At 38.6% G+C, this 57,671-nt stretch carries 46 protein-coding genes and 1 pseudogene (2 of these 47 cut by a window edge); 32 read left to right on the top strand and 15 right to left on the bottom strand.

All coding sequences use genetic code 11. From position 1 onward, the window contains the following. Together IGI42_RS02705 and IGI42_RS02700 are read right to left on the bottom strand one after the other, a co-directional pair. A pseudogene (locus tag IGI42_RS02705) lies at positions 1–717 on the bottom strand (ISL3 family transposase) (it extends 566 nt beyond the left edge of the window). Between the two features lie 558 nt (positions 718–1,275). Further along, positions 1,276–2,112, bottom strand: coding sequence for a MerR family transcriptional regulator (locus IGI42_RS02700; RefSeq protein WP_438714140.1), 837 nt, complete (start codon positions 2,110–2,112; stop codon positions 1,276–1,278). 75 nt (positions 2,113–2,187) lie between these two features. Here IGI42_RS02700 and IGI42_RS02695 point away from each other — a divergent pair, with 75 nt between their 5' ends. From IGI42_RS02695 to ilvA, 7 genes are all read left to right on the top strand, one after another. After that, on the top strand, positions 2,188–3,930 hold the full coding sequence (locus IGI42_RS02695; RefSeq protein WP_438714139.1) for an ABC transporter ATP-binding protein: 1,743 nt from the start codon (positions 2,188–2,190) through the stop codon (positions 3,928–3,930). Beyond that, complete coding sequence (locus IGI42_RS02690; RefSeq protein WP_438714138.1) at positions 3,911–5,716, top strand: ABC transporter ATP-binding protein; 1,806 nt, start codon at positions 3,911–3,913, stop codon at positions 5,714–5,716. The genes IGI42_RS02695 and IGI42_RS02690 overlap by 20 nt, the downstream gene beginning before the upstream one ends. A gap of 392 nt (positions 5,717–6,108) precedes the next feature. After that, entirely contained in the window at positions 6,109–7,791 is a 1,683-nt protein-coding gene (gene ilvD / locus IGI42_RS02685) for a dihydroxy-acid dehydratase (RefSeq protein WP_438714136.1), read from the top strand. An 11-nt stretch (positions 7,792–7,802) separates the two neighbouring features. Beyond that, the gene (gene ilvB, locus IGI42_RS02680; RefSeq protein ID WP_438714135.1) at positions 7,803–9,512 is read left to right on the top strand and encodes a biosynthetic-type acetolactate synthase large subunit; all 1,710 of its coding nucleotides are present in this window, start codon (positions 7,803–7,805) and stop codon (positions 9,510–9,512) included. 1 nt (position 9,513) lies between these two features. Further along, positions 9,514–9,990 carry an acetolactate synthase small subunit gene (gene ilvN, locus IGI42_RS02675; protein WP_438714133.1) on the top strand — a complete coding sequence of 159 codons (477 nt, stop codon included), beginning with the start codon at positions 9,514–9,516 and terminating at the stop codon, positions 9,988–9,990. A 51-nt stretch (positions 9,991–10,041) separates the two neighbouring features. Then, positions 10,042–11,037, top strand: a complete 996-nt coding sequence (ilvC, locus tag IGI42_RS02670) for a ketol-acid reductoisomerase (protein WP_438714131.1) — start codon at positions 10,042–10,044, stop codon at positions 11,035–11,037. Positions 11,038–11,057: 20 nt separating this feature from the next. Continuing rightward, positions 11,058–12,314, top strand: coding sequence for a threonine ammonia-lyase IlvA (ilvA, locus tag IGI42_RS02665; protein ID WP_438714130.1), 1,257 nt, complete (start codon positions 11,058–11,060; stop codon positions 12,312–12,314). Between the two features lie 49 nt (positions 12,315–12,363). Here the strand turns inward: ilvA and IGI42_RS02660 are convergent, their stop codons facing one another. Genes IGI42_RS02660 through IGI42_RS02645 form a run of 4 tightly spaced genes read right to left on the bottom strand, consistent with a single transcriptional unit; the run spans position 12,364 to position 14,768 of the window. Further along, a complete protein-coding gene (locus tag IGI42_RS02660) occupies positions 12,364–13,122 on the bottom strand; it encodes an ABC transporter permease (protein ID WP_438714129.1) in 759 nt (252 codons plus the stop codon). Continuing rightward, positions 13,103–13,756, bottom strand: a complete 654-nt coding sequence (locus IGI42_RS02655; RefSeq protein WP_438714128.1) for an ABC transporter ATP-binding protein — start codon at positions 13,754–13,756, stop codon at positions 13,103–13,105. The genes IGI42_RS02660 and IGI42_RS02655 overlap by 20 nt, the downstream gene beginning before the upstream one ends. Positions 13,757–13,772: 16 nt before the next feature. Further along, a complete protein-coding gene (locus IGI42_RS02650; RefSeq protein WP_438714127.1) occupies positions 13,773–14,030 on the bottom strand; it encodes a hypothetical protein in 258 nt (85 codons plus the stop codon). A gap of 24 nt (positions 14,031–14,054) precedes the next feature. After that, on the bottom strand, positions 14,055–14,768 hold the full coding sequence (locus IGI42_RS02645) for a DNA alkylation repair protein (protein WP_438714126.1): 714 nt from the start codon (positions 14,766–14,768) through the stop codon (positions 14,055–14,057). 220 nt (positions 14,769–14,988) lie between these two features. Between IGI42_RS02645 and tuf the strand changes: the two genes are divergently transcribed. Together tuf and IGI42_RS02635 are read left to right on the top strand one after the other, a co-directional pair. Continuing rightward, on the top strand, positions 14,989–16,176 hold the full coding sequence (gene tuf / locus IGI42_RS02640) for an elongation factor Tu (protein ID WP_438714125.1): 1,188 nt from the start codon (positions 14,989–14,991) through the stop codon (positions 16,174–16,176). 91 nt (positions 16,177–16,267) lie between these two features. Next, entirely contained in the window at positions 16,268–17,305 is a 1,038-nt protein-coding gene (locus IGI42_RS02635; protein ID WP_438714124.1) for a glycerol dehydrogenase, read from the top strand. Positions 17,306–17,344: 39 nt separating this feature from the next. Here the strand turns inward: IGI42_RS02635 and IGI42_RS02630 are convergent, their stop codons facing one another. Further along, positions 17,345–18,082, bottom strand: a complete 738-nt coding sequence (locus IGI42_RS02630; protein WP_438714123.1) for an amino acid ABC transporter ATP-binding protein — start codon at positions 18,080–18,082, stop codon at positions 17,345–17,347. Between the two features lies 1 nt (position 18,083). Then, on the bottom strand, positions 18,084–20,240 hold the full coding sequence (locus tag IGI42_RS02625) for an amino acid ABC transporter substrate-binding protein/permease (RefSeq protein ID WP_438714122.1): 2,157 nt from the start codon (positions 20,238–20,240) through the stop codon (positions 18,084–18,086). Between the two features lie 261 nt (positions 20,241–20,501). Here IGI42_RS02625 and uvrB point away from each other — a divergent pair, with 261 nt between their 5' ends. The 7 genes from uvrB to whiA all read left to right on the top strand — a co-directional run bounded on the left by uvrB (position 20,502) and on the right by whiA (position 30,437). Continuing rightward, positions 20,502–22,493 carry an excinuclease ABC subunit UvrB gene (uvrB, locus tag IGI42_RS02620; protein ID WP_438714121.1) on the top strand — a complete coding sequence of 664 codons (1,992 nt, stop codon included), beginning with the start codon at positions 20,502–20,504 and terminating at the stop codon, positions 22,491–22,493. A 32-nt stretch (positions 22,494–22,525) separates the two neighbouring features. Continuing rightward, the gene (gene uvrA / locus IGI42_RS02615) at positions 22,526–25,354 is read left to right on the top strand and encodes an excinuclease ABC subunit UvrA (protein WP_438714120.1); all 2,829 of its coding nucleotides are present in this window, start codon (positions 22,526–22,528) and stop codon (positions 25,352–25,354) included. A 95-nt stretch (positions 25,355–25,449) separates the two neighbouring features. Continuing rightward, the gene (locus tag IGI42_RS02610; protein WP_438714119.1) at positions 25,450–26,706 is read left to right on the top strand and encodes a carboxylate--amine ligase; all 1,257 of its coding nucleotides are present in this window, start codon (positions 25,450–25,452) and stop codon (positions 26,704–26,706) included. A gap of 3 nt (positions 26,707–26,709) precedes the next feature. Further along, on the top strand, positions 26,710–27,423 hold the full coding sequence (locus tag IGI42_RS02605) for an amino acid racemase (protein WP_438714118.1): 714 nt from the start codon (positions 26,710–26,712) through the stop codon (positions 27,421–27,423). Positions 27,424–27,603: 180 nt separating this feature from the next. Then, entirely contained in the window at positions 27,604–28,491 is an 888-nt protein-coding gene (gene rapZ / locus IGI42_RS02600; RefSeq protein ID WP_438714117.1) for an RNase adapter RapZ, read from the top strand. After that, the gene (locus IGI42_RS02595; protein ID WP_438714115.1) at positions 28,488–29,486 is read left to right on the top strand and encodes a gluconeogenesis factor YvcK family protein; all 999 of its coding nucleotides are present in this window, start codon (positions 28,488–28,490) and stop codon (positions 29,484–29,486) included. Before rapZ ends, IGI42_RS02595 begins: the two co-directional genes overlap by 4 nt. A 15-nt stretch (positions 29,487–29,501) precedes the next feature. Further along, the gene (gene whiA, locus IGI42_RS02590) at positions 29,502–30,437 is read left to right on the top strand and encodes a DNA-binding protein WhiA (RefSeq protein ID WP_438714114.1); all 936 of its coding nucleotides are present in this window, start codon (positions 29,502–29,504) and stop codon (positions 30,435–30,437) included. A 67-nt stretch (positions 30,438–30,504) separates the two neighbouring features. Here whiA and IGI42_RS02585 read toward each other — a convergent pair whose 3' ends face one another. Further along, a complete protein-coding gene (locus IGI42_RS02585) occupies positions 30,505–31,020 on the bottom strand; it encodes a thioredoxin domain-containing protein (RefSeq protein ID WP_438714112.1) in 516 nt (171 codons plus the stop codon). Positions 31,021–31,290: 270 nt separating this feature from the next. Here IGI42_RS02585 and nifJ point away from each other — a divergent pair, with 270 nt between their 5' ends. From nifJ to glmM, 4 genes are all read left to right on the top strand, one after another. Beyond that, on the top strand, positions 31,291–34,962 hold the full coding sequence (gene nifJ / locus IGI42_RS02580; protein WP_438714110.1) for a pyruvate:ferredoxin (flavodoxin) oxidoreductase: 3,672 nt from the start codon (positions 31,291–31,293) through the stop codon (positions 34,960–34,962). Positions 34,963–35,086: 124 nt separating this feature from the next. Continuing rightward, positions 35,087–35,968: a diadenylate cyclase CdaA gene (cdaA, locus tag IGI42_RS02575; protein ID WP_438714109.1), complete on the top strand. Its 882-nt coding sequence runs from the start codon at positions 35,087–35,089 to the stop codon at positions 35,966–35,968. Between the two features lie 3 nt (positions 35,969–35,971). After that, entirely contained in the window at positions 35,972–37,060 is a 1,089-nt protein-coding gene (locus IGI42_RS02570; protein WP_438714108.1) for a CdaR family protein, read from the top strand. A 26-nt stretch (positions 37,061–37,086) separates the two neighbouring features. Beyond that, positions 37,087–38,442: a phosphoglucosamine mutase gene (gene glmM / locus IGI42_RS02565; protein ID WP_438714106.1), complete on the top strand. Its 1,356-nt coding sequence runs from the start codon at positions 37,087–37,089 to the stop codon at positions 38,440–38,442. Between the two features lie 94 nt (positions 38,443–38,536). Here glmM and glmS read toward each other — a convergent pair whose 3' ends face one another. After that, positions 38,537–40,345, bottom strand: a complete 1,809-nt coding sequence (gene glmS / locus IGI42_RS02560) for a glutamine--fructose-6-phosphate transaminase (isomerizing) (RefSeq protein WP_438714105.1) — start codon at positions 40,343–40,345, stop codon at positions 38,537–38,539. Between the two features lie 389 nt (positions 40,346–40,734). Here glmS and IGI42_RS02555 point away from each other — a divergent pair, with 389 nt between their 5' ends. From IGI42_RS02555 to yihA, 8 genes are all read left to right on the top strand, one after another. Continuing rightward, positions 40,735–41,022, top strand: a complete 288-nt coding sequence (locus IGI42_RS02555; protein WP_438714103.1) for a hypothetical protein — start codon at positions 40,735–40,737, stop codon at positions 41,020–41,022. A gap of 30 nt (positions 41,023–41,052) precedes the next feature. Then, positions 41,053–42,075, top strand: a complete 1,023-nt coding sequence (gene sppA, locus IGI42_RS02550; RefSeq protein WP_438714102.1) for a signal peptide peptidase SppA — start codon at positions 41,053–41,055, stop codon at positions 42,073–42,075. Between the two features lie 2 nt (positions 42,076–42,077). After that, positions 42,078–42,653, top strand: coding sequence for an RDD family protein (locus IGI42_RS02545; protein ID WP_438714101.1), 576 nt, complete (start codon positions 42,078–42,080; stop codon positions 42,651–42,653). Further along, on the top strand, positions 42,646–43,581 hold the full coding sequence (locus IGI42_RS02540; protein ID WP_438714100.1) for a hypothetical protein: 936 nt from the start codon (positions 42,646–42,648) through the stop codon (positions 43,579–43,581). The genes IGI42_RS02545 and IGI42_RS02540 overlap by 8 nt, the downstream gene beginning before the upstream one ends. A 101-nt stretch (positions 43,582–43,682) precedes the next feature. Continuing rightward, positions 43,683–44,966, top strand: a complete 1,284-nt coding sequence (gene tig, locus IGI42_RS02535; RefSeq protein ID WP_438714099.1) for a trigger factor — start codon at positions 43,683–43,685, stop codon at positions 44,964–44,966. A 154-nt stretch (positions 44,967–45,120) separates the two neighbouring features. Further along, the gene (locus IGI42_RS02530; protein WP_438714098.1) at positions 45,121–46,560 is read left to right on the top strand and encodes a GH25 family lysozyme; all 1,440 of its coding nucleotides are present in this window, start codon (positions 45,121–45,123) and stop codon (positions 46,558–46,560) included. A 160-nt stretch (positions 46,561–46,720) separates the two neighbouring features. Next, positions 46,721–47,965: an ATP-dependent Clp protease ATP-binding subunit ClpX gene (gene clpX / locus IGI42_RS02525; protein WP_438714097.1), complete on the top strand. Its 1,245-nt coding sequence runs from the start codon at positions 46,721–46,723 to the stop codon at positions 47,963–47,965. A gap of 51 nt (positions 47,966–48,016) precedes the next feature. Then, positions 48,017–48,613, top strand: coding sequence for a ribosome biogenesis GTP-binding protein YihA/YsxC (gene yihA, locus IGI42_RS02520; RefSeq protein ID WP_438714096.1), 597 nt, complete (start codon positions 48,017–48,019; stop codon positions 48,611–48,613). Here yihA and IGI42_RS02515 read toward each other — a convergent pair. Beyond that, the gene (locus tag IGI42_RS02515; RefSeq protein WP_438714095.1) at positions 48,610–48,759 is read right to left on the bottom strand and encodes an SPJ_0845 family protein; all 150 of its coding nucleotides are present in this window, start codon (positions 48,757–48,759) and stop codon (positions 48,610–48,612) included. The genes yihA and IGI42_RS02515 overlap by 4 nt on opposite strands. Before the next feature lie 121 nt (positions 48,760–48,880). On the opposite strand from IGI42_RS02515, the gene IGI42_RS02510 reads away from it, so the two are divergent. Both IGI42_RS02510 and IGI42_RS02505 read left to right on the top strand, forming a co-directional pair. Next, entirely contained in the window at positions 48,881–50,206 is a 1,326-nt protein-coding gene (locus IGI42_RS02510) for a hypothetical protein (protein WP_438714094.1), read from the top strand. Between the two features lie 16 nt (positions 50,207–50,222). After that, positions 50,223–50,408 (top strand): hypothetical protein, encoded by a 186-nt coding sequence (locus IGI42_RS02505; protein ID WP_438714093.1) that lies wholly within the window; start codon positions 50,223–50,225, stop codon positions 50,406–50,408. Positions 50,409–50,455: 47 nt separating this feature from the next. Here IGI42_RS02505 and IGI42_RS02500 read toward each other — a convergent pair whose 3' ends face one another. The 3 genes from IGI42_RS02500 to IGI42_RS02490 are packed head-to-tail and all read right to left on the bottom strand — an operon-like array spanning position 50,456 to position 54,042. After that, a complete protein-coding gene (locus tag IGI42_RS02500; protein WP_438714092.1) occupies positions 50,456–52,366 on the bottom strand; it encodes a PTS fructose transporter subunit IIABC in 1,911 nt (636 codons plus the stop codon). A 12-nt stretch (positions 52,367–52,378) separates the two neighbouring features. Further along, positions 52,379–53,293 carry a 1-phosphofructokinase gene (gene pfkB, locus IGI42_RS02495; RefSeq protein WP_438714090.1) on the bottom strand — a complete coding sequence of 305 codons (915 nt, stop codon included), beginning with the start codon at positions 53,291–53,293 and terminating at the stop codon, positions 52,379–52,381. Further along, positions 53,290–54,042: a DeoR/GlpR family DNA-binding transcription regulator gene (locus IGI42_RS02490; protein ID WP_438714088.1), complete on the bottom strand. Its 753-nt coding sequence runs from the start codon at positions 54,040–54,042 to the stop codon at positions 53,290–53,292. The genes pfkB and IGI42_RS02490 overlap by 4 nt, the downstream gene beginning before the upstream one ends. Positions 54,043–54,203: 161 nt before the next feature. On the opposite strand from IGI42_RS02490, the gene IGI42_RS02485 reads away from it, so the two are divergent. Further along, positions 54,204–55,664 carry an alpha-amylase gene (locus IGI42_RS02485; protein WP_438714087.1) on the top strand — a complete coding sequence of 487 codons (1,461 nt, stop codon included), beginning with the start codon at positions 54,204–54,206 and terminating at the stop codon, positions 55,662–55,664. Between the two features lie 71 nt (positions 55,665–55,735). Here the strand turns inward: IGI42_RS02485 and IGI42_RS02480 are convergent, their stop codons facing one another. Beyond that, positions 55,736–57,283 carry a ClC family H(+)/Cl(-) exchange transporter gene (locus tag IGI42_RS02480; protein ID WP_438714085.1) on the bottom strand — a complete coding sequence of 516 codons (1,548 nt, stop codon included), beginning with the start codon at positions 57,281–57,283 and terminating at the stop codon, positions 55,736–55,738. 162 nt (positions 57,284–57,445) lie between these two features. Between IGI42_RS02480 and pcrA the strand changes: the two genes are divergently transcribed. Further along, a protein-coding gene (gene pcrA, locus IGI42_RS02475) for a DNA helicase PcrA (protein WP_438714083.1) crosses the window boundary here: on the top strand, positions 57,446–57,671 show its start. The gene runs 2,018 nt beyond the window's last position; the window shows 226 of its 2,244 coding nt (coding positions 1–226); the start codon lies at positions 57,446–57,448; its stop codon lies off the right edge, out of view.

The following is a 57,671-nucleotide window of genomic DNA, read 5'->3' as shown; positions in this document are numbered from 1 at the left end:
CCTGAGCTTTTGGAAAACATTCTTTGATCAAGGCAAAGTAAGGGGCATTCATATCCGTGACAATATACCGCACATTCTCCCGAGCTTTGCGGTCAAAGCGCATGAAATAAGCCACTAGATCCTTTTTCCTACGACTTGGTAAAATATCAAACAACTTTCCTGTCTCGCCATCCATGCAGGAGAAAGAATACTTTCCATGATACGTGGTCAATGAACGAAATTCGTCCAATAACAGGCATTTAGGTAACCAATTTTTCTTGACGTTGGTCTTATGTGACAGTCCAGACAAGGTGCGCTGCACCGTTGTCACTGACACTCGGCAGCGCTTCGCGATGCTTTTCAAGGATTGACGTTCCGTCAATTCTTCTAGGACACGATTGTGGACTTGTTTAGAGATAAAGCAATGGCGATTGACTAGGTATGTTTGAGCTGTAAAGTAAGTGCAGCACGCACGACAGTGATACCGCTGCTTTTTCAAGCGCAGATAAGTTTGTCTATTTCCACAAGGATTCAAAAGAATCATAGAGATCTACTTGCCGTTTTTAACCAGATTTTTGTTGGGTGCTTTACACAAGGGCAGTGCCGAAACATGCGGACTAACTCTGCTTCGGCGAGATTAACGTTCTTTCCTATGTAATACGCTTCACGGCAACTTAGAATCGTAATATTTTTGTCTTTCACTCCTAGAAGTTGTTTGATAGAATGTAATGTGGACATGCAAAAATTTTCCTCTCTAGATGGTTTTGTGGTGATTCTATTCTAGCGGAAATTTTGTATGTCTTCTTTGTTTTTTTACAAAAAAATTAGGACCGGTAGAATCTTTCTATCAGTTCCAGAAATTTTAGCACCCTTTTTTTGTTTGTTTGGGAAATAATGATTTTAAAGAATGTCAAGTAGAGAAATATGATTAATCTAAGAAAGATATTCCGGCAGTGGTGACAATGAAAGGATACGCACGAAAAATTAGGGTTAATTCTTCCCAGTATATTTCATAGGCAACCAAGTAAAAGTGCTCTCATCTCTGAAAGAAGAAAAATTGATCAGAATCTATTTTTGGTCTGGCGAAGATTTGTTTGAGTTTTTAAAGTTATCAGGTTAGAGAAATGGGGAAAGTGAGTAAGGAAACGGGTCTTCTAGTCTCAGTTCTTGATAGTATAAAATTGTCAATGAAGTGCCTATTCTTTTCGTTCATAATAAGGCTATCTATGTCACAATATCTAGAAATTTTAGTAGCTAAAATTTTTTATTAATTTCATTAGAATAATACGGAAATTTCTATTGTTCTATTCTTTTCACAGGAATCAGCACTTCAAAAACCTGATCTTCTGGAAATTCAGAAGTAGCTTCATCTTGCCAAAGCAACTCCCATATGTCGCCATCTAAAATCAATTTATGTTCCTTTAGGTAATTACGAAATCTATTATTGAAGATATTGATGTGATGAATTTCGTCTTTCATAAAACCTGATACATAATAGCCGGCTGGGCGAGTAACAACTTTTTGAGAATGATAAAGGTGTCGGCGCTCATCAGAAATCTTCACCAAAGCTCGATAAGGTGCAGCATGGAAATTTTCCTGATAGAAAGCTGCCCCGTCCACTAAGAATCCAATAGGATAACCACTAAAGAGATCTTTGCTGTCAACTGAGGAATAAAAACGACCATATATTTGTACAGAATCCATAGTATCTCCGCTTTCAATAATATCTGAAATAACAAATGATTCCGGTTCACGATAGCTGTAAGTAATGGATTCTAGATCAAAGTTTTTAAGAGTCTCATAACGTTCAATGAAACTATCTAGAGAGGTGCGAATACTTTTTAATTGTTCAATCTGTTGATCTACCTTGGTTCTTTGACGGTAGAATTCTTGCAAAGCATAGTCAACATTTCGATTTTTTAAAAAGACTTTTATCTCTTCGAGGGGCATACCAATATTTTTTAAAAGTAGAATAACATCCAATTCAAAGTATTGATCAATTCCATAATAGCGATAACCATTTTCGCCTACCATAACAGGCTTAAATAGACCAATTTGATCGTAATATATTAAGGTTCTCCGGCTAATGCCAGCATATTTGGCCATTTCGCTGATTGAAAGAAACTTTTTCATGAGAAACTCCTTTTTTTGCTTGACTGTGACGTTAGGTTACAGTTTATTCTACCATTTGAGAAGGAGGAATAAAAGATGAAACTATTTAAAATCTTTTTCAAGGACTATCATAAGATGTTCTTGGCAACCTTCATTTTAATGATCTTGCAAGCTATTGGAACGTTAATGATTCCTTATTATGTTGCTGAAATTATTGATGAAGGTATATTAATACAGGATCAAGGAGCTATTTGGAGAAATGGTGGTCTCATGCTAGGAGTGGCAGTATTAACAGGCATTGTTTCGATTATTGCCAGTTATTATTCAGCTATTTTAGCCGGTCGTTTCGGCTATTTTTTACGGAAACATTTAGTTGAAAAGACTCAAAGTTTGTCGTTGGCTGAAATGGAAGAGTTTGGTACTCCCACATTGTTGGCACGAACAACTAGTGATATTACTAACATTCAACAAATTCTGATGATGGTGTTCCAAATGATTATTCCAGCTCCCTTAATTTGTATTGCTTCAATTGTACTAACTGGAGCTATTTCTTGGCGATTTATTTGGATTCCTACAATAACAATTGTGTTATTCTCTGCTGTATCATTCATAGTTATTAAAAAAGCCATTCCGCTTGCAGATGTGATGCAGCAACGAATGGATAAAATGATGCAAGTTTTGCGAGAGTTTTATACAGGTGTCCGAGTGATTCGTGCCTTTGATAAGACAAAATTTGAGAAGGAACGCACAGACAAGACTTTTAGCAATTATGCTGATGTAATGATCCGCGTAAACAAGCTGTTTGCTATCTTAAATCCGACTGTAAATCTAGTGATGGGACTAGGGATGACTGCTGTTTTAGGCTTTGGTGGGGTACTTGTGTTACAAGGTAATGTACCGATCGGAAGTTTGACTGCGATTAGTGAATATACGATTTTGAGCCTGTGGTTCCTGACAATGGCAGCTATGGTTATCGTTATGATCCCTAAGGCTTTGGCTTCTTTAGAACGTATTGGAGAAGTGTTAGATAAAAAAGAAGAAATCGTGGATGGATCGAAGAAAAGTTTTGAAGCTAGGGAACAAGGACCTATTGCTGTTTTTGATCATGTCGATTTTGCTTACAGTGGAGCAGAAGAGTCTGTTTTATCAGATATTTCGTTTGATATACCTAAAGGAATTACTGCTATCGTTGGCGGAACAGGTTCTGGTAAAAGTACGATTGCCAAAGCGCTATTGAGATTCCGCGATACTTCGAAAGGTGAAATTCGTTTTTTAGGGCAATTAATTACAACTGTTTCGCAAAATGCATTACGAGATCGGATTAGCTATGTACCGCAAAAAGCCTTTTTATTCAGTGGAACGATTGAAGATAACTTTCTCTTTGGAAATCCTAAAGCAACAAGAGCAGAGATGCAAAATGTTGCTAAAATTGCTCAAGTGGAAGAGTTTATTGAGGGGTTAGATGATCAGTATCAAGCGGTTGTTGCTCAAAAAGGGAATAACTTTTCAGGTGGACAAAAGCAACGCTTAAGCATTGCACGTGCTTTGATTAAGCCAGCTGATTTATATTTCTTTGATGATAGTTTTTCAGCTTTAGACTATCAAACTGATGCGAAATTGCGGCAGGCACTGAAAAGCTATTTGAAAGATGCTGCGATTGTGATTGTGGCTCAGCGATTGTCTACGATTAAAGATGCGGACCAAATTATAGTGTTGGAAGAAGGCAAAATTGTGGGCAAGGGAACCCATGAGGAACTGTTAGGTACATGCAGTGTTTACCAAGAGTTTGCTAAATCGCAAGGAATGGAGGAGAAGAAGCGTGAGCATGAAGCAAGTTGAAGAAACGATTGAAACAGAAATGCCTAAAGATATGAAAAATACGGGTTTACGATTGTTTAAAATATTAGCTCTACAAAAGAGTCGTTTTCTAGTGATCATCACCTCGGCGATCTTTTTCGCAGCTTTAATGGCGGTCACACCGTTAATTTTAGGCTGGGGATTGGATGCCATCATTGCACTATTCCAAAGTGGGCAGCTTTCGATAGAGGCACTAGTCGACGCCTTAACCCGACCAGTTCTCTTCTTATTCTCAATATGGGTTGGAGTAGCACTATTTTCTTTATTGCAGGAATATACTATGGCTAGTGTTGCTGAAACACTGACCTTGCGTTTACGTAAAACTCTAACAGAGAAATTAAACCGCTTGCCAATGAATTTTTTTGATCAATATAAGACTGGTGATATTTTAACCAGAGCTACTTTGGATTTAGATAAAGTTTCTGAAGTCTTGCAAGTAGGACTAATGCAGCTAATTTCAGCTGTTCTTTCAATTGTGATCGGTTTGGGTCTGATGATCTATCTGAGTCCATTATTGACCATTGGAATCGTCGGAATTCTTCTAATTAGTTTATTTTTAACCAAATGGTTAGCTAATAAAAATCAAGAATATTTTTCTGAGAATCAGGTAGCTTTAGGGGCAGTTGGAACTAAAGCTGAAGAAAATTATTCTGGTAATTTGGTTATTAAAGCTTACAATCGACAAAAAGAAACGTTGGAGGAACTGGATGAATTAAATGAAGCACAGTTTCAGGCATTTAAAAAAGCACAGTTTGTCAGTTTTGCTATTAACCCGTTAATCCGATTGGTTAATCAGTTAGGCTTTGTAACGAGTGCAGTTGTTGGCGGGATTATGGTTATTAATGGTCAGCTATCCATTGGTTTAGTTCAAGCTTATTTGCAATATGTTAATCAGGTTTCTGAACCAATCACGCAGGTGTCTTATGTAATTAATAGTTTGCAAAGTGCCTTTGCCGCATTAGAAAGAATTTTTGAGATAGTAGATTTGGAAGAAGAAAGCGAAGAGCCGTTAACTCTGTCTGTTCCAGAAAAAGTTCATGGTGAGGTTGCCTTTAAGCATGTTGCTTTTGGTTATCAGCCGGAACACTTACTGATGGAGGATGTAAACTTCAAGGTTAAACCGAAACAAATGGTAGCGATCGTAGGACCTACTGGAGCCGGGAAAACGACGATGATTAACTTGCTGATGCGTTTTTACGATTTGAATGGAGGTCGAATTGAAATTGACGGCAAGAATGTAAAGCATTTTTCACGAGCGGCTATTCGTCGGAAATTTGGAATGGTACTGCAGGATACATGGATGTTTGAGGGGACGGTAGCTGATAACATTGCATACGGGAAACCTGAGGCTACTCGCCAAGAAGTAATTCAGGCAGCGAAAGCAGCACAGTGTGACTACTTTATCCGAACGCTGCCAAATGGTTATGATACGATTATCTCTTCTGAGGATGGGCAGATTTCTCAAGGGCAGCAGCAGCTCTTAACGATTGCGCGAGCAATTTTAGCAGATCCGCAGATTCTTATCTTAGATGAAGCAACTTCCAGTGTTGATACACGGACCGAGGAGATGATTCAGCAAGCAATGGATCGCTTGACCAGTGAGCGAACTAGCTTTGTCATCGCCCATCGCCTATCCACAATAAAAAATGCTGATTTGATATTAGTTATGCAAAATGGTTCGATTATTGAGCAAGGAAGCCATCGAACTTTAATGGAAAAAGGTGATTTCTATGCCAATTTATACAATAGTCAATTTGCATCAGCATAGATGGAAGCTCGACTGAAATGTCGGGCTTTTTTTCGGTAAAATTAGTAAAATAGTTCAAGGTATTAGATTACAAATGAAAGTAATCAATAGAATTTTCGCAAGTAGAAAAAATATTCTGAAAACTCATTGACTTTTAATTTTGTTCGCGTTATAGTTAATGAAATTAATGAGAGAATCATTAGACTAAAATGAAGACAGGGAGCCATTCACATGCGCAAGTATACTCAAATGAACCAAATCGTCTTATTAATTATTGAGTACAGGACTTAGAACACCGGAGGAATGTTTATCCGAATGTTTGAGTCCTATTTGCGTTAAGGAATGGGATTCTTGCAAAAGCATCCCACTTTATTGTTGGGATGCTTTTTTAAATGGAATGGGAGATGAAGTACATGAGAAGTGATCAGATTAAAAAAGGAATTGACGCAGCACCCGCCCGCAGTTTGCTCTATGCAACCGGACAAGTAAAAAATATTGAAGATATGAATAAACCCTTCATTGCGATTTGTAATTCGTACATTGATATAGTACCCGGGCATGTTCATTTAAGAGAATTAGCCGATGTTGCGAAGGAAGCAATTCGCGAAGCAGGTGGTATTCCGTTTGAATTCAATACTATCGGTGTGGATGATGGCATTGCTATGGGACATATTGGCATGCGTTACTCTCTTCCAAGTCGAGAATTAATTGCCGATGCTGCTGAGACAGTTATTAATGCACATTGGTTTGACGGAGTCTTCTATATTCCAAACTGCGACAAGATAACACCTGGCATGATCATGGCAGCAATGCGTACAAACGTACCAGCAATCTTCTGTTCTGGTGGTCCGATGAAAGCAGGAATTGATCCTACTGGGCATCAAACCACTTTATCTTCCATGTTTGAAGCGGTAGGTGCTTTTAAAGAAGGTCAGATGTCTGAAGCTGATTTTACCTTCATGGAACAAAATGCTTGCCCTACCTGTGGTTCATGTGCAGGGATGTTTACTGCTAATTCTATGAACTGCTTATTAGAAATGTTAGGTTTAGCCCTTCCAGGAAACGGTACAATTTTAGCTGTATCAGATGAGCGTCGTGAATTAGTTAAGAAGTCAGCAGTTCAATTGATGGACTTAGTTAAAAAACAAATTAAACCACGTGATATTGTAACTAAAGAAGCCATTGACGATGCTTTTGCTTTAGACATGGCGATGGGTGGTTCCACCAATACCGTCTTGCATACATTGGCAATCGCCAATGAAGCGGAAATTGACTACAACCAAGAAGATATTAACGAAATTGCCAAAAGAGTTCCTTATTTGTCTAAGATTGCTCCTTCATCTGCTTATTCTATGCATGATGTTCATGAAGCTGGCGGGGTTCCGGCAATTATTAACGAACTAGTTTCAATCGAGGGTGCCATCCATCCAGATCGGATCACAGTTACTGGCAAGACCTTACGTGAGAGTGTCAAAGACTGGACTATCAAAAATGAAGAAGTGATTCATCCGAAAGAGAATCCTTACAGCCCAGTTGGTGGTTTATCTATTCTTTATGGAAACATTGCTCCTGAAGGGAGTGTTATCAAAGTTGGTGGTGTTGACCCGAGTATTAAAGTATTCAAAGGTAAAGCAATCTGCTTCAGTTCACATGACGAAGCTGTAGAAGCCATTGATAACCATACAGTTGGCAAAGGACATGTAGTAGTAATCCGTTACGAAGGACCAAAAGGTGGGCCTGGAATGCCTGAAATGTTGGCACCGACATCAAGTATTGTTGGCCGCGGTTTAGGTAAAGATGTAGCTTTAATCACTGATGGACGTTTTTCGGGCGCTACTCGCGGAATTGCTGTCGGACACGTTTCACCTGAAGCTGCTGCTGGCGGTCCACTAGCTTTAGTTCAAGATGGTGACACAATTACTATTGATTTAACCAACCGTACATTGAATGCTGAAATTTCTGAAGAAGAAATGATGAAACGAAAAGATCAGTTAATCAAATTTGAACCGAAGGTGAAAAAAGGCTGGTTAGCCCGCTATTCAGCACTTGTAACTTCAGCCCACACTGGAGGAATTATGAAACTACCGGAAGATTAGGAGGAATCGTTATGGAAAAAGTAGAGACAAAAGCGCAGCAACGTGAAAAGATGTCAGGAGCAAAACTGCTTTTAGATTGTTTACACAAACAAGGTGTAGAAATTATTTTTGGCTACCCTGGTGGGTCGGTTCTGCCTTTATACGATGCACTTTATGATGAAACGACGATTCCCAATATCCTGACTCGTCATGAGCAAGGGGCGGTTCATGCAGCGGAAGGCTATGCCAAAGCTACTGGAAAGCCTGGTGTTGTTATAGTAACTAGCGGTCCGGGTGCTACGAATGCTGTAACGGGGATTGCAGATGCTATGGGTGACTCAGTCCCATTAGTAGTAATAACTGGACAAGTAACTACGCCTGGTATTGGCAAAGATGCTTTTCAAGAAGCAGATGTACTTGGAATCACTTTACCGATTACAAAAAACAATTATCAAGTTCGCGATATTGAAGAATTGCCTAAAATCGTACATGAGGCGTTTCACATTGCAACAACTGGCCGAAAGGGTCCTGTCGTTATTGATTTACCGAAAGACATGACGGTCTTGGAAGCTTATGCTGAGTGCGACAATGTCGTTCACTTGGAAAGCTATCAGCCTAATACAGTACCTTCAAAAATGCAAATCGATCGTTTAATGAAGCAATTTTCGCAAGCAAAAAAACCGGTTCTTCTAATTGGCGGCGGAGTGGTAGCAGCAGATGGCAGTGAAGAATTCAGGGAACTGATCGAGCGCTATCAAGTTCCAGTTGTTTCTAGCTTGCTTGGATTAGGTGCTTTTCCTAATGAGCACGAGCTATTTTTAGGAATGGGTGGTATGCATGGTACTTATGCAGCGAACATGGCAATGATGGAAGCAGATTTTCTTCTTAGCATTGGCTGTCGTTTTGATGATCGCCTAGCTACTAACCCAGAAGCTTTTGCTAAAGAAGCAGTCATTGCCCATATTGACATTGATCCAGTAGAAATCGGGAAGATTATCCCAACTGATATTCCAATTGTGGGCGATGCCAAAATTGCTTTACAGCAAATGCTTGACAAAAATGTTAAACGACCTGAATGCAGTGAGTGGTTGACACTTTGTGCTGAAAGAAAAGCAAAATACCCATTGCAATATGAGGATAGTAATGAGACGATTAAACCACAGAAAGTAATTGAAATCGTGGCAGATATTACTGAAGGCGATTCGTATGTCGTTACCGACGTAGGTCAACATCAAATGTGGGTCGCACAATTTTACCCCTTCAACTTTCCTAAACAACTAATTACCAGTGGTGGTCTCGGCACGATGGGTTATGGTATTCCTGCGGGGATTGGTGCTAAATTCGGAGAAAAAGATCGCTCAGTAGTAGTATTTGTCGGCGATGGTGGTTTCCAGATGACCAATCAAGAATTGGCTATTTTGAATATTTACAATTTGGATATCAAATTTGTTTTGATGAACAATCATTCATTGGGAATGGTTCGACAGTGGCAGGAACGTTTCTTTAATGAACGCCGCTCTCAATCTGTACTAGATGATCAGCCCGACTTTATGAAGATGGCTGAAGCATATGGTATAAAAGGAATGAAAATCGATGAATCAAGCAAGCTGGATGAACAGCTGAGAGAAGCTTTCGCAACAAAAGGTCCAATGCTGATTGAAGTAATCGTTGACAATCGAGAACATGTTTTGCCGATGATTCCGGCTGGTCAGCCAAACGATCAAATGTTGGGGGTGGAGTAAAATGCGTAGAATGATTACAGCCAAAGTGCACAACCAATCAGGTACATTAAGTCGAATTACCAGTATATTAAATCGTAGACAAGTAAATATTGAAAATATTTCTGTTGGAACGACTGAAATTGAAGGTGTTTCGCGTCTGACGATGATGATTCAAGCGGATACTTTAGCAGAAGTAGAGCAGGTGACTAAGCAGCTGAATAAGCAAATTGCAGTAGTCAAGGTTTCGGATATTACTGATGAACCTCACTTGGAACGGGAACTTGCTTTAATTAAGGTGAATGCTCCTGCTCCGATACGCTCAGAGATTCAGGCAATGATCGATCCATTTCGCGCAGATATTGTCGATGTGTCTTTGAAATCAATCGTAGTGCAAGTAGCTGGTTCAACAGATAAGGTGAATGCATGTATTGAAGTTTTAAAGCCATATGGTATCAAACAAATGGCTCGTACCGGTGTTACCGGGTTTACCAGAGGTTAATCGCAAATTTTGCTTTTAATAGATAGTTGAAAAACGGAGGAGAATAAATTTATGGTTAAAGTTTATTATGACGATGCAGTAGCAAAAGATGTATTAGAAGGAAAAACAATTACAATTGTTGGTTATGGTTCTCAAGGCCATGCCCACGCGCAAAACTTGCGTGATACAGGTCATGAAGTAATTATCGGAGCTCGTGAAGGTAAATCTGCTGATGCAGCTCGTGAAGATGGTTTTGAAGTGTTACCTGTAAATGAAGCGACTAAAAAGGCCGAGGTTGTCATGATTTTGGCACCAGACGAAATCCAAGGCACTTTGTACGAAAATGAAATTAAACCAAACCTAGAAGCGGGTAATGCTTTAGCATTTGCTCATGGTTTTAATATTCACTTTGATGTAATCGAACCACCAAAAGATGTGGATGTTTTCTTAGTAGCACCCAAAGGACCTGGACATTTAGTTCGTCGTACCTTCACAGAAGGATTCGCAGTACCAGCTCTATTTGCTGTTTATCAAGACGCAACAGGAACTGCTCAAGAAGTTGCTTTGTCTTATGCTAAAGGCATTGGCGCTACTCGTGTAGGTGTTTTGGAAACAACCTTTAAAGAAGAGACTGAAACGGATCTGTTCGGTGAACAAGCTGTTCTATGTGGTGGTTTAACTAGTATGATCGAAGCAGGCTTTGAAACATTGGTTGAAGCAGGCTACCAACCAGAATTAGCGTATTTTGAAGTTTGTCATGAAATGAAATTGATCATTGACTTGATTTACGAAGGTGGCTTCGGTAAAATGCGCGATTCAATCTCTAATACTGCTGAATATGGCGATTACGTATCAGGACCTCGCGTAATTACTGAACAAGCAAAAGCAAATATGAAAGAAGTTCTAACTGATATCCAAAACGGTAACTTCGCTAACGGATTTATCGAAGACAACAAAAAAGGCTTCCCTGAATTCAAGAGAATGCGGGCGGAAAGTGCTGGACATCAAATTGAACAAGTGGGTGCTGAATTACGTAAAATGATGCCATTTGTATCTCGTAAAGATTAAGTGTATAAGGAGTGTGGAAGATGGAAATCGTCAAAGATAGTGATGTGCGAACTGCCTATCAGTTGTTAAAAAACGCAGTCACACATACCCCGCTCCAATATGATCGCTACCTGTCGGAAAAGTATCAGGCTAATATTTTATTTAAACGAGAGGATTTACAGAAAGTTCGCTCGTTTAAACTGAGAGGTGCCTACTATGCCATTAAGAAACTATCGTCTGACCAATTAAAAAAAGGGGTTGTTTGCGCGAGTGCGGGAAACCATGCACAAGGTGTTGCGTATACGTGCCATGAGTTAAATACCCAAGCGGCTATTTTCATGCCAAGTACAACGCCCAATCAAAAGGTCTCACAAGTTCAATTTTTCGGTGGCGATAATGTAGAAATCTTTTTAATTGGTGATACTTTTGATGCTTCCGCCACTGCAGCTCGTAAATACTGCGAAGAAAACAATATGACCTTTATTGATCCTTTCAACGATCCTAATATTATTGCTGGTCAAGGAACTTTGGCTTTAGAGATGATGACGGATGCGGAACGAGAAGGTTTTAAACCAGACTATGTCTTAGCAGCAATTGGTGGCGGCGGTTTAATCAGTGGTGTTTCTTCTTATGTGAAGAATACTTCACCGACAACTAAAGTAATTGGCGTTGAACCAGCAGGAGCTCCATCCATGCAGGCCGCTTTTGATAATGATGGACCAGTTGAGTTGGCTGAAATTGATAAATTTGTTGATGGTGCAGCTGTCAAAAAAGTTGGTGAGATTACTTACACTCATACGAACAAGTATGTGGATGGTTTGGTCACTGTAGAAGAAGGTTTAGTTTGCTCAACTATATTAGAGATGTATGGTAAGCAGGCAATTATCGCTGAACCGGCCGGGGCATTGAGTGTTGCCGCTTTGGAACCGTTGAAAGACGAGATCAAAGGGAAAACGGTCATTTGCATTATCAGTGGGGGAAACAATGATATCAACCGTATGGCAGAAATCGAAGAACGTTCGTTGATGTATGAAGGCTTAAAACATTATTTTGTTGTAAGTTTCCCACAACGTCCAGGTGCGTTGAAAGAATTTGTTACCGAGGTATTAGGACCAGATGATGACATCACGCGGTTTGAGTATACAAAAAAAATTAATCGCGGCGCTGGGCCGGTAATATTGGGCATTTTATTGAAACGTAAAGAAGACTTGCCGGCGTTATTGAAAAACATTGAACAATTTGATCCAAATTACATTGACTTGAGTGAAAATCAAACATTGTACGGATTACTAGTATAAAAATAGAGGCTCTTGATCCTTAGCAAAAGGAATCAAGACGCCTCTATTTTTAGTCGATCAGCTGATACTGATCGTTAAAATAATTTTTATAAGCACTATAGCCACCGATGATAGCTCCTAAGCTAGTAGCTGATAACAACATAAAGGTCACCATGATTTGATATTTGATGGCATGGACAGGGTCCAAACCTGCAAATATCAAACCTGACATCATTCCAGGTAAACTAACCAGCCCGACCGTTTTAGCTGAATCAATTGTTGGCTGCATCGCAGTTTTAATACTGTGCTGCAAAATCGGCTGGGCCGCTAATTTTACTGAAGCTCCTAAGGCCAATTTTTCTAAAACCTGCTGTCGTTGATCGTGAAACTGGGTATTCAAGTTCCGGTAACACAAGCCAATCGCGACCATTGAGTTACTAGCAATCATCCCGGTAATTGGTACAATTTGTGATGGGATAAATTGGATAGCTCCAGAGAGAACTAAGACTCCTAAGGTAACATAGGTGCTGATTAAAATAGCCGCCAATGAATGGAAATACTTTTTGTGTTGGCTAGGATTTCGTTTATGAGCGTTCCAGGCAGCATTAAATACGATGAATAAACTCATAGCAGTGGTCAACAGATTGTTATCGACTTGAAAGATATACTTTAGTACGTAACCCACGATTACTAGCTGAATGACTGCTCGCAGAATACTGAAAAAGATGTCTTTAGATAAATCTAATTTCTCCTTGTAGCTGATCGCTACGGCAATCAAGACTAAACCAAAAGAAATTATTAATGATAAATTATTGACGGATAGGTTCATGGGCTAATTTCCCTCCTTTAATCCAAATAATTTTTTCAGCAGCTTTTATCTCAGCCTCATCATGAGTGACCTGTAAAATGGTTACTTGCTCTTGATGGATGTGAGCAATTAATTGTTGAATGATTGTTTTATTTTTCTCATCCAAGCCCACAGTTACTTCATCTAACAATAAAATCTTAGGCAGGAAAAGGATATTGCGAATCAAGGCCACCCGTTGCCTTTCTCCGCCGGAAAGCTGAGTGACTGGTTTATCTAAGTAATCTTGCGGTAAATCCACCATTTGCAAATGCTGCAGCATGGTTTGCTGGTCTGGATTTTTTTCTCTAATTAAATAGGGAAAGTCCAGGTTATCACGAACGGTATCACCAAATAATGTAGGCTGCTGGAAACAATAAGAAACCAGTTGACGATATTTGGTATAGGGATAATCGCGCTGCTTCTTCCCATTAAAGATGATTTCACCGGAAGTAGGTGTTGCCAAAGAGGCGATTAGACGCAGAAGGGTGCTCTTCCCACCGCCGGATGGTCCTGAGATGGTCAGAAAATCAGTTTCTTCAACAGTTAAATTAATGTGGTCGATAATCAGCTGCTGTTGGGGTTGATAACAAATGTTTTTTAATTCCAACAAAGACATAATAAAATCCTTTCTTTTAACGAGGAACGATAACCAGGAGTTCCGGATGATTTTCCACTACCAGTTGTTTAATTTGATAATTAGGATGATCAATAAAATGGCTAGTCGCCTGATATCGGTTTAGAAAATATTCTTGGATTTGCTCTTCAGTCCACTGGCGGGCTGGGAAATGCCAGAATTTCGTCCCATTTTCCATCACAAAGACAAAACTAGAGCTCCAAGCATTTTTGATTTCCTCAGGGATTTGTGAGAGTTGTTGTTCAAAAACTTGCATAGTGATTCCTCCTAAAGCGTTAGTTTATTGAGTGACTTGTTGTCCCATTTTTGATTTATTTGAAATTAAGCGGGCACGTCCTTCAGTTTTGACTAAAGTGGTCAATTCCTTCAAGGCGTCTTTGGCAATCCATTGTTTCTCTTTTGAAGCATCCGCCTGTAGTTGCTCAGATGTCTCAATACATAGTGCTTTGCTTTCCAGGTTAACTTTCCCTAGTTCTCGTAAAGCCCAAGAAGCGGCTTTTTTCACTAAGATTCGGTCGTCATCAGTGTGGTGTTTGATCAGCTGAAGGTAATCGTTAATTTCATCTAATGAAAGCGTAGCATGGGTAGAAGTGCTGGCAATCAGGGTAAATGCGGCTCTTTTTTGATAAAGCTCCTCCGAAGTGATCCATTGGCGAATGTAGTCGTCAAAATCTTGTTTAATGACAATCGTTTTACACAGTAGATCGCAAAGATCCCAGGAATGCACACCATCCATTAAAGCAAGAATGTCTTTATTTGTACAATCTTTTGGTTTTAGAGCTAAGACAGCTAGTATCTTGCATTCGTGATAGCCGGTACCCCATAATTGAAACAAAAAGTCTTTGTCTTTGGATAACTGTTTGGCCAGCTTTCTAAGTATAGGGGTAGCAACACCAATTGCGTCCCCAGCTGGGACACCTAACTTAATTACATTTTGCTTGTATTTATCTGACGCATTTTCCTGCAGGTATTGAATAATTTCCTCGATTGTCATAACACACCTCGTTTATTTTCTATTATCCCTTACTATGGATTTTTCGTCTATTGAAAGTTCAAGGCAAATTATTTTGAGTTTGACCAATTCTGATGTATGATATGTTCACGGTTACTTACAGATAGTAACAAGTGCAAATCTTTCCATTTTTTCACGAAAAGATTTATACTATAGCCGTGAGTTCAAAAGAGCTCAATTTATCTAGGAGGTTTGTATTATTATGGGAAAAGAACATTATGATAGAAGTAAACCACACGTTAATATTGGTACCATTGGACACGTCGACCATGGGAAAACAACATTAACGGCAGCAATTACAACGGTACTAGGCAAAAAAGGTCTTGCAAACCCTCAGGACTATGCAAGTATCGATGCTGCACCTGAAGAACGTGAACGCGGAATCACTATCAATACTGCCCACGTTGAATATGAAACTGAAAAGCGCCACTATGCGCATATCGATGCTCCAGGACACGCAGATTACGTGAAGAACATGATCACCGGTGCTGCACAAATGGACGGAGCAATCTTAGTTGTTTCTGCAACTGATGGCCCTATGCCACAAACACGTGAACACATTCTATTATCTCGTCAAGTAGGGGTTAAATACTTGATCGTCTTCTTAAACAAAGTTGATTTAGTTGATGATGAAGAATTAATCGACTTGGTTGAAATGGAAGTTCGTGAATTGTTAACTGAATATGGTTTCCCAGGTGATGATATTCCTGTCTTGAAAGGTTCTGCTTTGAAAGCTTTAGAAGGCGATGCGGATCAAGAACAAGTAATCATGGACTTGATGGACACTGTTGATGAATACATTCCAACACCAGAACGTGACAATGACAAACCATTATTGTTGCCAGTGGAAGATGTCTTCTCAATTACTGGACGTGGTACTGTTGCCTCTGGACGTATCGACCGCGGGAAAGTAAATGTCGGCGACGAAATTGAAATCGTTGGGATTAAATCTGAAACCCAAAAAGCAGTCGTTACTGGACTAGAAATGTTCCGTAAAACTTTGGACTACGGTGAAGCTGGTGACAACGTTGGTATTCTATTACGTGGGATTACCCGTGATCAAATCGAACGTGGTCAAGTTATTGCTAAACCTGGTTCAATTACACCACATACGAAGTTCAAGGCTGAAGTATATGTGTTGTCGAAAGAAGAAGGTGGCCGTCATACGCCATTCTTTAACAACTATCGTCCACAATTTTACTTCCGTACAACAGACGTTACCGGTAACATTGTTTTACCAGCAGATACTGAAATGGTTATGCCTGGGGACAATGTCACAATCGAAGTTGATTTGATTCACCCAATCGCCGTAGAAAAAGGAACAACTTTCTCTATTCGTGAAGGTGGCCGGACTGTTGGTTCAGGTATTGTAACTGAAATTGACGACTAATTTACTAAAAGTGTCCGCAGCTTGCGGACGCTTTTTTTCTTTCTTTCCCTCTTCAAGTAGGCTATGATTAAAAGAAAAGGTGAGGGATTAGATGGAAAAAATTTTTGTAAGTCCTGGTATGTATTTGCAAGGAGAGAATATACTGATTTATCGCTTTGGAGAGTTATTGAAGTTTGGGAAAAATGGCTTTGTTGTAACTGATACTTTTGTCTATGAGTTGCTGGGTGAGGACATAATCTATGGCTTGAAACAAGCCGGTTGCCAGATCAAGGTATGGCTGGTAGACAAGGAGAATACCACCGATTTACCAGCAGAAACTGATTTTGTTTTGGCAATAGGCGGAGGAAGAGCAATTGATTTAGGGAAATCGTTGGCCTTAAGAGAACAAATATCCTGTGTTGTGTTGCCAACATCAGCTGCTACTGATGCACCGGCTTCACGGATTTCAGTCAATTATGACAAAGAAGGCTATTTCCAAAAATACAGCTATTTTTCCAAAGGACCTGATTTAGTTTTTGTTGATACGGCTATTTTGGTTAATAGTCCGGTTCATTTTTTGACCTCTGGGATTGCTGACGGATTATCTACGTATGTTGAGGCACGGACGGTTTGGGAAAATAAGGGGATCAATACATTAGGTGGGCGACCAACAATTGCTGCCCAGGCTTTGGCTGAAAAATGTCGAGATGTTTTGTTCGCTGATGGACTAGCCGCGGTGGCTGATAACATGGAGAAAAAAGTAACGCCAGCTTTTGAAGCAGTAGTTGAAGCAAATACTTTGTTGAGTGGTCTTGGTTTTGAATCTGGGGGACTCAGTATCGCTCATGCCTTGCATAATGCATTAACTAGCTTATATGGTAAAGAACTGAAGGCGAGTCATGGACAAATTATTGCCGTAACTACTTTGATTCATCTAAAAGTAGAAGGTCGCTCGGAGTTGTCTGAATACCAAGCATTCTTCAAAGAGCTGTCTTTACCAACGACAATTACCGAACTAGGGTTGCAGCTGGATGAATCCAGTATTGCAAAAGTAGTAGAGTTGGCTTTCGACAAAAATGATGGTATCGTCCGCAGTAAAGTGAAGGTGACAAAAGAAGAAGTAGTTGCTGGAATTCAAGCATTCAAATAAAAAAATTGACCGCTGGAAATTTTCCGGCGGTCAAATTTTTTAGATATTCAATACTTTATTCAAGAAATCTTTGGTTCTAGGGTTGTGAGGGTTATTGAAAATTTGTTCTGGCGTACCGTCTTCTAAGATTTTACCGCCATCGGTGAACATCACGCGATCGGCTACTTCTTTAGCGAAGCCCATTTCATGAGTTACGATAACCATCGTCATCCCTTGATGTGCCAAATCCTTCATAACGTTTAATACATCTCCAACCATTTCTGGGTCCAAGGCAGAAGTTGGTTCATCAAAAAGCATGACGTCAGGGTTCATTGCAAGCGCACGGGCAATTGCCACACGTTGCTTTTGTCCACCAGATAGACTATCTGGATAATCATCTTTTTTCTCAGCCAAACCAACGCGTTCCAAAAGTTCAACAGCCCGTTCATTAGCTTTTTCTTTGGGTTCACCTTTTAAATCTAAAGGGGCTAATGTGATATTTTCTAATACAGTCAAATGAGGGAAGAGATTAAAATGTTGGAACACCATCCCAATATGTTGACGAATTAAGTTGATATCAGTGTTTTTATCAGTCAAATCTTGTCCATCGATAATAATTTGGCCTTCTGTTGGATCTTCTAAACGGTTCATGCAACGAAGAAATGTGGATTTACCGGAACCAGATGGTCCAATAACACAAACCACTTCACCTTCTTTAATCGTTACATTGATATCGTTTAGAACGGTATTATCACCAAATTTTTTCACTAAATGATTTACAATAATTTTTTCACTCATCTTAATTCACCTTCTTATCTAAGCGGTTCGCTAGTTTAGTTAATAACGTAATCAAGATCAAATACATAACAGCAATAATTAAGTAAACGTAAGAACTTTGTGTTGTCCGAGCAACGATTATTCTACCAGTTTGTAGTAATTCAACTACACCGATAGCAGAAATGATAGTAGTATCTTTCAAACTGATAACAAATTGGTTAATGAAAGATGGAACCATTATTTTAACAGCTTGTGGTAACACAATTTTTTGCATAGTCTTGTTGTAGGAAAGACCTAAACTTCGCGAAGCTTCCATTTGACCGATTGGCACGGCATTGATACCACCTCGAACGATTTCAGCGATATAAGCACTAGCGTTTAAGGTCAAAGTAATAATACCTGCTGCAAAGTCTGGAATCGTAATTCCAGTCATGCCTGGCAATCCAAAGAAAATGAAGAAAGCCAGTACCATCATAGGGATTCCGCGAATCACATCAACATAAAGACTAGCGAACACACGCAGACCTTTAACGGGCGAAACTCGGAATAAGCCAAAGATAACACCTACTACGATTGCTAATGCAAAAGAAACCAGTGCAAGAACAATTGTATTCCATAATCCTTCTAATAAAACAGAGTAATTGTTTTTTAGCAACCCGCCAATAGTTGATTCATCCACAGCATCATCACTGGCAGCAATACTGTCGTCACCAATGTGAGTGCTAAGTATCTCGTCATATTCACCTGTACGGCGCATTTCCTGCAAACCTTCATTAAACATTTCGACCAGCTCTTGGTTTTCACCTTGTTTCACGGCAAATCCATACTCGCCACCGGTTTCTCGTTCAATTGGAGTTTTCAAATCTTGCCCTTGTTGAACAGCATAACCAATAACTGGGTAATCATCCATCATGGCATCGATTGAACCTACTCTTAAAGCATCATATAATTGATCGGCTGCATCAAAGTTTTTAATAGAGTAGCCATATTCATCTTCGTGTGCTTTTAAGAAGTCGGCACTTTCTGTTCCAACTTTCGCTCCGACTGTTTTACCATCTAAATCTTCATAAGAAGTAATATCATTATTGTCTTTAGCAACGGCTAATTGAATTCCGCTTTGGAAATAAGGGTCACTAAAATCATAATTTTCTTTCCGTTCATCGGTAATGGTCATCCCAGCAATCATGCCATCTGCTTGGCCAGATTCTAAAGCTTGCATGGCAGAGGAGAAGCCGATGAATCTGAAGTCAAGATTGAAGCCTTGTAATTCAGCTGCTCGGTTCAATAGGTCCACATCTATTCCTTTATAAGTACCGTCACTGTCTTGGTATTCAAAAGGAGCAAAAGCAGAATCGCTAGCAATTACATAAGTATCTTTTTTTGGTTCTACTTTTTTCATTTCACCTGAAGGAGCACTGCTTCCAGTAGAAATATATTTGCTGACGATCTCATCGTAAGTACCGTCTGCTTTTAAATCTTTCAAACCTTGATTGAATTTTGCAAGTAGCTCTTGATTTTCACCTTTTTTAACAGCGAAACCGTAGGCACTGCTAGCTTCGTAGTCTCCAACTAGTTTAAAATCTTGCCCATTATTCACGGCATAGCCTAAAACAGGGTAATCGTCGAAAATAGCTTGAACATTATCATTATTTAAGGCGCTGTATAGAGCATCCGAAGCCTCAAATAGGCTAATGTTGTAACCATATTTATCTTCATTTTCTTCCAAAAAAGTGGCACTTTCTGTTCCAATTTTTGCGGCAACGGTCTTACCTTCAAGATCTTCGTAGCTTGTGATGTCGTTGTTATCTTTGTGAACAGCCATCTGAATTCCACTGTCAAAGTAAGGATCAGAGAAATCAAATGTTTTTTTACGCTCATCTGTGATGCTCATTCCGGCAATCATTCCGTCCAATTGATTAGACTGCACACCTTGGATAGAAGGGTCAAAGCCTAATGGTCGTAGATCCACCTCAAAACCTTGGTTTTCCGCAATTTCATTGAGTAAATCTACATCAATCCCGATATAATTTCCATCTGAATCTTGGAACTCAAACGGTGCGAAAGTTAAGTCAGTTCCTATCTTGTAGGTCGTCGCAGCATGACTTTTTTCACTGAAGCCAAGTGTTATAATACTTGCCACCATCAGTATCAAGAACGGTAAAAGTCTTCGTTTTTTCATAACAAACCTCCTATAGTATTATCATTGATCTATTATATGTTAGAACGGCAAAAGAAAACAAGAGGTACAAGTGTTCCCAATAAAAAAAATCTAAAATTCCTAACACGAGATGTCACTTTATCTTACGTGGAGTGTTTTAAGGAAAATGTAAGATGATCCTAAAGGTAAGGAGAATAAATAGCGAAAATATGTTCGGTATGTTATAATTTTTTACTGAGAATTATTCTTCTATATAATAGAAGAAAAAAGGAGGACGTTTGTGTGATAGAAAGAGAAACAGGCAATACTTTTGACCTTCATTCCAATTATGAACCTGCTGGCGACCAGCCGGTGGCTATCAGTCAGTTGTCAGAAGGGGTCATAAATGGAAAAAAAGCACAAATTCTCTTGGGAGCAACTGGAACAGGTAAAACCTACACTATCTCTAATTTGATAAAAGAGGTAAATAAACCAACGTTAATCATTGCTCACAATAAAACTTTAGCTGGACAGTTGTATGGAGAATTTAAAGAGTTTTTTCCGAATAATGCTGTTGAATACTTTGTAAGTTACTATGATTATTATCAACCTGAAGCTTATGTACCCTCTAGTGATACTTATATTGAAAAAGACTCCAGTATCAATGATGAGATAGACAAACTGCGTCATTCGGCTACAAGTGCATTGCTTGAGCGGAATGATGTTATTGTTGTGGCATCAGTGTCTTGCATTTTTGGTCTGGGATCACCTAAAGAATACCAAGAACAGGTAGTTTCTCTCAGGGTTGGCATGGAAATGGACCGCAATCAATTGTTGCGAAACCTGATTGATATCCAATTTGAACGCAATGATATCGACTTTCAACGTGGGCGTTTTCGGGTTCGCGGGGACGTAGTTGAAATTTTCCCAGCATCTAGGGATGAACGTGCTTTGCGCGTGGAATTTTTCGGTGATGAAATTGATCGTATCCGTGAAGTGGATGCCTTAACTGGCGAAGTGATGGGAGAAACTGAACACGTAGCTATTTTTCCGGCTACACACTTTTTAACCAACGAACACAACTTAGAAGTTGCTATCAACAATATCCAAAAAGAATTAGAAGAACGTTTAGCTGTATTACGCAGTGAAAATAAGCTTCTAGAGGCTCAACGTCTAGAGCAGCGGACTAACTATGACATCGAAATGTTGCGTGAAATGGGATATACATCGGGAATTGAAAATTATTCTCGCCATATGGATGGTCGGAAAGAAGGCGAGCCGCCATTTACTTTGATCGATTTTTTCCCTGATGATTTTTTGATGGTTATTGACGAATCTCATGTTACCATGCCTCAAGTTCGAGGAATGTATAATGGTGACCGAGCTAGAAAGCAAATGCTAGTAGATTATGGATTCCGCTTACCATCGGCTTTGGATAACCGACCATTACGTTTAGAAGAGTTTGAAGAACGAGTAAATCAAATCGTCTACGTATCAGCGACACCGGGTCCTTATGAGGATACACAAACGGATACTGTAGTGGAACAAATTATTCGACCAACTGGATTATTAGACCCAGTTATTGAAGTACGTCCAATTATGGGACAAATTGATGACTTGGTCGGAGAAATAAATGAACGAGCGGAAAGAAATGAACGAGTTTTTGTAACTACTTTGACCAAGAAAATGTCGGAAGACTTAACTGACTACTTTAAAGAATTGGGTATCAAAGTTAAGTATCTTCATAGCGATATTAAGACCTTGGAGCGTACGGAGATTATTCGAGATCTGCGTTTAGGAAAATTTGATGTATTAATAGGTATTAATCTACTTCGCGAAGGATTGGACGTACCTGAAGTATCCCTGGTAGCCATTTTGGATGCCGACAAAGAAGGCTTTTTACGTAGTGAACGTTCACTTGTTCAAACAATTGGTCGTGCAGCTCGTAATTCTGACGGGCGTGTTATTATGTATGCGGACAAGGTGACTGATTCAATGCAACGGGCGATGGATGAAACAGCACGTCGTCGAGAAATTCAGAAACAGTACAATATTGAGCACGGTATTGAACCGAAAACAATTATTAAAGAAATCCGTGATCTGATTGCTATCAGTAAAGTCGCTGAAGAGGTTGGTGCTTATGATATTAGTTCATATGATGATCTGTCTATTGAAGAACGTAGACTGATGATTGAAAAACTAGAAGACGAAATGCGTGAAGCAGCTAAAACCCTTGATTTCGAAACTGCTGCCTCTTTACGAGATACAATTTTAGAATTAAAAGCTGCAGAATAAAAGAATAACTTTTTTGTGAATAGGAGAAAAGTATGGCAAACGATAAAATAGTGATTCATGGCGCCAGGGCTCATAATTTGAAAAATATAGACGTAACCATTCCTCGTGATAAAATGGTAGTGGTCACAGGATTATCTGGATCAGGAAAAAGCTCACTGGCTTTTGATACCTTGTATGCAGAGGGGCAACGGCGATATGTAGAGAGTCTTTCTGCATATGCTCGTCAATTTTTAGGTCAAATGGATAAACCGGATGTAGATAGTATCGATGGATTAAGTCCTGCAATTTCGATTGATCAAAAAACCACTAGTAAAAACCCTCGTTCAACGGTAGGGACTGTAACTGAAATTAACGATTATCTGCGGCTACTATACGCTAGAGTAGGACATCCAATTTGTCCCAATGATCATATTGAAATTACTTCGCAATCTGTAGAACAGATGGTGGATAAAGTCTTAGAGTTGCCAGAGCGTACAAAAATTCAAATTTTAGCGCCGGTTGTGGTTAAGAAAAAAGGGCAACATAAAAAAGTTTTTGAAATGATTCAAAGAGAAGGGTATGTCAGAATGCGCGTGGATGGTGAAGTCTATGATGTATCTGAAGCACCAGAACTTGAAAAAAATAAAAAACATGATATTGCAATAGTCATTGACCGTATTGTTGTAAAAGAAGGTATCCGTTCGCGTTTATTTGATTCCTTTGAAGCTGCGTTGCGTTTAGCTGATGGCTATGCATTAGTTGATGTAATCGGGCGAGAAGAGATGCTGTTTAGTGAACACTATGCTTGTCCTTACTGTGGTTTTACCGTTGGTGAATTAGAACCGCGCCTTTTCTCTTTTAACGCTCCGTTTGGTGCTTGTCCTGAATGTGATGGGTTAGGACTAAAACTGGAAGTCGATCAAGAACTAGTGATTCCTGACCCTACCAAGACTTTAAGAAAAGGTGCTCTAGTTCCTTGGAACCCAATCAGTTCCCAATATTATCCGCAAATGCTGGAGCAAGCCTGCTTAAGCTTTGGAATTGATATGGATACACCATTTGAAGATTTACCTGAAGAACACCAAAAAATCATTCTTCATGGTTCAAACGGCGAGCATTTCCATTTTCATTACGAAAATGATTTTGGTGGAGTGCGGGATGTAGAAGTACCTTTCGAAGGGATTCTTTCTAATATTGATCGCCGCTATCGTGAAACCAATAGTGACTTCACTCGTGAACAAATGCGTTTATATATGACTGAATTAAAATGCCAAGCTTGTCATGGTTTGCGATTGAATCCTCAAGCATTATCGGTACAAGTTAATGGAATCAATATTGGTGAAGTGAGTGAAGATTCAATTAATCAGGCTCTAGAATTTTTTAATGGTTTGACTTTAAGCGAACAAGAAACGATGATTGCTCGTCCGATCTTAAAAGAGATCGGTGATCGATTAACTTTCTTGCGAAATGTGGGGTTGGAATATTTGACGTTAAGCCGTGCAGCTGGAACCCTATCCGGTGGTGAAGCGCAGCGCATTCGTTTGGCGACTCAAATCGGTTCTAATCTGTCAGGTGTTTTGTACATTTTAGATGAACCATCTATTGGTTTGCACCAGCGGGATAATGATCGTTTGATCCATTCGTTGAAAAAAATGCGGGATTTAGGAAATACTTTAATCGTAGTAGAACATGATGAAGATACAATGCGCGCTGCGGACTATTTAATTGATGTAGGTCCAGGGGCTGGTGATCAAGGTGGAGAAATTGTCGCAGCAGGAACCCCTGCTGAGGTTGCAGAAAACGAAAGCTCGCTAACCGGTCAATATTTATCTGGTAGAAGACAGATTCCAGTCCCTAAAGAAAGACGTAAAGGGAATGGAAAAGCGATCAAAGTGACTGGTGCAGCTGAAAATAATTTGAAAAACCTTGATGTCGCTTTTCCTTTAGGCAAATTTGTTGCTGTTACCGGAGTTTCAGGTTCTGGGAAATCAACCTTGGTAAATCAGATTTTGAAAAAAGCGTTGGCTCAAAAGTTGAATCGCAACTCAAATAAGCCTGGTAAGTACAAGAAAATTACTGGATACAAGAACATTGAAAAACTAGTAGATATCGACCAGAGTCCCATTGGCCGAACTCCACGAAGTAATCCAGCAACCTACACTAGTGTGTTTGATGACATTCGTGACTTGTTTGCTAAGACTAATGAAGCAAAAATACGTGGTTACAAAAAGGGACGTTTCAGCTTCAACGTTAAAGGTGGTCGATGTGAAGCCTGCCGTGGAGACGGTATTATAAAAATAGAGATGCACTTTTTGCCAGATGTTTATGTCCCTTGTGAAGTTTGCCATGGGAAACGATACAATTCTGAAACCTTAGAAGTTCATTACAAGGGAAAAAATATTGCTGATATTTTAGAGATGACGGTGGAAGATGCTGTAGAGTTCTTCAAACCAATCCCTAAGATTCATCGCAAATTGCAAACAATTGTTGATGTAGGTTTAGGATATGTAACTATGGGTCAGCCTGCGACAACTTTATCAGGTGGCGAAGCACAACGAATGAAGTTGGCTAGTGAACTTCATAAAAACTCTAATGGGAAAAACTTTTATATCTTGGATGAGCCGACTACAGGGCTTCACACAGATGATATAGCTCGCTTGCTGAAGGTGCTAGAGCGATTTGTGGATGCCGGAAATACTGTTCTAGTTATCGAACATAATTTAGACGTGATTAAATCAGCTGACTATGTGATCGATTTAGGACCTGAAGGTGGCGACGGTGGAGGAACAATTCTTGCCACTGGGGCACCTGAGGAAATTGCTGAAGTACCTGAAAGCTACACTGGTTATTACTTGAAAAAAGCGTTGGAAAGCGCTAAATAATTATAAAGAAAAAAGGCAATTCAAAGACTTAGCTTTGATTGCTTTTTTCTTTATGGTATGATAGTCAGGGATTAAGACGAGAAGGTGTAGTGAAGATGAATAAACAGCAAAAATTTGTACCAATTTTATTAGGAAGTGACATCAACGTTTATGGGATGGCTCGGTCTTTCCATGAGGCGTACGGTCTAGTTAGTGAAGCCTATGCAGGCTTGCAACTGGCTCCAACAAAACATTCAAAAATTGTTAATGTCCACACGATAACGGGATTTGATAAAGATCCAGTTTTCATTGAAGAAATGCGAAAGCTTGGAAAAGAAAAATATAACGATCCGGATACAAAATACTTAGTAATTGCTTGTGGTGATGGGTATGCTGAATTAGTCTCGCTGCATAAAGAAGAACTATCGGAATGGTTTATTTGTCCTTACGTTGATTTTACAATGTTAGAGCAATTAATTAGTAAAGTTAGTTTTTATGAAATTTGTGAAACGTATCAATTACCTTATCCTAAGACATTGATTATTCGAGAAGGAATGCTAGAAAATGGTCGTTTGAAGCAAGATTTGCCATTTAAGTTTCCAGTTGCATTAAAACCAGCCAATAGTGTAGAATGGCTTTCAGTCGATTTTGAAGGTCGGAAAAAAGCATTTATTATCGATACTCGTGAAGAGTTTGACACAATTTTAGGGCGTATTTATCAAGCTGGCTATAAGAGTGAAATGATTGCGCAAGATTTCATCCCAGGTGATGACAGTAACATGAGAGTACTAAATGCATATGTGGATCAGCAACATCAGGTCAGAATGATGTGCTTGGGGCATCCATTATTGGAAGATCCCTCTCCTGAAGCAATCGGGAATTACGTGGCGATTATGCCAGACTACAATGAAAAAATATATCACACGATTCAATCATTTTTAGAGAAAATCGAGTATACTGGATTTGCTAATTTCGATATGAAATATGACCCTCGTGATGGCGAGTACAAGTTGTTTGAAATTAATTTGCGCCAGGGACGCAGTAGCTTTTTCGTAACTTTGAATGGCTTAAACTTAGCAAAATTTGTTACCGAGGACCGAGTATTTGAAGTGCCTTTCTCCGAAACGATCTATGGGAAAGCAAAGGCTGACACTGCTATGCTTTGGATGGGTGTTCCTAAAGAAGTCTTCGTGAAATATGCTCGCAATAATGAAGATAAACAAAAGGCGTTGGATCTCATCGAAAAAAACAAATGGGGGACAACCGTTTTTTACAAGCAAGATATGTCACCAATGCGATGGCTGTTAATGAAATATATGTTTAGTAAATATAAAGGACGATTTGACTTGTTCTTTAAAGAGAAAGAAGGGTAATAGTTGGAAAACTTCTTTAGCATACTAGGCGGAATGGGAACGATGGCGACTGAAAGCTTTGTTCGCTTAATTAACCATCGTGTTAAGGCGCATAAAGATCAGGATTACTTAAACTATGTTTTGTTTAATCATGCAACTGTTCCTGATAGAACCGCTTATATTTTGGATCATGAGGCAGACAGTCCACTGCCCTATCTATTAGATGATATTGAAAAGCAAAACTTGCTAAAACCCAATTTTATTGTATTAACCTGTAATACAGCCCATTACTTTTTTGATATCATTCAAGGAGCTACTGATATTCCGGTGCTGCACATGCCTAGAGAAACGGCTCAAAAGCTTAAACAAGAAAATCCTGATGGCGGAAAAGTTGCATTTCTTGGAACTGAAGGCAGCGTAAAAGCTGGAGTTTATCAACGTGAACTGGAAAAGCAAGGCTTCGATGTTCTCATACCTGATAAGGAATTACAAACAAAAGTTAATAATCTAATTTACCGTGATGTCAAAGAAAAGGGATTTGTCAACAGAGAGTTATACTTGGAAATCTTGTCAGATGTGTTTGATGTTTTAAGTTGTCAGCATGTTGTACTGGGCTGTACAGAACTTTCGCTGGTTCAAGAAACATTTAAGGATGTGCCTTATCCAGTGACAGATGCTCAGTCAATTTTGGCAGACCTAACAATTGAACTAGCTTTAAAAAGCAGATCTTCTAATTAAAGGAGGTCTGTTTTTTGTAGACGTGAAAGTTTACAAATATTGTATCGAGTTATTGTGGTTAAATATTGAACTAGTAAATTTATAAAAATATGAAGCTTTAATAGGAATTTAATAATTAAATCTGTAGTAAAGACACGCCCGGAATGATACAATGTACGAGATGGAGAGGAGTGGCACAAAATGACAGATAGTTTACATTTGGTAGTCATTACTGGAATGAGTGGGGCGGGTAAAACTGTAGCCATTCAGAGCTTTGAAGATATGGGGTATTTTTGCGTTGATAATATGCCACCTGGACTAATCCCTAAATTTTGGGAATTGATTCGTGAATCTGGAAAGGTAACGAAAATTGCTTTGGTAGTTGATTTACGCTCACGAGCGTTTTTTGAAGAGATTCAAAATATGTTAGTTGAAATTGATAACACTGGCTTTATTGATACGAGCCTACTTTTCTTGGATGCTTCCGATGAAGAGTTAGTTTCTCGATACAAAGAAACAAGAAGAACACATCCAATGGCGATGGACGGATTAGTAACTGAAGGTATTCGGAAGGAACGGGCAATTTTAGAAGACCTAAAAACTCGCGCAACATTAGTGATTGATACGACTACTTTGACACCGCGTCAACTACGTGAAAAAATCAATCATGAGTTCAAACAGACAGATGATTTAGGTTTCCATATTGAGATGCTTTCCTTTGGCTTCAAATATGGTTTGCCGATTGATGCAGATATTGTAATGGACGTACGCTTTTTGCCGAATCCCCATTATATTGCTGAACTCCGTCCTAGAACTGGTTTGGATAAAGAAGTATATGATTATGTAATGTCTTTTCCTGAAACTGATGAATTCTATAATGATTTTGTTACGCTGTTAAAAAATATTCTACCGGGATATGTTAAAGAGGGGAAAAGTTCATTAACAGTTGCAATTGGCTGTACTGGCGGACAACATCGATCTGTCGCATTAAGTGAGCGTGTAGGAAAAGCTTTAAAAGATCTTGATTACCGGGTAAACATTACTCATCGTGATAAAGATAAGCGGAAAGAGACGGTGAATCGTTCATGAAAATGAAAACCTATCGAATTCGCAAACCCAAAATTGTCGTAATTGGCGGTGGAACAGGTTTACCTGTAATTTTGAAAAGTCTTCGTAACCAAAGTGCAGATATTACTGCAGTAGTTACAGTAGCAGATGACGGCGGTAGTAGTGGTGAATTGAGAAATTCAATTGATATGGCTCCACCGGGAGATTTGAGAAACGTTCTGGCGGCGTTATCAGACATGCCTAGGTTGTATGAAGACCTCTTTCAATATCGGTTTAAGGAAGAAGATAAATTCTTAGCTAATCATACAATCGGTAATTTAATCATTGCTGCGCTTTCTGAGATGCGAGGAAGTACCTATGAAGCGATACAATTGTTGGCGCATATGCTACATGTGGATGGTCATGTATTCCCTTCTTCAGAGAAGCCCTTAGTGTTGCATGCTGAGTTTGAAGATGGAACGACTGTTGCTGGGGAATCAAAAATTGCGTTAGATCGGAAAATTATCAAGCAGGTTTATGTCACCGGAAAAGGTGATGATCAAGATATTCATGCGGCACGTAAAGTCGTCCAATCAATCAAAAATGCCGATATGGTAGTCTTGGGTCCAGGATCTTTGTTTACTAGCATCTTACCTAATTTAGTAATCAGTGAAATCGGAGATGCTGTTCGTACAACCGATGCTGAAGTTGTTTATATTTGTAATATCATGACGCAAAAAGGGGAAACTGAACATTTTAGTGATGCAGACCATGTTCGGGTGCTTCATCAGCATTTAAAAGATAGATTTGTTGATACGGTATTAGTAAATACTGAGAAAGTACCAGAAGACTATATGGATCCTGAAATATATGATGAATATCTTGTTCAAGTAACTCATGATTTTAATGGATTACGCAATGAAGGCTGCCGAGTAGTTTCAACAGATTTTCTTAAATTAAGAGACGGTGGCGTTTTTCATGATGGCGATAAAGTAGTTGACGAGTTATTTCGAATCGTTTTTGGTGCGAAAATTTAATAGGGGGCTTAGGAAATGTCATTTGCGGCAGAAGTAAAAAAAGAGCTCACTGGATTGGCTGTGCAAAAGGAATTAGCTAAAGCAGAATTAGCGGCTTTAATCCGTATGAATGGATCGCTAAGTCTGAATAATCACCAATTTGTGTTAAATGTCCAAACTGAAAATGCGGCGATTGCTCGACGGTTGTTTACACTTTTGAAAGAACATTATGGCGTACGCAGCGAGTTATTAGTACGGCGAAAAATGAAACTGAAGAAAAACAATGTTTATATTGTACGACTAAAACAAGAAACACAGAGTATTTTAACTGATTTAAATATTATGGATGGTTTGATGTTCCAGTCACACATTTCAAAAGAATTAAGAACGGAAAATGAGAAAGTGCGAGCTTATTTACGAGGGGCGTTTTTAGCTTCGGGATCGGTAAATAATCCAGAAACAAGTCGTTATCATTTAGAGATATCTTCTATCTATGAAGAACACAATCAAGATATCTGTGATTTGTTGAATCAGTTCGATCTAAATGCGCGGACATTAGCACGGCGAAATGGATATATCACTTACCTAAAAGGCGCAGAAAAAATTGCGGATTTTTTAATTTTAATTGGTGCGACGAATTCTATGCTGAAATTTGAGGATGTTCGAATTGTACGAGATATGCGAAATTCAGTAAATAGACTAGTTAATTGTGAGACAGCAAATATGAATAAGACAATTGATGCTGCTTCAAAACAAATTGAAAATATTCGCTTCATCGAGACAACTGTCGGTCTTCAATCATTACCAGAGAAATTGCAGGAAATTGCTGAATTACGAATGCTGCATCCTGAAGTTAGCTTAAAAGAGCTTGGTGAAATGATTCCTTCAGGTACAATTTCAAAATCTGGAATCAACCATCGTATTCGAAAAATAAATGATTTTGCTGAAGAGTTGAAAAAGAAAAGCATGTAAAAAACGTTAGCGAAAAGGGAGTATTCCCTTTGCTAACGTTTTTTGACTATCCATTACTCGAGACTGCTTAAAGGGATAAAAATTCTATTAACTGGTCTTGAGTGATTGATTCATCAAAAATATGCTCATCAACTAAAACCGTTGGAACAAATTTAATGTTGGCTTGTTCAGCTTCATTGCGAATTTCTTGTTGTATCGCTTGATTAGGCTGCTGCTTTAGTTGCAGAGTCGTTTCTGCATAGTAAGCAACTTGTTCCAAGCTGAATTCCTTCCACTCGTCTTGCGAAGCATAGACTTGCTGGATTTGTTGAAGAGCATGATTAGAATCATTGCTGATGTATTCATGCATGATGTTGCCACGTTGTAGACTTTCTTTATCTTTATCCAATAATTTAATGATACGCTGCACTTTTCCCTCTGCAACTGCCTTAGCTAAAGTATCTTGTGATTCTTCAAACCATTGTTTACAAAATGGACAACGAAGGTTCATAAACTCAATTATGCGCTTTGGAGCTTGGTCGTCCCCAATTTTGATACCATTTAGGTCGTTCACAAATTCAGGTTTAATAACTGAAATATCCATTATTCAATTCCTCCTTTTGTTTCTAGTGTACAAGAAAATTACCAGAATACAAATAAATAAATTTCTTCTCACTAAAAACTAGGGGAAAGGAACTTTTAAAAGTTGAATGAGCTAGTTTATAATAAATACATTGTGAGTGTTTTACTAAAGAGGTAGGTCTCATTCTTGATGGTAAGCAAAAGTAGAGAGAAACATATTTTAAATCGAAGAAAGTCACATGCTGAATAGTAAGATAGTTGCACGCAATATTAAGCAAGCGGGAGGAATCATATGAGAAAAACAAAAACAATGGATGGAAACACAGCTGCAGCTCATATTTCTTATGGGTTTACCGAGTTAGCAGCAATCTATCCAATTACACCAAGTTCAACTATTGCTGAGCTCGTCGATCAATGGGCGGCACAAGGAAAGAAGAATATTTTTGGGCAGCCTGTTAATATAACGGAAATGCAATCGGAAGCTGGAGCAGCTGGAGTGGTTCATGGAGCACTGAAAGCAGGTGCGTTAACAACTACTTACACGGCTTCTCAAGGATTATTACTAATGATTCCTAATATGTACAAGATTGCTGGCGAATTACTACCTGGTGTCTTTCATGTAGCTAGTCGAGCTATCACTACTAATGCTTTGAATATTTTCGGAGATCACGGAGATGTCATGGCAGCACGACAAACAGGATTTGCAATGTTACAAGAAAGTAGTGTGCAGGAGGTGATGGACCTTTCAGCTGTTGCACACCTAGCAGCAATCGAAGCTAGCGTCCCATTTGTGAACTTCTTTGATGGGTTCAGAACTAGTCATGAAATTCAAAAGATTGAAGTTTTGGAATATGATGAGCTAGCCCCTTTGATTAACCAAGAAAAATTGGCGGAGTTTCGCTCTCGTAGTATGAATCCTAATCATCCAACAGTTAGCGGAACGAATCAAAATCCCGATATTCACTTCCAACAAAGAGAAACAGTAAATAAGTATTATCAAGATTTACCGGCAATTGTTCAGAAATATATGCGGGCTATTAATGACCTACGAGGAACTGACTACGATTTAGTTACATATTACGGTGCTGAAGATGCGAAAGAGATCATTATTGCCATGGGTTCGGTGGCACAAACGATTGAACAAACGGTGGATCACCTGAATGAACAAGGTCGTAAAGTCGGTTTCTTGAATATTCATCTGTATCGTCCTTTCCCAGTAGAAACACTATTGAAAAAAATGCCGAAAACTGTCAAGAGCATTGCTGTCTTAGATCGCTCCAAAGAACCTGGCGCAGACGGTGAACCGTTGTTATTGGATGTTCAAAGTGCAATGTATGATGCAGAAACACGGCCAATGATTATCGGCGGTCGCTATGGGCTAGGTTCCAAGGATGTTACGCCTGATCAAATAATTGCAGTTTACAATGAGCTGTTAAAACCAAGAGGCACCGCCAAAGCGCGTTTTACTATTGGGATTGTCGATGATGTGACTCATTTATCTTTAGAAACAGAAGGAGTAGTTGACTTAACTAATCCTGCTACGTATCAAGCGAAATTCTGGGGGTTCGGTTCTGATGGAACAGTTGGCGCCAATAAATCAGCAATTAAAATTATTGGTGATAATACGGACAAATATGTTCAAGGGTATTTCTATTATGATTCAAAGAAATCTGGCGGATTAACCGTATCCCATTTACGTTTTGGTGATACACCCATTCGATCGACTTACTTGGTAGAAAGTGCTGATTTTATTGCCTGCCATACACCAGCTTACATTCACAACTATGATTTACTAAAAGGTCTAAAGCCAGGCGGAACCTTCCTTTTGAACACGACTTGGAATGATCGCCAAATTGATCAATTACTGCCAGCTCGTCTGAAGCGCTATATTGCCGAAAATGAGATCAAGTTTTATACAATTAATGCGGCACAGTTAGCAATGGAAGTTGGTTTAGGTCAGCGAATTAATACAGTGATGCAAACGGCCTTCTTCAAATTAACTGGGATTATTCCTTTTGATGAAGCTTTGGGGATTTTGGAAGCTGAAGTTGATCGCAACTATCGACGAAAATCTATCGAAATTGTAGAAAAAAATATTGCTGCCATGGAACGCACCGTAGAAGCCTTGCACCAATACCATGTTCCAGAGGAGTGGCATCATGTTGAAATTCCAGCTAAAGTTAGACCTAAAGCAGTGCCACAATATGTAGAGCAAATTTTAGAGCCGTTAAATGCTATGGAAGGCAACAGTCTTTCGGTAGGTACGTTAGTTAATAATGGTATGACGGATGGCTCTATTCCAGTTGGAACGACTACTTACGAAAAACGTGGAGTAGCCTTACAGGTTCCTGAATGGATTAGTGATCGTTGTACTATGTGTAACGAATGTTCTTTTGTTTGCCCTCATGCAGCCATACGCCCATTTTTAGCTGATGATGAAGAAATGTTGGACGCCCCAGACGGCTACATCGTCCGAAAAATGCGCGGTATCGATGGACTTGAATACCGTATTCAGGTTTCCATTGAGGATTGTACGGGTTGCGGATTATGCGTTGAAGCCTGTCCGGCAAAAGACAAGGCTCTTGTAATGAAACCCTATCAAGAGCAAAAGGAACAAGCAGTAAATTGGGCGTTTGCAATGACCTTGAAGCAAAAAGCAAATCCGACTAAACCAAATACTGTTTTGGGAAGCCAATTCAATCAACCTCTGTTAGAGTTTTCTAGTGCATGTGCTGGTTGTGGAGAAACACCTTATGTGAAGCTGTTAACGCAAATGTATGGGGATCGTATGATGATTGCTAATGCTACCGGCTGTTCTTCAATCTGGGGTGCTGCTGCCCCTGTAAGCCCATATACAACGAATGAAAAAGGTCAGGGACCTGCATGGTCTAATTCTTTATTTGAAGATAACGCAGAATTTGGTTATGGCATGTTGCTGGCAAACCAAACACGTCGACAAGAGTTGGTTTTTAAGATTTCACAGGTACTAGATGTAGTATCAGAAGAGCTGAAAGCTTTAATGGAGGACTGGATAAACCATTTGCATGATTCCGAAGGTACCCAGCAACGTGCTGCAAAATTAACAGCAGGTTTAAAAACTGAAAAAGAAAAGGATACACGTTTAGAGGACATTTACAACAGTCGGGATTTGTTTGTGAAAACAAGTCAATGGATATTCGGTGGTGATGGATGGGCTTACGATATTGGCTTTGGAGGTATTGACCATGTTTTAGCTAGCGGTGCGGATGTAAATATTTTAGTAATGGACAATGAAGTATATTCTAACACTGGCGGTCAAACCTCAAAAGCTACACCAGCTTCGGCAATTGCCAAATTTTCCGCCAATGGAAAATACGCTTCGAAGAAAGATCTAGGCTTGATTGCTATGACTTATGGCAATGTATATGTAGCTCAAATTGCTTCTGGTGCAAATCAAATACAAACGATCAAGGCCTTCGAGGAAGCTGAAAAATTCCCTGGACCATCCTTAATTATTGCTTATACCCCTTGTATCACTCACGGGTTAAAAGGTGGATTAACTAAGAGTTTACAAGAGGCAAAAGATGCGGTTAACTCTGGTTACTGGTCACTTTATCGTTATAATCCACTGCTAAAAGAAGTTGGAAAAAATCCGATGAAGCTAGATTTCAAACGACCAGATTTTAGTCAGATGGTCGACTTTATGAAGAAGCAAGTCCGTTTTTCTTCCTTGCAAGGTGTTCAACCTGAATTTGCAGAGAGTCTCTATCGTAAAACGGTAGAAGATGCTAAGACGCGATTTTTCAACTATGCTAAAATAGCTGGACAAGAAGAAAAATTACGAGCAAAAATTGAAGGTGTTCAAGAAGAGACAACGGAAAAACCAAAACGTGAGAAACGGGAAAGACAAATAGATCCCGAAGCAGAAGCGCGTCGAGCAGCCAGAAGAGCAGCTCGTGCTGAAAAGCGACAAACTAACGAATAATTTATAGTTCTCAGGACTTTTGTTCTGAGACTTTTTTCTTCTAACGAAACAGTTAAGCTATATCTATTTTTTGTTTCTCTTATGGTATACTTGTAGAGAAACTGTATAGAAAGAGAGGTTGCCTATGCCTAGTCGTCTAAGTGAGCTATTTAATTCCGATTATTGGCTGAGCTTCTTTTCTGAGAACCTTTCAACTTGGGATATTATTGCGAATCTTTTAGATATTGTCGTTGTTTGGTTTCTGATTTATAAGCTTTTTCAGCTTGTAAGAGGGACTAAAGCAGTACAACTTATTAAAGGTGTTGCAGTATTTATTGGGATTCGTATTTTAGCTGAATATACAGGCTTGCATACTTTGTCGTGGCTGATGAATCAAATAATCACGTATGGTGTAATTGCCGGAGTAGTTATCTTTCAGCCAGAAGTACGTAGAGGGTTGGAACACTTAGGAAGAAGCTCATTTTTTAAACCTACAAAAAAAGAAGAACATGAAGATGAGAAAATGATTTTGGCGTTTGATAAAGCAATTCAGTACATGGCACGTAGAAAAATTGGTGCATTGATTACAATTCAGCGCAATACCGGACTGGACGAGTATATCGAAACAGGGATTCCGTTAGATGCAGATATTACTGGCGAGCTTTTAATCAATATCTTTATTCCTAATACTCCGTTGCACGACGGAGCAGTAATAGTAAAAAATGGGAAGTTGGCAGTAGCATCCGCTTACTTACCTTTATCTGACAGTATGCTGATACCTAAAGAATTCGGAACACGACATCGGGCTGCTGTAGGTATTAGTGAAGTTAGTGATGCTCTGACCATCATTGTTTCAGAAGAAACCGGAGGAGTTAGTCTAACATTTAATACCGATTTCTTGCATGATCTGAATCAGGAAGAATATCTAGCTATTATGCGAAGAGAACTGATCACGGATGAGAAAGAACGGAATAAAAAGAATTTACTGCAAGCCTTTATTGACGGTGTCAGCAAAGGAGGTAAATAGAAGATGATGATTAAATTTAAAAAATCTAATTTGCCATATTTACTAATTTCTTTGCTATTTAGTTTAATGTTGTTCTTTAACGTAAATAGTCAAAATGTAAGTGATTTTTTTTCCTCGAATTCTACCTACCAAGAAGTTTTACAAAATGTTCCTATTACGTTGGAGTATGATTCAGACGAATATTTTGTTCACGGGTTTGATAACACTGTTTCGGTAAGACTAAGTAGTGCTAATCGTATTCAACTAGATCGTGAAGCAGATGAGGATACACGGACTTTTAGCATCGTGGCAGATCTTAACGATTTAGATACTGGAACCCATGTAGTGAAGCTGCAAACTCGTAAATTATTGAGCTCAATTTATGCAGCTATCGAACCACAAACAATCTCCGTTACAATTGAGAAAAAGCAAACCAAGACTTTTGATGTAATTCCAGTTATTAGTAACGGAGCTGAAGAAAATGGATTACAAGTGGATAGTTTAACATCAGATCCTAGTACGGTTGAAATTACAACCGGTGAACAAACGATGAGTCAAATAAGCCAAGTAATTGCGAGCGTAGATGCCAGTCAATTAACGGGCGAGGATGATACCGTAAGAACACAGATATTAGCATTGAATACTAACGGTGAAGCTCTGCCAATTCAAGCAGATCCTCAAACGGTAACTGTTTCATTCAGAGCAGAACAAGACACTAAACAAGTTGCTCTTGAACCTAAGCAAGAAGGAACGATTCCTTCTTCAGTTCAACGATTTGATATCGAGTTAGATCAGACGAATGCTACTATTCGTGGACTTAATTCTGTGATTGATGCGATTGACACTATCGAAGTTCCGGTGAATATCACAAATATTACAGAACCAGTCAGTCGGCGGGTCGATATTCCAATAGATGAGGGAATATCGGTTAATCCAATTGCTACTACGGCACGAATAACACCAATTTTACGAAGCTCTGCTTCTTCCAGTTCTGCTGAATCAAGCAGTAGGATCAGTCAAAATACTTCAAGTATGGAGAGTGAAGGAGCTACTTCCTCGAATACTGAACAGACAGGGACTAGCAGTGAATCAACAATTACATCAACAAATTAGAAGATGAAGAAGGGAAATTTTGAATCATGGGTAAATATTTTGGAACAGATGGCGTTCGAGGGATCGCCAATAAAGAGTTAACACCAGAATTAGCATTTAAGTTAGGAAGATATGGGGGCTATGTCTTAAGTCAACATGAAGAACGGGAATCACGACCTCGTGTCTTAGTTGGACGGGATACACGTATCTCTGGCGAAATGTTAGAATCTGCTTTGATTGCAGGTTTACTGTCTGTAGGTATTGAAGTATTTCAATTAGGTGTAATTTCAACTCCAGGAGTTGCTTACTTGACTAAATTGCAAAAAGCTTCGGCTGGGATTATGATTTCAGCATCTCATAATCCTGCAGAGGATAATGGCATCAAGTTCTTCGGTTGTGATGGTTTTAAATTGGTAGATGAACAAGAAGCAGAAATTGAAGCTTTATTAGAAGCAGAAGATGATACATTACCACGCCCATCAGCTGAGGGTTTAGGAACTCTCGATGAATTTCATGAAGGGCTTTTAAAGTATTCGCAATTCTTAGTTCAAACTATTCCTGGTGATTTATCAGGGATGACTGTGTGTATAGATGCAGCTAATGGAGCTACATCAACCAGTGTGAATCGCTTATTTGCAGATTTAGAAACAGATTTTTATACTATGGGAACCTCTCCAAACGGTTTAAATATTAATGATGGAGTAGGCTCTACGCATCCCGATAAACTTGCAGAGTTTGTAATTGAAAAAAAAGCCGATGCAGGTTTGGCCTTTGATGGTGACGGGGACCGAGTAATTGCAGTAGACGAATTGGGTAACATTATTGACGGTGATCAAATTATGTTTATCTGTGCTAAATATTTAGCAGAACGCAAACGCTTGAAGAAAGATACCGTTGTAACAACGGTGATGAGTAACCTTGGTTTCCATAAGGCAGTGGAAGATATCGGTCTTAAAGATGTTATTACCCAAGTAGGTGACCGCTATGTAGTTGAGGAAATGCGTAAAAATGATTACAATCTGGGTGGTGAGCAGTCTGGACATGTATTATTCTTGGATTACAATACTACAGGAGATGGTATGCTGACAGGTATTCAGTTATTAAATATCATGAAGCAAACCGGTAAAAAATTATCTGAACTTGCTGGTGAAGTGACAATCTATCCACAAAAATTAGTGAATATTCGCGTAAGCAATAAATATGGTGCGATGGATGTTCCAGCGATTAAAGCGATCATTGACGAGGCAGAAGCAGAAATGGGAGGACAAGGGCGAATTTTAGTTCGACCTTCTGGTACTGAGCCGTTGCTCCGAATCATGGCTGAAGCTCCTACTCATGAAAAAGTAGAATACTATGTTGAAAAGATTGCTGCAGTAGTACGACAAGAAATTGGATTAGATTAATAGCCAAAAACGGCATTCATGAACTATTGTGAATGCCGTTTTTTTTGCAGTAAAAAAGAAGATCAGCGCACTGATCTTCTTAAGATTATTCATATTACTCAACAGTTACAGATTTAGCTAAGTTTCGTGGTTTATCAACATCATATCCACGTTCTAATGTAGCAAAATAAGCAATTAATTGTCCAGGGATTACTGAAACTAATGGACGCAAGAAGTGATGTACAATTGGTAAAACAATTTGATCGCCTTCTTTGCTTAGTTCTTCTGAAACAATCACAAAAGTGTGAGCGCCGCGACTTTCAACTTCACGAAGATTTCCACGGGTGTGTGCAGCTGTAACTTCATCAGTAATAACCCCAATTACTGGAGTACCTTCTTCAACTAGAGCGATAGTACCATGTTTTAACTCCCCAGCTGCAAAACCTTCTGCTTGAATATAAGAGATTTCCTTTAATTTCAAAGCAGCTTCCATTGCTACATAGTAGTCTTCGCTTCGTCCAATGTAAAAAGCATTTCGAGTTGTGCTTAGGTAATCAATTGCTAGTTGGCTAATTAATTCTTTTTCACTAATCATGGTATCCATAGCGTTTGCAGCAATTCCCAATTCTTTTACAAGATCAAATTCTTGCGCAGCAGTACCATGTTTTGCTTCGCCTACAGCTTTTGCTAATACTGTTAATACAGCAATCTGTGCTGTATATGCTTTTGTAGAAGCCACCGCAATTTCTGGTCCAGCATGTAACAACATAGTATAGCTTGCTTCACGTGAAAGAGTAGAGCCGGCTACATTGGTAATTGTCAATGAAGGATAATTCATTGCATTCGTTTTGACTAAAACTTGTCGACTGTCAGCAGTTTCCCCGCTTTGACTCAAGAAAATAAAGAATGGTTTTTCTGAAAGCAAAGGCATGTTGTAGCCAAATTCACTTGAAAGATGTGCTTCTACAGGAATTTGCGCCAAACTTTCAAGTACTTGTTTGCTAGCTAATCCTGCATGGTAACTTGTGCCACATGCAATGATATAAATTCGATCACTATCCAGCATTTTTTCTAATAATTCATCTTCAATTGTAATATTCCCCGCTTGATCCGTATATTCACTAATAATACGACGCATAGTAGCAGGTTGTTCGTCAATTTCTTTTAACATGTAGTAAGGATAGGTACCTTTTTCCATGTCAGATAAATCGATTTTTGCTTCGTAAGGTGCACGTTCAATTTGATCACCAGCTTGGTTTTCAATTTGGACAGAATCTTTAGCCACGATTACCATTTCACCATCGTTTATTTCAACAAATTGATTGGTCTGTTCTAACATAGCCATTGCATCGCTGCAGACTACATTAAACCCGTCTCCTAATCCAATTAACAATGGACTTTTGTTTTTAGCTACATAGATAATATCACGATCTTCTTTGTCAATTAAACCGAAAGCATATGAGCCATGAATTTCTTGTAATGCTTTGCGGAAAGCTTCTTTCGTTCCTAGCCCTTCTTTAGAAAAATGTTCAACTAAATGAACAGCGATTTCTGTGTCAGTTTCTCCATAAAAGGCATCAGATGACAAAAAGGTTTGTTTCAATTCATCGTAGTTTTCAATAACGCCGTTATGAACTAAAACAAAGCGACCGCTTTCTGAAGTATGAGGGTGAGCGTTTTGTTCGCTAGGCTCCCCGTGAGTTGCCCATCGAGTATGTCCGATTCCGATAGACCCATGCACATCATCAGTAATCTTAGCAGCTAATTTTTTGATACGTCCTTGAGATTTTACTAAATAATCTTCTTGTTCATCAGCTACGAAGATACCTGCCGAATCATATCCGCGATATTCTAGTTTCTCTAACCCTTTTAATAAAATTCCTGCTGCTTGCTCGTTGCCTACGATTCCTACAATTCCACACATAATGATTTTTCCTACTTTCTTTTCATTATCTGCTTCCGTACCACTTGGCTGTTTCTTTGTTTTTTCTTCACAGAAATGTTTTAAAACAACCTGTAGAGTGTGGCATCCCTGAAGCCATCCGCCGAATATTTCGATGAGCTTCTCCCTCGTCGTCTCACTGAGACCTGGCGCTATCGTTATTGGTATAACCAATATTGATTTTTGGTATTGCTAACGGAAACACTGATTAATATATAATAAATCGATGTGTAAGTCAACCGTCATAAATAAAAAATAGAATTGGTCTAATTCAACTGAAGAGAATAGCTAGTTGTTACAGGAATTATTCTATGCAAAATTTTCATATTTACTGTGAATAAGGTAGAATGATAAAAAAGAGGAGGATGATTATGTCACAAGTGGAAATTTTAACTGTCGGACAGTTACGAGAATTCTTGAAGGATTTAGAAAAGCAAACCGAAGTAACGGAGGATACAAAAATCTTTTTAGATACTGGTTGGGATAGTATTCAAGAAATTTCACCAGATGCCTTGAATATAGAAGAAGCTAAATTATTTAAAATCGAGGATCCTTTAAACCATGATGTTTTTGAAGGTTATTCATTGCTAGAAAAAGCAGAAAAAATGAAAGCTAATGGACCAACAGAAAAAGTAATGATCATTCGTAACTTGTATTGATAATCAAGAAAAATAGGAAGTAGGATAAAAATGAATAAACGTCGTTGGGTAGCTGTGGGCATTGCCGTATTTTTAATGATTTTTTCAGCCATTTCATCTACTGTCACAAGAGTACGTGAAACGAACAATAACATGAGTCAAATGAACGAACTGCTTTATGGAAATGGAGAACCTAGAGAAAAAATCATTGAGGCTGGCAACAATTCACAAAAAATTGCTAAACTGACTATTGAAGGTACTATTTTAAATACAGGCACTAATGGATTATTTTCAAGTGCAGGTTATAATCATGAAACATTCATGAAACAGTTAGAGGCGGTAAAAAAAGATCCTGCCATTAGAGGGGTTCTATTAGTGGTGAATACCCCTGGTGGGGCGGTTTACGAGACAGCTGAAATTACCAAAGAACTTAAAACTATCGAAGAAAGCATTCCAGTGTACGTTTCGATGGAGAACCAAGCAGCAAGTGGCGGGTACTATGTTGCAGCAAATGCTGATAAAATCTTTGCTAGTGCAGATACAGTAACTGGTTCGATTGGCGTAATTATGTCTAGTACCAATTATTCTGGGTTGATGGAAAAACTGGGTGTGACTGATACGACTATTAAAAGTGGTGAACTCAAGGACATTGGTTCAAGTTCAAGACCACAGACAGAAAGAGATCGAGAAGTTCTGCAAGCCTATATAGATAGCAGCTATGATCGATTTGTTAAAGTTGTCGCAGAGGGCAGAGACATGGATGAAAATAGAGTCAGAGAGCTGGCTGATGGAAGAATTTATGATGGTGCACAAGCTTTAGAAAACGGATTAATCGATGAAATTGGCTATCCTGTAGATGCTCTACAAGCCTTGAAAGAAGACAAAGATCTATCTGATGCTCAAGTTGTTGAATATACTGATGGCAGTACCGATTTTGTCAATAGCTGGTTAGGTAGTCAACTTGCCGAAATCCAAAACTTAAAACCTTCGCAAGAACAACAACTGACCACTATCATCGAGCAAGTGGGGACTCCACAATCACCTAAAGCAATGTATCTATATGGAGGGGAGTAGAGATGGTAAATAAAGAATTAGGGCGTCCAGCTGTAGCACCCTTAGCAAGTGAAAAAAAGAATTCTTCTGCACCTTTCGGGAGTTTCTCCAAAGATAAAGAGCATCGATATCCTGATTATTTTTATGCGGGGTTCTGGATTCGATTCTTTGCTTATTTAATAGATACATTATGCATAACGGCCATTACAGGAATTGTTATCGGTGTGCCATTCAACTTGTTAGGGTTGGAAAAAGAGGGTGAAATCTTTTCGGTATATGGAATATTATCGCTAGTTATCTATTTAGCTTACTTCATTTTACTGACGAAGTTGAATAGAGGACAAACAATAGGCAAAATGATATTTGGTATTCAAGTGGTTTGTTTTAATGAAGAAGCATTGAGTTGGTCAACTGTGCTGGTTCGTGAGGGAGCTTGTCGTTTTATTTTGAAAAATACGATTTTTTCTTTAGGATATCTAGTATCAATTTTCACGCCCAACAAACAGCACTTAGGGGATTTGTTTACGGAGACTAGCGTTGTTACTCTTAACATGTTAAGGGCTTCAAACTATGAAAGGATTTTAAATTATCATGAATAATATTAATTTTCCTGGTAATTATGACTATTATTTACGAAATGGTCAAAGTGCATTAGAAGAGCATCGTTCCAAGGAAGGTATGGTTTATCTTGAGGAAGCTTATCAGATAAAACAAGAACCGATTGTCAATTGGATGATTGCTACGACCGCATTTGAACTAGGTGATTATGAAAAAAGTTTGTCTTATATAATTGAATTGCCTGACTTCTATATGGAAGAAGAAAATCGGGCTGAATTGTATTTACAAAATCTTTTAATGAGTAAACAATATCTTACTGCTCGGAAACTAATTTGGGAATTACAAAAACAGGGGAAGCTAGATAAAGAAAAAATCCAATCTTTTGATGATCTTATAGAAATGCAGGAAACTTTTTATCAACAAACCCAGAGAAGTATGATAAATGGAGTAAAACAAGAATTAGCTGAACTTGATCAGTTTCCTAATATCTATCAATTACAATTAATTAAAAAAGTTAAGGAACTTCCACAAACTGACCTAATGGAAGTTGCCAATAAGTTAATGGTTAATCCTCGATTATCTCTGCTGGTAAGAAATTTTTTATTTGAAGAATTGGTAAAAATCGGAGTGGGCTCTAAAGTGTCTATATTAACAGTTGACGGAAATATTCGCTCTTTATCACCTGAACAAGTTGGACTCTCAACTTCTAATCAATTCAAAAATGATATTCTAAGTGGCTTAGAAGCGAATCTAGAAAACCAAGATCCAGTTCTGCTGGCTAGTTTGTTAGAAGAGGTTAAAGTTGAGTTAGCGCTTTTGTATCCTTTATACAACCACTATGGGAATAGCCAGTTTTGGATAAATAGCTATCTTTCAGAATACTTAAGTGGGGAATATCCGTTAGATGAGAGTATTGAAGAGGTTAGAAAAAAAATCAAGCAAGAGTTGAATGGATTTTATGAAGAGTAAAGTCGATAGAATCATAGCTTTATATTTACAATTGTCAGTCAGTAGTGTACTATTTAGTAGTATGCAAATTGCAAGTATTTTAATATTCGGAGGGAACAAACTTGACAGCAACTTTTGAAAAAACAAGCACCAATGAAGGTGTATTAACATTCTCAATCGAGCAAGCAGAAATTCAAAAAGGATTGACGACTGCTTTTAACAAAGTGAAAAAAGATTTAACCGTACCTGGTTTTCGCAAGGGCAAAATTTCACGCCAAGTATTTAATCGTATGTACGGTGAAGAAGCTCTTTACGAAGATGCATTGAACGCAGTTTTACCTGAAGCTTACGAGGCAGCTGTTAAAGAAGCGGCGATCGAGCCTGTATCTCAACCTAAAATTGATGTAGATACAATGGAAAAGGGCAAAGACTGGGTAATTAAAGCAGAGATTACTGTAAAACCTGATGTTAAACTAGGCGAATATAAAGACTTAGAAGTTCCTAAACAAACAGTTGAAGTTTCAGAAGAAGATGTAGACAACCGTTTGAAGCGTGATCAAGAAACTCAAGCAGAATTAGTAATTAAAGAAGATGAAGCTGCTGAAGAAGGCGACACTGCAGTAATTGACTTTGAAGGTTTCATAAATGAAGAAGCATTTGAAGGCGGCAAAGGTGAAAACTATTCTCTAGAATTGGGTTCAGGTTCATTTATTCCTGGATTTGAAGAACAAGTAGTTGGTCATAAGGCTGGCGACAATTTTGATGTAACAGTTACTTTCCCTGAAGAATACCAAGCTGATAATTTAGCTGGTAAAGAAGCAATATTCAAAGTAACTGTTCATGAAGTTAAGGCTAAAGAATTACCTGAATTAGACGATGATTTTGCTAAAGACATTGATGATGAAGTTGAAACTTTAGTTGAACTAAAAGAAAAATATCGTAAAGAATTATTGGAACAACGCGAACAAGCGGCAAAAGACGCTAAAGATGAAGCGGCAATCAAACAAGCAGTTGATAATGCTGAAATCGTTGAGCTTCCACACGTGATGGTTCACGACGAAGTACACCGTTCTATGGATGAGTTCCTAAACAATATGCAACGTCAGGGGATCTCACCAGAAATGTACTATCAATTAACTGGTTCGACTGAAGCGGACTTACACACTCAATTTGAAGGCGAAGCTGAAGGTCGTGTTAAAACGAACCTTGTAATGGAAGCAATCGTTGAGGCAGAAAAAATTGAAGCATCAACTGAAGATGTTGAAAAAGAAATCAAGGAATTAGCTGGAATGTACCAAATGCCAGAAGATCAAATTCGTAAAGTGTTGACAGAAGATATGTTAGAACATGATATTAAAATGAAAAAAGCTGTTGAGTTAGTTACTGGCACAGCAATTGAAAAATAATTTTTTTCTTAAAACTTCGGCGATATTAATCGCTGGAGTTTTTTTGTATTATCTTCTCAATGATGCTTAAAATAAAAAATCTGAATTATTACTTTAAATTCGTGCTCTTATTTGCTAAAATAAAGAATAAGATACGTATCAAAGGAGTGAAAGTATGAAAAAAAGAATGTTAGGTTTGAGTTTCATTGCAGTTCTTTGTCTGAACTTAACTACCATTGTTTTTGCTGAAAGTTTTTCAGATACAAATTCAAGTGAACAAACAGCGGAAATGACTGCTGCTGATGAGGGTCCAACTATTCAACCTTCGGGAACAATGGAGTCAACTATTGAAACAGCTGAAAATTTTAATGCAGAGACAACACAGGAAACCACTGTTGAAGAATCGGATCAGTCAGAAGACGCACAGGAACAAGCTGAAAATATAAATCCTTCTGAGATTACAACAGAAGAGGGGACTTTTTATTTGCCTCAAGGTCGATCAGACTTGGCACCATCACTTTTTAGATCAGTAAGAGCAAGCCTTCCTACTGTTCAGGCTTCAGATAATAATACTCCGACAAAAAGTTTTATCGATGTTTCTTCCCACAATGGAACAATTTCGGTAGCGGCTTATCAAAGCATGAAAAACTACGGTGTAACTGGGGTGGTTGTGAAACTTACTGAAGCGACTTCTTATCGTAACCCGTATGCTGCATCGCAGATAAATAATGCTAAAGCTGCGGGACTTAAAGTATCTGCTTATCATTATAGTTGGTTTAAAACAGATGATCAGGCTAGAGCAGAGGCTGACTACTTTGCTTCTTATGCAAATTCTTTAGGGCTTAGCAAAAGTGCACTAATGGTTAATGATATTGAAGAACCGCAGATTTTAGGACAAGGTGATCATAGTGCGAATTCTAAGGCGTTTGCTGCAAGACTAAATCAGCTAGGTTTTGGGAATGTTCGTCACTATGTTGGTCTTCATTGGATTACTTCAGGACGAATTAATACAGGAACTTTAGGAAATAAAAATATTTGGGTGGCTGCTTATCCATACACTTTATCTCAAACTAATTATTACACTCAATACGGTGCTTGGCAATGGAGTTCTCAATTACGATTCCCTAACGTAAATGGAAACTTTGATATTTCTGCAGATTACACTGGGGATTATATTAACGAAGAGCCTACTGCTCCGAGTGGTTATTCAGCAATGTATCGTCTTTATAATCCGGATAATGGTGAACATTTCTACACGGCAAGCGCTAAAGAAAGAGACGATTTAGTAAGAATCAATTGGGGTAAATATGAAGGAATCGGCTGGTACGCTCCTAACTCAGGTGCTAACGTTTATCGTCTTTACAATCCTGGACTGAGAGACCATCACTATACAATGAGTTGGGATGAAGTAACTTGGCTGACGAAAAATTATGGTTGGAATTATGAAGGGGTTTCTTGGAAATCTGATACTTCAGACAAGACGAAGGTTTATCGATTATTCCATCCTTATATGACTAGCGGTTCACACCACTATACGATGAGTTGGGATGAAGTAACTTGGTTAACCAAAAACCACGGTTGGAAATATGAAGGAATTGCTTGGTACGGTCAGTAATAGAAACTCAATTAGAAGTTCCAAAATTGGAACTTCTTTTTTTGTTTAAAAAACGTCTAAATTCGTTTGCTATCTTTGTCTTTTTCAATGAATATGTTATTATAGATAAAGACTGCAAACGTGGAAACACTTGTAGGAAAAGAATCAAGAGGTGAAAGCCATGTATGAGAGCACTGGCGCAGGGGAAACAGTTCGCTGTTCTTTTTGCGGAAAGACCCAAGAAGAAGTCAAAAAGATAGTTGCTGGACCTGGTGTTTACATTTGTAATGAATGTATTGATCTCTGTAAAGAGATTATTGACGAGGAGTTCCACGAAGAGGCAATACGTGAATTTATTGACGTTCCAAAGCCTAAAGAAATCTTGGATGTATTAAATGAATATGTAATTGGTCAGGATCGTGCAAAACGTGCGTTGTCTGTGGCTGTATATAATCATTACAAACGAGTAAATACAGAAGCTGAAGAAGCAGACGAAATTGAATTGCAAAAGAGCAATATATGTTTAATCGGACCAACAGGATCTGGTAAGACATTCTTAGCACAAACATTAGCTCGTACACTAAATGTGCCATTTGCGATTGCGGATGCTACCAGTTTGACAGAAGCTGGATACGTCGGGGAAGATGTTGAAAACATTCTGTTGAAGTTATTACAATCAGCTGATTACAATGTTGAACGTGCCGAAAAGGGTATTATCTATATCGATGAAATCGATAAAATTACTCGTAAAAGCGAGAATGTTTCAATAACTAGAGATGTTTCTGGTGAAGGTGTACAACAAGCGTTGTTGAAAATTCTAGAAGGAACTGTTGCAAGTGTGCCGCCCCAGGGTGGACGCAAGCATCCTCATCAAGAATTTATCCAAATTGACACAACAAATATCCTTTTTATTGTGGGTGGAGCCTTTGATGGCATTGAAACAATCGTTAAAAATCGTCTAGGTGAAAAAACGATTGGATTTGGAACGAACAATAAAAAAATTGATGACAATGCTAGCGTAATGCAGCAAATCATCCCTGAAGACTTATTAAAATTCGGTTTAATCCCAGAATTTATCGGACGATTGCCAGTAACGACGGCTTTAGAGAAATTAACAACTGAGGATTTGATTCGTATTTTGACAGAGCCGAAGAATGCTTTAGTCAAGCAGTATCAGAAACTTCTTGCTTATGATGAAACAGAATTAGAGTTTGAAGAAGGGGCCTTGAAGGCAATTGCGAACAAGGCAATTTCCCGCAATACGGGCGCACGTGGGCTTCGTTCAATCATTGAGGATATTATGATGGACGTAATGTTTGATATTCCTTCTGATGAGACTATCAAAAAAGTTATCATAACAGAAGACTCTGTTGAGGGCACTGGGAAACCAGTGATTGAATATTTAGATGAGAAAAAAGCTGGATAGTAAAAGAGTGAGCCGCAATTTATTGTGGCTCTTTTTTAAAGGAGGAAAAGAATGAAAGTTCATCAGGCGGAAATTGTCATAAGTGCGGTTTCTCCAAAACAGTATCCTGAGACTGACTTTCCTGAAATTGCGTTGGCGGGTCGTTCGAATGTTGGAAAGTCTTCCTTTATCAATACTTTGATTGATCGGAAAAATCTGGCACGTACATCAGGAAAACCTGGGAAAACTCAGACATTGAATTTCTATTTAATCGAAAATTGTCTTCACTTTGTTGATGTACCAGGATATGGTTATGCTAAAGTTTCTAAAACAGAGCGCGCTAAATGGGGCGAAATGATCGAAACTTATATTACATCTCGCAAACAATTAAAAGCTGTAGTTTCGTTGGTAGATATGCGTCACGAACCTAGCAAAGAAGATGTTCAAATGTACGAATTCTTGAAATATTACAAGATTCCAGTAATCTTAGTAGCTACCAAAGCTGATAAAATTCCACGGGGAAAATGGAACAAACATGTAAGTGTAATAAAAAAGGCGCTTGATTTTGATCCAACAGATGATTTTATTATGTTCTCCTCAGAAACTAAAATGGGGAAAGAAGAGGCTTGGCAAGCAATTGAAGCGAAAATAAAAGACAAGCAGGTTTAATTCTGCTCGTCTTTCTTTTTGTCTTTGGGTTTAAGAAACTTTTCAATTTCTTCGTTTGGTTGAATATCTTTGTTTTTGTCGGGATCGACAGCAAATTCTTCAAATAATTTATCAAGATCGTCAGAGCGTTCAAATTTTAGTCCCATTCAATTCACCTCCACTAGGATAGTTTAGCACGAATGTTCAAATTTATAAAAGGGATAAACAATTTTTTATGTATTTTTACGGCAGTGCGGTATAATCATTATATAGATGGGAGTGAAAGTGATGGGAGAACAGCAACTATACAGTGTTAGCCAGCTGCATAAGCTAGATGCCGTTGCAGCCAAAGAAACTATTCATGATTGGTTAGTTATGACACGCCTATTGCTTGAGCCTGAAGAAATGTCGATCAACGGTGTGGAAGAACCCTTTAACTTAGCTAAACTAAAGCAGACAATTGACAATCTAACCGCAACAGATGATAAATGGATTCAAATTAAAAAAGGTACTATGGAATCAACGGTTCATTTTCTGGGCACTACTCTTTTTGAAAAAAGCTTGATCAATGAATCCAACTACAACTATTGGGAGCCAGTATATTTAGATTATTTAGAAAAACGTTTAGAAAAACACGGATTTTTTGCTTATATTCGAGCTTATGATGAGTATTTGTACCATAACACTAGTGAAATCGAGAAGCGTAGACGATTTGAAGATGTGGTAAAAACGCAAACGCTTCCTAAGATGCGCGGGATGAATGGAGAAGTAGTAGTTGATTGCAATAGTTTTCCCGGATATGATGTTTTTCACACAGGCCATTGTTTAACTTCTTGTTGGCGGATGTTTTTTGGAGAACCTTACAAGAAACTCTTTCCTAAACAATTGCTGCTTGAAATACAGCAGGTTGAGTGCGTGCTAGAAATAGGTGAGGGTGTAGCGATTGAACTTTACAAGAATCCTTTTCAGTGGAAAGATGCTGCTAACTTAAAATTTCAGCGACTGTTCAGAGACCAATTAGGGGTTCCACAATTATCTTTTACTAATGGTGTAGGTTTACTGAGCCAGCCTTATATTGAATTTGCTTTTGAAGACACGGTTGTTCAGACTGTTCAGTATCAAAATGAACTGTTTCAACCTGCTGAAAAAAATGAAGCTTCTTATTTTGTGACCCGTACTTACGATTTTATTAATGATCAATATCGTGTACATCGTATGAAAGGGGCACTCAATGCTTTAGCTTATTTTCCTTGGATCGATGATGAAGAAGAAAAAATGATGAACTATCATATACTTTATCCTGAACGTACTTTAGATCAAGGTTTAGCAGCATATGAATATTATATACGTGATGCGATCGAGTTGGAGCTAACTGATAAACGATATTATGATTATACAGCTATTCTAAAATTCTTCATTCCAGAAGGAGCTTTTAAAGATTTCCCAGTAGAAGGTTTAAAAGAAAAATTGACGGACATGACCGTTCGGCAAATCAATCAGGGAAATGATACGATACAACTTTCTTTAGAAAAAGGAAAGAATCAGTTGATGGTTGTTTTTGCTGATCAGCGGACGATTTCCGGAAATGGACAGATAGACATGCTTCAAACATAAAGAGGAGGGGAAGCCGATGAGTCAATTGATGAAGAAAATTGGAGGGACTGCACTAGTTGCTTTACTATTAGTAATAGTGTTGCCTTCTTTCGCAGCAAAAATTTCTTTCGTGATGCTGGTGTTGATTGCTGGTTTTGGTATATATGCAGTTCAACCGAAGCCGCAGCCAGTCAGAGTTAGAAAAAATGATCGTAGAAATTAACAATGAAAAAGACGAAATCAGATCAAAAACCTGATTTCGTCTTTTTATTATGCAACTGGTTTTTTCAACAAACCATAAATAACACCTGAGATAATCGCACCAATAATGATGAACAATAAATACATTACTGGGTTGCTTACTAGCAGTGCTACGAAAATACCACCATGTGGAGCCAATAATTTAATACTGAAAGCACCAACTAAACCACCAGCAACTGCAGAACCAACCACGAAGCTAGGGATAACTCGGATAGGGTCAGCGGCAGCAAATGGAATTGCACCTTCGGTAACAAAGGATAAGCCCATGACAATGTTTGTCAAACCTGCATCTACTTGGCTCTTTTCAAATTTGTTTTTGAATAAACGAGTCGCAACAAAGATTGCCAAAGGAGGAACCATACCACCAGCCATAACTGCGGCCATTACAATTGATCCGCCAGTTGCGACTGTTGTAGCTAGAGTCGCTGTACCAAATACATAAGCTGCTTTGTTAATTGGGCCACCTAAGTCGATTGCCATCATACCACCAAGCAATGCGCCTAAAAGAATCGCATTTGAACCACCTAGACCTGTTAAGAAACCATTCAAGCCATCATTGATTGCTTTCATTGGAATATTAACCAGTAACATCAAGAAGCCAGTAATCATCAATCCAAAGAATGGATAGAATAGAATAGATTTGATTCCATCCAACGATTTTGGCAAGCCACTGAATACTTTACGTAAAAGAACGATTACGTAGCCAGCTAAGAAACCACCGATCAAAGCGCCTAAGAAACCAGCCCCACCTTCATTTGCTAGAAATCCTGCTGCAAAACCTGCAATTAAACCAGGTCGATCTGAAATGCTTGAAGCAATAAAACCTGCTAAAACAGGAAGCATAAAGCCGAATGCTGCGCTACCAATTTGATTAAACATGTGGGCAGCTTGATTGTAATTTCCTAAGTTGGCTAACTCAGAGTTTGGCACACCCATAAATTGATCGATCATGAAGGAAAGGGCGATCATAATTCCGCCGCCGATTACAAATGGCAGCATGTGAGATACACCGTTCATCAAATCTTTGTAGATACGTTGTCCTACTGTACCATTATCACTAGCTTCTTCTTCAGAACTACTTGATCCATCACCATGATAAGTAGGAGCTTTTCCGCTCATTGCAAGTTCGATTAATTCTTCTGGTTTTCTAATTCCGTCGCTAACTGGGCGGTTTACTAGTTTTTTGCCATCAAAACGGTTCATTTCAACTTTTTTATCAGCAGCGATGATGACGCCATCTGCTCGTGCAATTTCTTCGGCAGTTAAGCGATGCTTAATTCCTTCAGAGCCGTTTGTTTCAACTTTGATGTCAACGCCCATTTCTTTCGCTTTTTTCTTTAATGAATCTTCTGCCATGTAAGTATGAGCGATACCAGTAGGGCAAGCAGTTACAGCTACGATATAGCGACGATTGAAGTCTTTAACTTCTGATTCCGCTTCTTCTTGTTTTTCTTCAGCCTCTTTAGCTTTTTCAGCTGAATCAAATAATTGCTGTACTTGATCCGGTGTATTCGCTTGCTTTAACTGAGCAACGAAATCTGGATCGATTAATAAACGAGAAAGTGCTGCTAACGCTTGTAAGTGAGTATCATTTGCGCCTTCTGGAGCTGCAATCATGAAGAATAGGTATGTTGGTTGTCCGTCTAGTGATTCATAGTCAACACCGGTATTGCTTTTAGCAAATAGAACAGTCGCTTCTTTTACTGCACTGTTTTTTGCGTGAGGCATTGCAATACCGTCGCCTAAACCAGTTGAGGTTTGCGCTTCACGGGTTAGAATACCTTCTTTGTAGATAGCGATATCACTGATTCGTCCAGCGTCGTACATTTTTTGGACCATTTCATCAATAGCACCTTTTTTATCGGTTGCTTGCAGGTCCATGATCATGGCATCTTTAATTAATAGATCTTTAATATGCATTTATAATTCCTCCTAAACAATTTTAGTAACTTTGACTTCCGGCAACAATTCATAAATAAATTCTTTAGTAGCTAGATCATCAGAGAAGGTAGTTGCACTACCGCAAGCAACGCCCCATCTGAAGGCTTCCACTGGATCGTGGCTCTTAGTAAAGTTGCCAACAAACCCTGCTATCATAGAATCTCCAGCACCTACGGAGTTTTTAACTGGACGTTTTAACACATTAGACTGGTAGATTCCATCTTTTGTAAACAGTAATGCTCCATCCCCAGCCATTGAAACTAACGCATGCTGGGCACCTTCGTTTAATAATCGGCGACCATAAGGGAAGATGTCTTCAATCGAATTGAACTTTGTATTATATAATTCAGCTAACTCATGATTATTCGGCTTAACTAACAGAGGTTCTTTTGCTAATGAATCCATCAGGTCATCACCAGTTGTATCAATGACAAAGGTTGCCCCTTTATCACGAATGACTTCGATTAACGTTTGGTAAAAGCCAGTTGGAACACTTGCTGGTTTGCTGCCAGATAAGACGACAACATCTTCAGGAGAAATTTTAGACAATTTTTGTTTAAGAGATGCCATATCTTCTTCAGAAATATCAGGCCCTAAACCATTGATTTCAGTTTCTTCGGCTGCTTTCAACTTGATGTTGATCCGCGTGTCATCTTGTATTGCTGTAAAATCAGTTTTAATCGTTTCTTTTTCCATCCATTCTTTAATAAAGTGTCCAGTAAAGCCTCCTAGAAAACCAAGTGCAGTAGATGTATTATCGATTCTTTGTAAAATACGAGAAACATTAATGCCTTTACCTCCAGGTAATTTCAAATCGCTTTTCATGCGATTAATATCTCCAATCGTTAATTGATCCACATGAACAATATAATCAATTGAAGGATTTAATGTTACCGTGTAAATCATACAGTGACCTCCTTAATAGTAGTCAACTCTTTAATCTTGTCATAAATAACCAGCGGACATTTGTCAGTAAGGATGGTGGCAGCTTCTAGATGGTTAACTCGAGAAAAACTGACTTGATTAAATTTACTGTAATCAACTAGTACAAAAGCCTCTTGTGCTTGCTCCATAGCTAAGTGTTTTAAAGACGCTTCTTCAGTATCAGGTGTTGTGAAGCCGTGTTCGATATGGACACCATTCATCCCCATAAAAGCTTTATTAAAGCGATAATTAGCTAACTGTTCCATCGCTTGAGTACCGATTACTGCATCCGTTGTCAATTTGATTCGCCCACCTAAAACAATGGTTCCAATCTCATGTTCGACTAAACGAGCTGCTAAACCAACTGAGTTTGTAACGGCTGTGATTAGTTTTCCCTTTAGAAAAGGAATCATTTCTAAAGTTGTGGTTCCTGCATCTAGATAGATGACATCGCCGTCTGCGACACAATCAGCTGCCAAACGTGCAATCATTTGCTTTTGTTGGACGTTTTTGAACGATTTTTCGACCATGCCTAATTCTTTTTCTAAATATTGCGGTTTTTTTGCACCGCCATGCACACGTTCTAGTAGGCCAGCGTTTTCCAACTCTTGTAAATCCCTGCGAATGGTTGATTCTGAAGCATTTAATAAGGAAATAAGATCTTGAGATTTGAGAATAGAATGCTGATCTAATAAAGTAATGATTTTCTTCCGTCGTTCCTCTGTAAGCATTTTCACCCCTCCTTCAACATGTATATTACCATAATAGTCATCCGTAATCAACCAAAAACAGTCAAAAACATTCAATAACATTTAAAAATGCTATTTAAGACCTTTTAATTCGACTTTTGGTCATTATCTAGTAGAATAAAGATAGAAAATGAGGTGTAAGTATGAAAAACGAAACTATTTTACAAGGATTTGAATGGTATTTACCGGCGGATAGTCAGCACTGGAATCGGTTAGCTGGGAAAGCTGAGGAGTTAAGCAATTTGGGTGTAACAGCAATCTGGATGCCACCTGCTTATAAAGGTTCTGCAGGTGTTGAAGATGTTGGGTATGGGACATATGATTTATATGATTTAGGCGAATTTGATCAAAAAAATACGATTCCTACTAAGTACGGAACTAAAGATGAATATTTACAGTGTATTCAGGTGTTAAAAAGATTCAAAATGAAAGTCTATGCAGATATCGTTTTTGACCACTTCATGGGTGCCGACGAGGAAGAAGCTGTTCAGGCAGTTGCTTATAGCTTTGATGACCGAACAAAACCGATTTCAGATGAAAAAGAAATTAAGGCTTGGACGAAGTTTACTTTTCCAGGTCGTAACGGCAAGTATAATGACTACCAATGGCATTGGCAGAATTTCTCGGGTGTTGATTATGATGCCCGCAATAAGGATCATGCGATTTTTAATTTTGCTGATAAAGGCTGGCAGCCTCAAGTAGATGATGAGAATGGAAATTTTGACTATTTGATGGGGTGTAATTTGGATATGGAAAATCCAGAAACTGTTGAACAGTTGGATCAATGGGGGAAATGGTATCAAGAGCTAACAGGCGTGGATGGTTATCGCTTAGATGCAGTAAAACATATCCGATTCGATTTATTTGTTGATTGGCTACTTCATCGTCGGGAAGAAAAACAAGAAGATCTTTTTGTTGTTGGGGAATATTGGACTGATGAATTAGGTAAGCTACACGAATATCTAGACTCATCGGGTAATCTAATTTCACTTTTTGATGTGCCGCTGCATTTTAATTTGTATCAAGCGTCAAATTCAATGGGCAGCTTTGATATGCGTGAAATTTTTTCTGGGACATTGATTGAAACTCGACCTGATTGGTCAGTAACATTCGTAGACAACCACGATACTCAAAAAGGTCAAAGTCTAGAGTCATGGGTGGAAGGCTGGTTCAAAGGCCATGGTTATGCACTGACTTTATTACGTAACCAAGGAACGCCAGTTGTTTTCTGGGGAGATCTTTATGGTACCAAAAATGTAGAGGCTGTAGGACCAGCATTGAGAACAATGATGAAATTGCGAGAACAATTAACATTTGATAATCAAGCTGATTATTTTGATGACCCCAATATAATTGGTTGGACATGCATGGGAGATTTCGATGAAGCGAACTCAGGAATGGCCGTAATTATGACCAATGCTGGAGGCGGAGAAAAGGAAATGACGGTCAGCGCTATACATCAAGGAGAGACCTTTGTTGATGTTCTAGGAAATAATGAAGCAAAAGTTGTTTTAGATGACAATGGTCAAGGTATATTTCCAGTAAATGACGGACAGGTATCTGTATATATCAATGAAAAGTTAGTTCAACAAATCAAAGAATAAAACAGCTTCTATTTTATAGCGATCTCAAAAGTTAAATTTAGAGATCGCTATCTTATTTAGAAGCTGTTTTATTAAGTTTGAATTAGCTGTGAAGTCTGAAAAATCGCTCGCTTAACAATTTGAGCATGGTCTGCATCTGTTAAGATGATTAGTTGATCTCCTGCTTTCATTACGGTATCACCGTGAGTCAAAATTTCAGAAGACCCTCGTCGAATAGAGATTAGCAGCATGTCTTTTGGCCATTGGAAATCGCGAATCATTACTCCATCCAGTTTACTCTCCACCGTCACGGGGTATTCAATAATTGTTTTTGTTCCACTGATTGAAGAGGTGTTGTTACCAACTAATCTTTCCAACAAGGATTCATATATTGGATTGCCTCCCATCAAATCATTGATAATGTAGGCAGACAACGAACATACAGCAAGAGGCATCAAATGCGTAATGTTACCGACCATCTCCGTCACTAAAATTATAGCAGTGAGTGGCGCCTTACCAATAGCTGTAAAATAGGCTGCCATGGCAAAAACGACGAAGTTTCGAATGTAGATACTATCCATCCCTAAGTAATTATGCAAAACGGTTCCATATAGTCCGCCTAAAATGGCTCCTAAGGTTAAAATGGGCAAGAAAATCCCACCGGGCAAATTACCGCCATAAGAAATCATTGAAAAAATATAACGCAACAAAAAAAGTCCAACTAGAAATAAAACAGAAAATTGGTTTTGGTTAAAAGCTAAGATAAGTTGATTTCCACCACCTAGGCAATGTGGAAAGAAAAATCCAATAGGAATGACTAGCAAATAAGGAACAATCCCATATAAATGTTCTGGTAAGTGAGTCAAACGATAAAATTTAGGTAAAGCTAGTAACGTGCGTTGGTAGAAAAAACCAAGTATGCCAAGTAAAATACCTAAAAGAATCAAGTGACCGTAGTAATGCAATGGAAGCTGTGCGACATTTCCAAGATATAAAACTGGTTTTAAACCAAAAAAATTAAGTGAGACAAAATTAGCTGTTAATGCGGCTGTAAGTGAAGTGAGCCAAATTAATGGTGAGAAAGTATGATGGATTTCTTCAATTACAAAGAGCAGACCTGCGATAGGGGCATTAAAAGCTGCTGCTAGTCCGGCCGCTGCCCCGCTAGAGATAAATATTTTCTTTTCAGAAGTTGTGGCATTCGTTTTTACCCCAAAGCCTTTTCCAACCATCGAACCTAATTGGATAGAAGGCCCCTCGCGCCCTAAGAACAAACCAGCACCGACTGAAAGTACTCCACCTATAAATTTTTTCCAAAGTACGGAAAACCAATCTTGTTGTAATTCTCCCTGAAGTTCCCCTTCGATTTGTGGTATTCCACTGCCTTTAATATTTTTATCCGAACGGATGAGTAAAGAGACCGTCCATGCCAATAAGAGCATTAGAAAAGCCCACGGAATAAGTACCCAAGGATTTGCTTGCGAATAGGTATAAAACTTTTCAACATAATGAACAGCTTCTTCAATTAGTAAGCGAAAAAGACTGACACAAAAGCCTGCTAATAGTCCAATAATTACTCCTTTTCCAATAAACACTAATTTCGTGTTATCTAATCGTTTAATTTCATGTGTGTTATCCATTAAAAGTCCTCCATTATACGTACTTAAATAATGTATCGCTGATCGGTTGGAAAGACAAGGAAAATAACAAAAAAATTTACTGTTTTTTTAATAGCTGCTAGTATCCCGAATGTTAGAGAAATGCTATAATTGATAGGATTGAAAACAGAAAGGAAGTATTTCATGCAGAAACAGGAATTGCTAGCAGGACTTAATCCTAAGCAAAAAGAAGCAGTTTTACATACAGAAGGACCTCTTCTAATTATGGCCGGTGCCGGCAGTGGGAAAACAAGAGTACTGACCCATCGTATTGCTTATTTAATAGAAGAAAAGGAAGTCAATCCCTGGAATATATTAGCAATTACTTTCACAAATAAAGCTGCCCGTGAAATGAAAGAACGAGTGAATA

Source organism: Enterococcus sp. AZ109 (assembly GCF_051714625.1).
GTDB lineage: Bacteria > Bacillota > Bacilli > Lactobacillales > Enterococcaceae > Enterococcus_A.
The sequence above is the reverse complement of the archived record's forward strand: the minus strand, read 5'-3'. Positions and strand labels throughout refer to the sequence as shown.

Coding starts and splice junctions, on each gene's coding strand:
- IGI42_RS02700 (WP_438714140.1), bottom strand. CDS start 2,112: ATGAAAAAGTTTCTTTCAATCAGCGAAATGGCCAAATATGCTGGCATT.
- IGI42_RS02695 (WP_438714139.1), top strand. CDS start 2,188: ATGAAACTATTTAAAATCTTTTTCAAGGACTATCATAAGATGTTCTTG.
- ilvD (WP_438714136.1), top strand. CDS start 6,109: ATGAGAAGTGATCAGATTAAAAAAGGAATTGACGCAGCACCCGCCCGC.
- ilvB (WP_438714135.1), top strand. CDS start 7,803: ATGGAAAAAGTAGAGACAAAAGCGCAGCAACGTGAAAAGATGTCAGGA.
- ilvN (WP_438714133.1), top strand. CDS start 9,514: ATGCGTAGAATGATTACAGCCAAAGTGCACAACCAATCAGGTACATTA.
- ilvC (WP_438714131.1), top strand. CDS start 10,042: ATGGTTAAAGTTTATTATGACGATGCAGTAGCAAAAGATGTATTAGAA.
- ilvA (WP_438714130.1), top strand. CDS start 11,058: ATGGAAATCGTCAAAGATAGTGATGTGCGAACTGCCTATCAGTTGTTA.
- IGI42_RS02660 (WP_438714129.1), bottom strand. CDS start 13,122: ATGAACCTATCCGTCAATAATTTATCATTAATAATTTCTTTTGGTTTA.
- IGI42_RS02655 (WP_438714128.1), bottom strand. CDS start 13,756: ATGTCTTTGTTGGAATTAAAAAACATTTGTTATCAACCCCAACAGCAG.
- IGI42_RS02650 (WP_438714127.1), bottom strand. CDS start 14,030: ATGCAAGTTTTTGAACAACAACTCTCACAAATCCCTGAGGAAATCAAA.
- IGI42_RS02645 (WP_438714126.1), bottom strand. CDS start 14,768: ATGACAATCGAGGAAATTATTCAATACCTGCAGGAAAATGCGTCAGAT.
- tuf (WP_438714125.1), top strand. CDS start 14,989: ATGGGAAAAGAACATTATGATAGAAGTAAACCACACGTTAATATTGGT.
- IGI42_RS02635 (WP_438714124.1), top strand. CDS start 16,268: ATGGAAAAAATTTTTGTAAGTCCTGGTATGTATTTGCAAGGAGAGAAT.
- IGI42_RS02630 (WP_438714123.1), bottom strand. CDS start 18,082: ATGAGTGAAAAAATTATTGTAAATCATTTAGTGAAAAAATTTGGTGAT.
- IGI42_RS02625 (WP_438714122.1), bottom strand. CDS start 20,240: ATGAAAAAACGAAGACTTTTACCGTTCTTGATACTGATGGTGGCAAGT.
- uvrA (WP_438714120.1), top strand. CDS start 22,526: ATGGCAAACGATAAAATAGTGATTCATGGCGCCAGGGCTCATAATTTG.
- IGI42_RS02610 (WP_438714119.1), top strand. CDS start 25,450: ATGAATAAACAGCAAAAATTTGTACCAATTTTATTAGGAAGTGACATC.
- rapZ (WP_438714117.1), top strand. CDS start 27,604: ATGACAGATAGTTTACATTTGGTAGTCATTACTGGAATGAGTGGGGCG.
- IGI42_RS02595 (WP_438714115.1), top strand. CDS start 28,488: ATGAAAATGAAAACCTATCGAATTCGCAAACCCAAAATTGTCGTAATT.
- whiA (WP_438714114.1), top strand. CDS start 29,502: ATGTCATTTGCGGCAGAAGTAAAAAAAGAGCTCACTGGATTGGCTGTG.
- IGI42_RS02585 (WP_438714112.1), bottom strand. CDS start 31,020: ATGGATATTTCAGTTATTAAACCTGAATTTGTGAACGACCTAAATGGT.
- nifJ (WP_438714110.1), top strand. CDS start 31,291: ATGAGAAAAACAAAAACAATGGATGGAAACACAGCTGCAGCTCATATT.
- cdaA (WP_438714109.1), top strand. CDS start 35,087: ATGCCTAGTCGTCTAAGTGAGCTATTTAATTCCGATTATTGGCTGAGC.
- IGI42_RS02570 (WP_438714108.1), top strand. CDS start 35,972: ATGATGATTAAATTTAAAAAATCTAATTTGCCATATTTACTAATTTCT.
- glmM (WP_438714106.1), top strand. CDS start 37,087: ATGGGTAAATATTTTGGAACAGATGGCGTTCGAGGGATCGCCAATAAA.
- glmS (WP_438714105.1), bottom strand. CDS start 40,345: ATGTGTGGAATTGTAGGAATCGTAGGCAACGAGCAAGCAGCAGGAATT.
- IGI42_RS02555 (WP_438714103.1), top strand. CDS start 40,735: ATGTCACAAGTGGAAATTTTAACTGTCGGACAGTTACGAGAATTCTTG.
- sppA (WP_438714102.1), top strand. CDS start 41,053: ATGAATAAACGTCGTTGGGTAGCTGTGGGCATTGCCGTATTTTTAATG.
- IGI42_RS02545 (WP_438714101.1), top strand. CDS start 42,078: ATGGTAAATAAAGAATTAGGGCGTCCAGCTGTAGCACCCTTAGCAAGT.
- IGI42_RS02540 (WP_438714100.1), top strand. CDS start 42,646: ATGAATAATATTAATTTTCCTGGTAATTATGACTATTATTTACGAAAT.
- IGI42_RS02530 (WP_438714098.1), top strand. CDS start 45,121: ATGAAAAAAAGAATGTTAGGTTTGAGTTTCATTGCAGTTCTTTGTCTG.
- clpX (WP_438714097.1), top strand. CDS start 46,721: ATGTATGAGAGCACTGGCGCAGGGGAAACAGTTCGCTGTTCTTTTTGC.
- yihA (WP_438714096.1), top strand. CDS start 48,017: ATGAAAGTTCATCAGGCGGAAATTGTCATAAGTGCGGTTTCTCCAAAA.
- IGI42_RS02515 (WP_438714095.1), bottom strand. CDS start 48,759: ATGGGACTAAAATTTGAACGCTCTGACGATCTTGATAAATTATTTGAA.
- IGI42_RS02510 (WP_438714094.1), top strand. CDS start 48,881: ATGGGAGAACAGCAACTATACAGTGTTAGCCAGCTGCATAAGCTAGAT.
- IGI42_RS02505 (WP_438714093.1), top strand. CDS start 50,223: ATGAGTCAATTGATGAAGAAAATTGGAGGGACTGCACTAGTTGCTTTA.
- IGI42_RS02500 (WP_438714092.1), bottom strand. CDS start 52,366: ATGCATATTAAAGATCTATTAATTAAAGATGCCATGATCATGGACCTG.
- pfkB (WP_438714090.1), bottom strand. CDS start 53,293: ATGATTTACACGGTAACATTAAATCCTTCAATTGATTATATTGTTCAT.
- IGI42_RS02490 (WP_438714088.1), bottom strand. CDS start 54,042: ATGCTTACAGAGGAACGACGGAAGAAAATCATTACTTTATTAGATCAG.
- IGI42_RS02485 (WP_438714087.1), top strand. CDS start 54,204: ATGAAAAACGAAACTATTTTACAAGGATTTGAATGGTATTTACCGGCG.
- IGI42_RS02480 (WP_438714085.1), bottom strand. CDS start 57,283: ATGGATAACACACATGAAATTAAACGATTAGATAACACGAAATTAGTG.